Raw genomic sequence first — 55021 nt, 5'->3', positions numbered from 1 at the left:
TTCAGCGCCATCGTGCTGCTGGCCATCGGCCTGCTGGCCTGGCGCGCGCCGTTCGAAACGGCCTGCGTCATCGACGCGCTGGTCTTCTTGCTGCTGATGCTGCTCGTGGCGCTGTACCGCCGCACCCTGGCGGCCAGCCTGCCGCGCCAGTTGCTCAAGGCGGGCGCCTTGCAGGATGCGATTTTCAACAGCGCCAATTTCTCGTGCATCGCCACCGATGCGCAGGGCGTGATCCAGATTTTCAATGTGGGCGCAGAACGCATGCTCGGCTATGCGGCGAGCGACGTGGTCGACAAGCTGACGCCGGCCGGTATTTCTGATGCGCAGGAAATCGTTGCGCGCGCCGCCGCCCTCAGTGCCGAACTCGACACCGTCATCACGCCTGGCGTGGAAGCGCTCGTGTTCAAGGCCACGCGCGGCATCGAAGACATCTATGAACTGACCTACATCCGCAAGGATGGCAGCCGTTTCCCCGCCATCGTCTCCGTGACGGCCTTGCGCGATGCGCAAAGCAAGGTCATCGGTTACTTGCTGATCGGCACGGACAACACGGCTCGCAAGCAGGTCGAGGCGGAACAGGCCTTGCTGGACCAGCGCCTGCAGGAGCAGCAGGCGTACACACGCTCGCTGGTCGAGACCAACAATGCGGAGTTGAAGAAGGCGCGCCAGGTGGCGGAAAAGGCCAACCGCGCCAAGTCCGAATTCCTGTCGAGCATGAGCCATGAATTGCGCACGCCGCTGAATGCCGTGCTGGGCTTTGCACAGCTGATGGCGTCCGACGTGCCGCCGCCCACCGTGCCGCAGCAGCGCTCGATCGAACAAATCCTCAAGGGTGGCTGGTATCTGCTGCGCCTGATCAATGAAATCCTCGACCTGGCCATGATCGAATCGGGCAAGGTCACCTTGTCGCAGGAAGCGATGTCGCTGCTCGACGTGCTGCAGGATTGCCAGGCGATGATCGCGCCGCAGGCGGAAAAGCGCGGCATCCGCATGCATTTCCCCCGCTGCGGCCAGGCATTTTATGTGCATGCGGACCGCACGCGCGTGAAACAGGTGATGGTCAACCTGCTGTCGAACGCCATCAAGTACAACCAGGGCGGCGGCGCCGTCACCGTCGAATGCAGCCGGCATGGCGAGCGTGTGCGCGTGAGCGTGCGCGACAGCGGCGCCGGTCTCGATGCGGGCCAGGTGGCCCAGCTGTTCCAGCCCTTCAACCGCCTGGGCCAGGAAAACAGCACGGAAGAGGGCACGGGTATCGGCCTCGTCGTCACCAAGCAATTGGTCGAATTGATGGGCGGCACTATCGGCGTCGACAGCACGGTCGGCGTGGGCACCACGTTCTGGTTCGAGCTGGCCGCCAGCAGTGCGCCGGCCCTGGTGCTGGGCGATGGCGACGCGCTGCCGCAGGTGCAGGAGCCGCAGGAAAGCCAGCGCACCTTGCTGTACGTGGAAGACAATCCCGCCAACCTGGCGCTGGTGGAGCAATTGATCGCGCGCCGCAGCGATTTGAAACTGCTCACGGCCATCGATGCGCACCTGGGCATCGACCTGGCGCGCACGTATCAGCCGGACGTGATCCTGATGGACATCAACTTGCCCGGCATCAGCGGCTTTGGCGCCCTGCATATCCTGCATGACGACCCGCTCACGAGCCATATTCCCGTGATGGCCCTGTCGGCCAACGCCGTGCCGCGCGACATCGAGAAGGGCCTGGAAGCGGGCTTCTTCCGCTACCTGACCAAGCCGATCAAGGTCGTCGAATTCATGGATGCGCTCGACGTGGCCCTGCACCATGCGGCCGCGCACGGCCTGGCCGACGACATTCACGCAATACGCTAATTCAGCATTTATTTTTAGGAATACCGCCATGCTTCAAGCCACCGAGATCCTGAACGCCAGCATCCTCATCGTCGATGACCAGGAGGCGAACGTCATGCTGCTGGAACAGGTGCTGCGCAATGCCGGCTATACGCGCATCACGTCCACCATGGACCCGCAAGCCGTGCGCGCGCTGCACCAGCAGCACCGCTACGACCTGATCCTGCTCGACTTGCAGATGCCGGAAATGGATGGCTTCGAAGTCATGGAAGGCTTGCGCGACATCGAGGCGGGCAGCTATCTGCCCGTGCTGGTGATCACGGCCCAGCCCGGCCACAAACTGCGCGCGCTGCAGGCTGGCGCCAAGGACTTCGTCAGCAAACCGTTCGACCTGGTGGAAGTGAAAACGCGCATCCACAACATGCTGGAAGTGCGCCTGCTGTACCAGAAGCTGGCCGAATACAATAAGTCGCTCGAGCAGATGGTGGAAGAACGCACGGCGGAGCTGCGCGAAAGCGAAGCGCGCTTCCAGCGTTTCACGGAACTGTCATCCGACTGGTACTGGGAACAGGATGCGCAGGGCAACCTGACGCGCTTTTCCGGCCCCGTGGCTGAAATGCTGGGCATCGGCAGCGAGCAGGAGCCGCAGCGCTGGAATGCCACCGAGCGCGCCTTGCTCGACGCAAAAATTGCCGCGCGCGAACCGTTTCTCGATTTCATCTACAGCCGCGCCAATCTCGACGGCAGCACGCAGTACCTGCAAGTGAGCGGCGAACCGATGTTCGACAATGGCAGCCGCTTCATCGGCTACCGCGGCATCGGCCTCGATGTCACGGAGCGCCATCGCATTGCCTGATTTATACTGGGTGCTATCGATACTGACCAGGAAAAATCATGACTGACAAATCAAGGCCGCAATACTGGTTCCCCGCCAAGACCTATGGCTGGGGCTGGGGCTTGCCCATCACGTGGCAGGGTTGGCTGGTGTTCCTGGCCGCGCTGGCGCTGTTCGCCTGCGGCGCTTTTCTGTTCCCGCCGCAGACCATGCTGGTCGGCTACATCGTCTATGAAGTGGCCATCGTTGCCGTGCTCATTTTCATCTGCCAGCTGAAGGGCGAACCGACCAGCTGGCGCTGGGGCAAGAAGAAGTAGAGCGATGTACAAAGACGACACCTGCAAGAAATCATCTGGCCGCGCGGCGTGAACCGCGTATAATTGGCTCGCTGCCGCAAGGCGGCAAACGCTAGGGGTCCTGCCTTTCGCTGTGGAAACACAGTGCAAGCGCGGGTGAGAAATACCCTCCGAACCTGATCTGGATAATGCCAGCGAAGGGAAGCTTTAGGATGAACGCACCCCGCCTTTCCGCGTGCGTGATTCCGAACCTCCTTAGCTGGCTCCAGGCTTAAAAATAGTCTAGCCAAGGAGCCAAAATGAACGCCAACCCGAAATTCCTCTCCGCCACCGCCACGGTCGACGAAGCCGCCATCGCTCCGCTGCCCAATTCGCGCAAGATCTATGTTGAAGGCAGCCGCCCCGACATCCGCGTGCCCATGCGCGAGATCAGCCAGTCCGACACGGAAGCGTCGTTCGGCGGCGAAAAGAATCCGCCGATCTACGTCTACGACACTTCCGGCCCGTACACGGACCCGGACGTGCAGATCGACATCCGCTCGGGCCTCGATACGCCGCGCCTGCCGTGGATCGTCGAACGTGCCGATACGGAAGAATTGCCGGGCCCGACCTCCGACTACGGCATCGCCCGCCTGGCGGACCCGAAGCTGGCCGAACTGCGTTTCAACCTGCACCGCAAGCCGCGCCGCGCCATCGCCGGCAAGAACGTGACGCAAATGCATTACGCGCGCCAGGGCATCATCACGCCGGAAATGGAATTCGTGGCCATCCGCGAAAACATGCGCCGCCAGGAATATTTGCGTGAGCTGAAAGCGTCCGGTCCCATGGGCGAGCGCCTGGCCGACCTGATGGGCCGCCAGCATCCGGGCCAGTCGTTTGGCGCCAGCATCCCGGCCGAGATCACGCCGGAATTCGTGCGCGAGGAAATTGCCCGCGGCCGCGCCATCATCCCCGCCAACATCAACCATCCGGAAGTCGAGCCGATGATTATCGGCCGCAATTTCCTCGTGAAAATCAACGCGAATATCGGCAACTCGGCCGTCACCTCGTCGATCGGCGAGGAAGTGGAAAAGATGACCTGGGCCATCCGCTGGGGCGGCGATAACGTGATGGATCTGTCGACCGGCAAGCACATCCACGAGACGCGCGAATGGATCGTGCGCAACAGTCCCGTGCCGATCGGCACCGTGCCCATCTACCAGGCACTGGAAAAGGTCAATGGCAAGGCCGAAGATTTAACTTGGGAAATCTTCCGCGACACCCTGATCGAGCAGGCCGAGCAGGGCGTCGATTACTTCACCATCCACGCGGGCGTGCTGCTGCGCTACGTGCCGATGACGGCCAAGCGCTTGACGGGCATCGTGTCGCGCGGCGGCTCCATCATGGCGAAATGGTGTCTGGCACACCACCAGGAATCGTTCCTGTACACGCATTTCGAAGAGATTTGCGAAATCATGAAAGCGTACGACGTGTCGTTCTCGCTGGGCGACGGCTTGCGCCCGGGTTCCATCTACGACGCCAACGACGAGGCGCAGCTGGGCGAACTGAAAACCCTGGGTGAGCTGACGCAAGTCGCCTGGAAGCACGATGTGCAAGTGATGATCGAGGGGCCTGGCCACGTACCGATGCAGCTCATTAAAGAAAACATGGACTTGCAGCTGGAACAGTGCGGCGAAGCGCCGTTCTATACCTTGGGGCCATTGACGACCGATATCGCGCCCGGCTACGACCACATCACTTCGGGCATCGGCGCTGCCATGATCGGCTGGTATGGCACGGCCATGTTGTGCTACGTGACGCCGAAGGAACACCTGGGCCTGCCCAACAAGGCGGACGTCAAGGACGGCATCATTACCTACAAGATTGCGGCGCACGCGGCCGACCTGGCCAAGGGCCATCCGGGCGCGCAAATCCGCGACAACGCGCTGTCGAAAGCCCGCTTTGAATTCCGCTGGGATGACCAGTTCAACATCGGCCTGGACCCGGACAAGGCGCGTGAATTCCACGATGAAACCCTACCCAAGGATTCAGCCAAGGTGGCGCATTTCTGCTCCATGTGCGGCCCCCATTTCTGCTCGATGAAGATCACGCAGGAAGTGCGCGAATACGCGGCCGGCATGGGCATCGCGGAAGACAAGGCGCTCAAGCAGGGCATGGAAGTCAAGGCCATCGAATTCATCAAGAACGGCGCCGAGCTGTACCGCAAGGTCTGAGGGAGAGCGTGATGCCTGCATTCATCAACATCACGCTCAACGGCGCACCGTACCAGGTGCCGCCGGGGCAAACCCTGGACCAATTGATCGCCGCCCTGTCGCTGGAAAACCAGGCGCTGGCGCTGGCCGTCAACCGCAATGTCGTGCCGCGCAAGGCGTGGCAGGGGCAGGTTTTGCAAGTACAAGACCAGGTTGAAATAGTACGCGCCATCGGCGGCGGCTGAACTAAGGAAAAAGCAATGAACAGTAATAAAAACGACCTGCTGACCATTGCAGGAAAACAGTATCAATCGCGCTTGCTGGTCGGTAGCGGCAAGTACAAGGATTTACCGCAGACGCGCGAAGCGACGGATGCGGCCGAGGCGCAGATCATCACGGTGGCGATCCGGCGCGTGAATATCGGGCAAGACCCGAACGCGCCCAGCCTGCTCGACTTCGTGCCGCCCGACCAGTATACGATTTTGCCGAACACGGCTGGCTGCTACAACGCCAAGGACGCCGTCTACACCCTGCAACTGGCGCGCGAGCTTCTGGGCGGACGCAATCTGGTGAAACTGGAAGTGCTCGGTGATGAAAAGACCCTGTTCCCGCACATGCCGGAAACCTTGATCGCGGCCGAGGCGCTGGTCAAGGATGGCTTTGACGTGATGGTCTACTGCAGCGACGACCCGATCCAGGCGAAGATTCTGGAAGACATCGGCTGCGTGGCCGTCATGCCGCTCGCGTCCTTGATCGGCTCGGGCATGGGCATCTTGAATCCGTGGAACTTGTCGCTGATCATCGACCAGGCGAAAGTGCCCGTGCTCGTCGATGCTGGCGTGGGCACGGCGTCCGATGCGGCCATTGCCATGGAACTCGGCTGCGATGGCGTGCTGATGAATACGGCCATTGCTGGCGCGCGCGATCCCGTGCGCATGGCGCATGCGATGAAGCTGGCCGTGCGGGCCGGGCGCGAAGCATTTCTGGCGGGCCGCATGCCCCGTAAATTTGCCGCGTCGCCATCGTCGCCGATGGCGGGCCGCTTGGCGTGACGATGCCGATGCGCCACACTGTGCTCGTGTTTGCCGGCGCCGATCCGTCGGGTGGCGCCGGCATCGCCGCCGATATCGTGGCCATTGCGGCGCAGGGCGCGCATGCCTTGCCCGTCATCACGGCGCTGACGGTGCAGGACAACGACAGGGTCTTCGGCGTCGAGCCGGTGGCGCCGGAATTGCTGCGCCGGCAGGCGCAGGCGCTGATCGACAAGATCAGCATCGATGCCGTGAAGATCGGCATTCCCGGCAGCGCCGCGAATGCGGCCGTCATTGCGCAACTGATCGCGCAATTGCGGCTGATTCGCCCAAGCTTGCCTGTCGTGCTCGACCCCGTGCTGGCCAGCGGCCATGGCGACGTGCTGAGCCGGGACGATGCCGTGCTGGCGCTGGCGCCCTTGCTGCCGGTGACGACCGTCATCGTACCGAACGGGCCGGAAGCGCTGGCCCTCGGCGGCGCGGAATATCTGTTGGCGCAAGGCTGTGAGAACGTGCTGGTGACGGGCGGCCATGGCGAAGGCGAGATGATCGTCAACCGCTGGCTCGATGGCGCTGGCAGCGAGCGCGAGTGGCGCTGGCCGCGCTTGCCCGGCGAATTTCACGGCAGCGGCTGCACTTTGGCGTCCGCCATCGCGGCGCGCCTGGCGCAAGGCGTGCCGATGCAAGAGGCACTCGATGGCGCACAATGCTATTGCCATGCGGCCCTGGCTGGCGCGTATGCGATTGCGCCAGGCCAGCTGATGCCGCAACGATTCATTCAATAAGGGAAATATCATGCGTGGACTGTATCTGGTCACCCCGAACTGGGACGACACCGACCGCCTGCTCGACGTGAGCGAGCAAGCCTTGCAGGAAGGCGTGGCCTTCCTGCAATACCGCCACAAGAGCGCGGAAGCGGATCAGCGGCGCGAGCAGGCGGGCGCCTTGCTGGACCTGGCCCGCAAGTATGGCGTGCCTTTCATCATCAACGACTTCATCGAGCTGTGCGAAGAGCTCGACGCGGACGGCGTGCACGTGGGCGGCACGGATGCGTCCGTGGCACAGGTGCGCACGCGCCTGGGCAAGGACAAGATCGTCGGCGCTTCCTGCTATGGCGACATGGCATTGGCACGAACGGCGGAGGCGGGCGGCGCCAGCTATGTGGCCTTCGGCGGCTTTTATCCATCGCTGGTGAAAAAGTATCCGGTCACGACACCGCTCGACATCGTGCTGCAGGCGAAACGCGAGATCGCCTTGCCTTGCGTGGTGATCGGCGGCATGACGCCGGAGAACGCCGCGCCGCTGGCCGCGCGCGGTGCCGACATGGTGGCGGCCATCACTAGCGTCTATCAGGCGGAAGATGTGGATATTGCGGTGCAGCAATTCAATCAATTGTTTGCGGCATGAACAGTGGCGTGCAAGGCTGGTTTGGGCGAATAATCGGCATATAATAAGAACATCATTCATTACCGAGGTCCCCCACCCATGAGCCAGCCAGCCGCCGCGAAACGCCTTATCCTGATCGTTGACGATGACCAGCTCCTGTTGGAGTTCCTCGGCGAAGTCCTGCGCCATGCCGGCTACGAAACAGCCCTGGCCCATTCGGCCGAAGTGGCGCTGCAGCTGATCGCCCAGCGCGAGCCGGACCTGGCCTTGCTCGACATCCACATGCCGGGCATGTCCGGCCTGGAACTGGCCAAGCGCCTGCATGGCGAGACGGCCGTGCCGTTCATGTTCCTGTCCGGCAGCGGCGACAGCGAGTCGGGCAAGCAGGCGGCGGCCTACGGCGCCGTCGGCTATGTGGTGAAACCCGTCGACGAAGGCCGCTTGATGCCCGCGTTCGAAGCGGGCCTGGCCCGTGCGGACGAAATCCGCCAGCTGCGCCGCACCGAGCTGAACCTGAACGCGGCCCTGGCCGCCGGACGCGAAACGAGTTTGGCAGTCGGTTTGTTGATGGGCAAGTTTCAGACGGACCGCAACACGGCTTTCGAAGTGCTGCGCGACCATGCCCGTTCCAGCCGCCGCAAGATCAATGAAATCGCCAGCCAGCTGCTGCTGGCCGAGGAAACCCTGAACGGCTTGCACGGCGCCTTTTTGAACCGCGCGAAAACCAAGTAAGCGTTTTACTGGCGCCTGCTTTGCTATGATGTGGCGATACGGCGCCTTGGCGCGCCCGGTTCAACCATACACAGCACAGGACACACATGAAAACCAAAGCAGCGATTGCATGGAAGGCGGGCGCGCCTTTGACCATCGAGGAAGTCGACCTGGCCGGCCCGCGCGAGGGCGAGGTACTGGTCGAGATCAAGGCCACGGGCATTTGCCACACGGATTATTACACCCTGTCGGGCGCCGATCCGGAAGGCATCTTCCCGTCGATCCTGGGCCATGAAGGCGCCGGCATCGTCGTCGACATGGGGCCGGGCGTGAAAAGCCTGAAAAAGGATGACCACGTCATTCCCCTGTACACGCCGGAATGCCGCCAGTGCAAATTCTGCCTGTCGCAAAAAACCAATTTGTGCCAGTCGATCCGCTCGACCCAGGGCCGCGGCCTGATGCCGGACGCGACATCGCGCTTTTCCATCGACGGCAAGCCCATCTTCCACTACATGGGCACGTCCACGTTCTCGAATTACATCGTCGTGCCGGAAATCGCTCTGGCGAAGATCCGCGAAGACGCACCATTCGACAAGGTCTGCTACATCGGCTGCGGCGTCACCACCGGCGTGGGCGCCGTGCTGTTCACGGCCAAGGTCGAGGCGGGCGCCAACGTGGTCGTGTTCGGTCTGGGCGGCATTGGTTTGAACGTGATCCAGGCGGCCAAGATGGTCGGCGCCGACAAGATCATCGGCGTGGACATCAACCCGGCCCGCCAGGCCATCGCGCGCAAGTTCGGCATGACGCATTTCGTCAACGCCAATGAGGTGGAAAATGTGGTCGACACGATTGTGCAGCTGACGGACGGCGGCGCCGACTATTCGTTTGAATGCATCGGCAACACCACCACCATGCGCCAGTCGCTCGAGTGCTGCCACAAGGGCTGGGGCCAGTCCATCATCATCGGCGTGGCGGCAGCGGGCCAGGAAATTTCCACCCGTCCATTCCAGCTGGTGACGGGGCGCGTGTGGAAAGGTTCCGCCTTCGGCGGCGCACGGGGACGCACGGACGTGCCGAAGATCGTCGACTGGTATATGGAAGGCAAGCTCAACATCGACGACCTGATCACGCACCGCCTGAAGCTCGACGACATCAACCAGGGCTTCGACCTGATGAAGAGCGGCGAATCGATCCGCTCCGTCGTCTTGTACTAATGTAAATACGCCGTACCACGGTGTTTTGCGGGGGCTGCGGCCTCCGTTTTTTTTGCCCCGCGTTCCATCCATCGTCCGTGTTTGCCATCCAGGCAGGTCTTTTTGCAGCCTGTCGCACCGCGCTGGAGCCGTGCTCCATCCGCCGCTAAAGTCAATGCTCCACTACTTTTGCGACGAGGCAGCCATGTCCACTTCCTATCGTTTGATCCTCAGCCTGGCCGGTATCCTGCTTGGCGGCAGCGCGCTGGCCGTGCAGCCGCCGCAGCCGCCGACACCGCCTGCCCCGCCGGCCGCGCCCAGCGTGCAGGTCAGCCGTTCGATCGACAAGGGCGAAAGCTATGCGCTCGTCGACGGCGCCACGGATAGCGAGGGCGTCATCGTCGTCGACAGCGATATTCACTCGCAGCAGGTGGAAAAGCTCAAGCGCTCGATCAAAGGACCGTTCCTGTGGTTCCGCGACCAGGGGCAGGCCTATGTGCTGCAGGATGCGGCCTTGCTGGGCAAGGTGCGCACGGCATGGCAGCCTTCGAAACAGCTCGGCAAGGAGATGAGCGCGCTCGGCGATCAAATGGGCGCGCATGGCAAGGCCATGGGCGAAATGGGCCGCAAGATGGGCGCCCGCAGCCTGGAAAAAGGCAGCGCGCGCGAGTCGGAACAGCTGCGCGCGCTGGGCCGCCAGCAGCAGGAACTGGGCCGCAAGCTCGGTGACGCCTCGCGCCGCCAGGCGCTGGCGACGAGCGACACGGCGCGCCGCGCGGCCGAGCGCGACGTGGAGCGCCTGCAGCAGCAGATGGAAGATGCGCAGGAAGAGATGGAAGAGATCAACGACCGCATCGCCGACGTGCACGAGCGCGAGGCCGAGAAAGCGGAGCAGATGTCACGCCAGATGGAGCAGCGCAGCAAGCCGATGGAAGCGCTGGGCAAGCAAATGGGCGACCTGGGCCGCCAGCAGGAAAAAGTCGTCAAGATCGCCGACAAGACCACGCGCCAGGTAATCGCCCAGGCGCTCAGCGAAGGCAAGGCGAAGCTGGTGCGCTAAGCAAGATTCCAGGTGGCGGCCACGGCGCGGTATTGCGCCGGCAACTGCTCCCTGGCGTCGTCCTCGCTGGCATACACGTCATCCTGCACCGTTTCCCACTGCGCGTCGCAGCTGAAACGGTAGACGCGCGCTTCGTCTGCGTAGCGGCACACGGCCAGGCCGTGGATAGCGGTGAGGACGCCACCATGCTCATTGGTGACGTGGCCGAAGGGCTGGTCGGACCAGGCCCAGGCGAGTACGCGGGCGCCGTCGAGGTGGGTCGGTGGTGTCATGGTATACAGGCTGCGGTGTCGGGATGGCGATTGTAGCGCGCGTGGGTAAAATGCCGCGACCGCTGGACAAATGCACAGTATTTTTAGCCATGCCGGTATAATCATGGGATGCAAAATCTTCTTCACAACCTCAATCCCGAACAATTGGCTGCCGTCACCTTGCCGGCGCAGCATGCGCTGATCCTGGCAGGCGCCGGTTCAGGCAAGACCCGCGTGCTGACCACCCGCATCGCGTGGCTGATCCAGACCCAGCAGGTATCGCCGCCCGGCATCCTGGCCGTGACGTTTACCAATAAAGCCGCCAAGGAAATGCTCACGCGCCTGTCGGCCATGCTGCCGATCAATACGCGTGGCATGTGGATCGGTACCTTCCACGGCCTGTGCAACCGCTTGCTGCGCACGCACTACCGCGACGCGGCCTTGCCGCAAACGTTCCAGATCCTCGACTCGCAGGATCAATTGTCGGTGATCAAGCGCTTGTTGAAGGCAAACAACATCGATGATGAAAAATTCCCGCCGAAGACGGTGATGTATTTCATCAACAATGCCAAGGACCAGGGCTTGCGCGCCACGGATGTGGAAGCGTACGACGCGCACGAGCGCAAGATGGTCGAGCTGTACCAGTTGTACGACGACCAGTGCCAGCGCGAAGGCGTCGTCGATTTTGCGGAATTGCTGCTGCGCACGTACGAATTGCTGAGCCGCAATCAACCGCTGCGTGAACACTACCAGGCCCGTTTCCGCCATATTCTGGTGGACGAGTTTCAGGATACGAACAACTTGCAATACAACTGGCTCAAATTGCTGGCTGGCCACGGCAGCCGCGATGGCGGCGCCCTGTTTGCCGTCGGCGACGATGACCAGAGTATCTACGCGTTCCGCGGCGCCAACGTGGGCAATATGAGCGCCTTCGAGCATGAGTTCCAGGTCAAGAACTTGATCAAGCTCGAGCAGAACTACCGCTCGCATGGCCACATCCTCGACAGCGCCAACGTGCTGATCGCGAACAACAGCAAGCGCTTGGGCAAGAATCTGCGCACGGACGCGGGCCATGGCGAGCAGGTGCGCGTGTATGAAGCCAGTTCCGATCTGCAGGAAGCGCAGTGGATCATCGAAGAGGCGAAAAGCCTGATCGCCGATGGCGCTTCGCGCAGCGAAATCGCGATTTTATACCGCTCGAATGCGCAGTCGCGCGTGATCGAGCATGCGCTGTTTTCGGCCGCGATTCCGTATCACGTGTATGGCGGCCAGCGCTACTTCCAGCGCGCCGAGGTCAAGCACGCGATTGCCTATTTGCAGTTGATGGACAATCCGCACAACGATTCGGCCTTCTTGCGCGTGGTCAATTTCCCTACGCGCGGCATCGGCATGCGCTCGATCGAGCAATTGCAGGCCGCCTCGGAACAGTACGGCATTTCGCTGTACGCCTCCGTGCCGTATGTGGCGGGCAAGGCTGGCAGCGTGCTGGCCGGCTTCGTCAAGCTGATCGAAGGCGTGCGCTTTGAAACGCAGCAATTGTCTCTGCCGGAAATGGTCAGAGTGGTGCTCGAAGCGAGTACCTTGCTCCAGCATTACCAGAACGAAAAAGAAGGCGCCGACCGCATCGAGAACTTGGAACAGATGGTCAGCGCGGCCAGCCAGTTCATTTCCGAGGAAGGTTTCGGCCAGGGCGCACCGGCCCATCTGGGGCCTGCCGCCCAGGCGCAGTCGGGCGCGCCCGTGGTCAACCAGGATGGCATCGAAATCCTCGATGCGGACGCGCCGCTGCCGGCCGTGATGTCACCGCTGTCCGCTTTCCTGTCGCACGCGTCGCTGGAAGCGGGTGACAACCAGGCGCAGGCGGGCCAGGATGCGCTGCAGATGATGACGGTGCACTCGGCCAAGGGCCTGGAATTCGACAACGTGTTCATCACGGGCCTGGAAGAGGGCCTGTTCCCGCACGAAAGCAGTTCGAAGGAAGACAATGGCGTGGAAGAGGAACGCCGGCTGATGTACGTGGCCATCACACGCGCGCGCAAGCGGCTGTACATGAGCTTTTCGCAGACGCGCATGCTGCATGGCCAGACGCGCTACAACATGAAGTCGCGCTTCTTCGACGAATTGCCGGAAGAATCGCTGAAATGGCTGTCGCCGAAGGTCCAGGCCAACTGGTTCGGTAACCGCAAGTCGGCCTGGGACGAGGCACCGCGTGTGGTCAGCCTCGGTTCGGACAATGCGATTGCGCAAAAGATCGCGCAAAAAGCCACGGGCGGCGGCTGGCGCATCGGTGAATCCGTGGCGCACGCCAGGTTCGGCGAAGGCGTGATCGTCAATATCGAAGGTGGCGGCGGCAATGCGCGCGCGCAGATCAATTTCGGACAGCACGGCATGAAGGTGCTGGATTTGGGGATTGCGAAGCTGGAACGGCTGTGACGGTAATCTGGCGCCACCGCGGGGGCTAACAATGTTGTCGGATTACGCGTGGCCTTCGGCCCCGCTAATCCGACCTACGCTGTGGCATTGCATGGCATTCGACAAAAAAAGGGCAGCCTGCGCAGGCTGCCCTTTTTTGTGCAGAGCCGAAATCAGTTGTTCTGCTTGTCCAACGACACCGTCTTGCTCTCATCGACGGGCAGGCCGAAGATCTGGCGGTAGGCGGCGTAGAACGAGCAATGCATGATGATGGTCAAGATCATCGACAGCGGCATCATCAGTTGCATCATCAGCTGCGTGCGGCCAAAGATGACGGCCAGCAACTGGCTGGTGACGATGCTGATGGCGAACCAGGTGGCGGCGAAGACGATGAAGGCCGATAGCGAACGCCAGACGGCGAAAAAGCTGAAGAACAGCGCCTTGCCCAGGCTGATACGTTGCCAGTAGATCAGCGGTGCGGCAAAGCAGAAGGCCATGGCGGCAGGCACGTACATCGCGATGGCCAGCAGGATGCCGAGGCCCAGGCGCGATTCGGGGATGGCGGCGCGTGCCGCTTCTTCCGTCAGTTGCCCGGTGACCAGTTTCCACAGCAAACCGTCGTCCACGAGGGTCGAGGCGCCGATGGCGACGATGGCCATCAGGATGTACAGCACGCCCAGGCCGAACAGGGAAGGAAAAGCGGGCTTGCGGAAGCCCGAGATCAAGAGGCTGGGCAGGACGCGCTTGCCCTGGTCGATATTCAGGCAGCCTTGCACGAAGGCGACGGAAAACACGGGGACCAGGATGACGGGCAGCAATTGGCCGAGCACGGGCACGATGCTGACGGCCAGCATGCAGAACATATAGCCGAGAAACAACATCGACATGCCGCCAGGCTGCTTGCGAAACAGGGCAAAGCCTTGTTTCACCCATTGCCAACCTGTACTTGCAGGTAATTTTTCCATTTTTAAAACAGTTCCGGAGCAGGTGTGGCAATACGTTCGCGCAGAATGCGTTCGAAATGCGTGGGGTCGTGCGGGGTCAGCATTTCCGCTTCGCGCGGCTGGTAATAATCGTACAGGCGCGACAACCAGAAACGCAGTGCGGCGGCGCGCAGCATCGGTTGCCATGCCGTTTGTTCTTCGTGCGTAAACGGGCGCACGGCCTGGTAGGCGTCGAGCAGGGCACGCACTCTTTCGGTATCGAGCACCCCCGTGGCCAGGTCCACGCACCAGTCGTTGACGGTGACGGCCACGTCGAACAGCCACGTGTCGCAGCCGGCAAAGTAAAAGTCGAAAAAGCCTGTCAGTTGCTCGCCGTCAAACATGACGTTGTTGCGGAACAAGTCGGCATGCACGGGGCCGCGCGGGATGGCTTTATAGGTATCGCAGGCAGCAAAGGCGTCCTGGAAATGGATTTCCGCGCGCAGCAAGTGCGCTTTGGCGTCGTCGAGGTGGTGCAAGACCAAGGGCGTGGTGGCGTTCCACCAGTCCAGGCCCCGCAAATTCGGCTGCTGCAGGGGGAAATCCTGCGCCGCCAGATGCATCTTCGCCAGCATGGCGCCGACGGCCGCGCAATGCACGGCTTGCGGCGCCATCTGCGAGCTGCCGTCGAGTTTGCTGACGATGGCGGCCGGCTTGCCTTGCAGGGCCGTCACCAGTTCGCCATCGGCATTGGCGATCGGCGCCGGCACCAGTACGCCCCGGTCCGCCAAATGGCGCATCAGTTGCAGATAGAACGGCAATTGCTCGAAGCTGAGGTTTTCAAAGATCGTCAGCACGTACTCGCCGCGCTCCGTGCTCAGGAAAAAATTGCTGTTTTCGATGCCGGACGCGATGCCCTTGAGCGCCAGAGGTTTGCCGAGTGGAAACTGCGTGATCCACTGGCCGATATCGTCCAGGTGTAGCGCGGTAAAAACTGCCATGGGAAAGAGGGGAATGGTCTAAAAGGTCAAAAAAAGCCGGCTGCCCCGCAGATGGCCGGGGCAGGGCAGAAGAGAGTGGCTGCTTACTTCGCTGGTGCGGGTGGTGCTGGCGCGTCCGCTGCCTCTTCATCGCGTTGTTTCTGTTTCTTCTTGCCCAGGTCAAATTCCAGCACTTTCCATTGCGGGCCGCGCAAGGCGTTGCCGTTGGCCTGGTCGCCACCGGCGGCCGGCTTCATGTAATAGGTGCTGCCGCCGCTCGTGACTTTGACTTCGGACGTCACGCCCGCTTCGCGTTTTTCGGTGATTTGCTGCTTGGCCGCCGCTGGCGCCACGGTGATCGGTGCTTCGCCCATTTCCTCGATACGTTCGAGCTGGGGTGGCGCGTCGCTCGGTTTGGCCGGCGTCTGGGCGCTGGCAATGGCCGAACATGCCAGCAGGGGCAGGGCGAGGAATGTCCAGAGTGTCGATGTACGCATCATGATGGGTTCGCTTCCATGTGTGGGACTGCAGCGCGTGCAGTGTGTAATGCCGTCAATTTATCTATAAGGCATTGTAACAAACTGGTAGGCAATGCTGTTTAAATGTGCCGAAATGGCTGGCAACGGCAGCCCGCGCGCCCGCACGGGGCCGCCAGCTTGCTAAAAACGCCGGGAACGGCAAGAGTTGCGGCCGGTGGCGCGGCCCTAAACTCTGCGATAATTGTGCGATATTCCGCCCGTCCGCTGCTGTTTCTTCCCGGCTGGCGCGGCTCACCTTATTTTATTGGCATTATGCAAAACACCCTGCTGTTAGTCGACGGTTCCAGTTACCTTTATCGTGCCTTCCATGCGCTGCCCGACTTGCGCAGCCCGGATGGCTATCCCACGGGCGCCATGCACGGCATGGTCAACATGCTGCGCCGTTTGCGCGCCGACTATCCGGCCGCCTACATCGCCTGCGTGTTCGATGCCAAAGGGAAAACTTTCCGCGACGACATGTATCCCGAATACAAGGCGACGCGCGCCTCGATGCCGGACGACCTGCGCTTGCAGATCGAACCGATCCACGAAGCCGTGCGCGCCATGGGCTGGCCTATCCTGATGGTCGACGGCGTGGAAGCGGACGACGTGATCGGTACCCTGGCCGTGCAGGCGGCAGCCGCCGGCATGAACGTGGTGGTGTCGACTGGCGACAAGGACCTGGCGCAGCTGGTCAACAGCCAGGTGACCCTGATCAATACCATGAGCAATGAGAAGCTCGACGAAGCGGCCGTGCTGGTCAAATTCGGCGTGCCGCCGAACCGCATCATCGATTATCTGTCGCTGATCGGCGATACGGTCGACAACGTGCCGGGCGTCTCGAAGTGCGGCCCGAAGACAGCCGTCAAATGGCTGACCTTGTACGACAGCCTGGAAGGCGTGATGGAAAACGCGGCCAGTGTGGGTGGCGCCGTGGGAGAAAACCTGCGCACGGCCCTGCCATGGCTGCCGCAAGCGCGCGCCTTGATCACCGTCAAGACCGATTGCGATTTGTCCGGGCACATGACAACGATCGCCGATTCGCTGGTGGCGAAACACGAAGACAAGGAAGCGCTGCTGGCCTTCTTCAACCGCTATGGCTTCAAGGCCCTGCTGCGCGAACTGGGCGCGGCGCCGCCGCCGATGTCGCCGGTCGGTGCGCCTGTCGCCGCCGGTAGTGTTGCCAGCAATACGACGGGCGACATGTTCGCCGATGCCTCGCCGGCAGTCGAGGCCGTGTATGAAACCGTCTTGACGGACGAACAGCTCGATAAATGGATCGCCCTGATCGATGCGGCGCCCCTGACGGCTGTCGACACGGAAACTACGTCGCTGGAACCGATGACGGCGCAAATGGTCGGCATTTCCCTGTCCGTTGCCGAACACAGCGCCTGCTACATCCCGCTGGCCCACGATTACGCGGGCGCGCCGGAACAGTTGACGCGCGAACACGTGCTGGCGAAACTGCGCCCGTGGCTGGAAGATGCCAACAAGCCCAAGCTGGGCCAGAACCTGAAATACGACAGCCACATCTTCGCCAACCACGGCGTGACCCTGCGCGGCATCGCTCACGATACTTTGCTCGAATCGTATGTGTTCGAATCGCACAAGAAGCACGACATGGACAGCCTGGCCCTGCGCCACCTGAACTACACGACGATCCCGTTCGAGGACGTGTGCGGCAAGGGCGCCAAGCAGATCACCTTCAACCAGGTGGAAGTGGAGCAGGCGGCGAAATACGCGGCCGAAGATGCCGACGTCACCTTGCGTTTGCACAATGCCATGTGGGGCAATGTGGCGGGCGATGACAAGCTGACCTTCATCTATGAAAAGATCGAGATGCCGACGGCCGTGGTCTTGCAAAAGATCGAGCGCAACGGCGTGCTGATCGATGATGAACTGCTCAACATCCAGTCGGCCGAGCTGGCCGTGAAAATCCTCGAGCTGGAAAAGAAGGCGTATGAACTGGCCGAGCAGCCGTTCAACCTCGGTTCGCCCAAGCAGATCGGCGAGATTTTCTTTGAAAAGCTGAAACTGCCGGTGGTCAAGAAAACCCCGACGGGCGCGCCTTCGACGGATGAAGAAGTCTTGCAAAAGCTGGCCGAGGATTATCCATTGCCCAAAGTGCTGCTTGAATACCGCGGCATGGCCAAGCTGAAGTCGACCTACACGGACAAATTGCCGAAGATGATCAACGTCACGACGGGCAGGGTGCATACGAACTATGCGCAAGCCGTGGCCGTGACGGGGCGATTGGCATCGAACGACCCGAACTTGCAGAATATTCCCATCCGTAGCGCGGAAGGCCGCCGCATCCGGGAAGCCTTTATTGCGCCGCCCGGCAGCCACATCGTCTCGGCCGACTATTCGCAAATTGAATTGCGCATCATGGCGCATATCTCGGGCGACGAAGCCATGCTGCGCGCGTTTGCCGACGGCATCGACATTCACCGCGCCACGGCCGCCGAGATCTTTGGCGTGCCAGCTGCGGAAGTGCAGAGCGAACAGCGCCGCTACGCCAAGGTCATCAACTTCGGCCTGATCTACGGCATGAGCGCATTCGGCCTGGCCGGTAACCTGGGCGTGGACCGTACGGCCGCGCAAAGCTATATCGACCGTTACTTCGCCCGTTTTTCCGGCGTGAAACAGTACATGGAAGACACGCGCCAGCAAGCAAAGGCGCGCGGCTACGTGGAAACCGTGTTCGGCCGCCGTTTGTGGCTGCCGGAAATCAATTCGCCAAACGGCCCGCGCCGCCAGGGTGCGGAACGTGCGGCGATCAACGCGCCGATGCAGGGCACGGCCGCCGACCTGATCAAGCTGGCCATGATCGCCGTGCAAGGCTGGCTGGAAACGGACAATTTGCAGACGAAGATGATCATGCAGGTGCACGATGAACTGGTGCTGGAAGTGCCGGACGCCGAGCTCGAGCTGGTCAAGCGCAAGCTGCCGGAACTGATGGCCAGTGTGGCCGCGCTGAAGGTGCCGCTGACGGCGGAAGTGGGCGTCGGTAAAAATTGGGACGAAGCGCATTAACAATGTGACATAGCAGCAATGACCGTAGGTCGGCTTAGCGCGCAGCGCGTAAGCCGACATTTTTTGTCAACACATCTTTCAGGAGAAACGCATGAGCGACATGATCACCGATTGTGAAAGTTTGCTGGGCCAGAGCAGCTTGTCCGGGCCGGACGGCCGGCGTGGTTTCCTGAAGGTGGCGCTGGGCACGGGCTTTGCCGTGGCCGTGCTGCCCGTGGCGGCGCAAAACATCATCAAGACGGATTCCGCCGGGCTTGTCACGGGCAGCATGTCGGTGATGGTCGATGGCCAGGCCGTGCCCGTGTATGCGGCCCAGCCGGAGGGTAAGACGGGTTTGCCCGTGGTACTGGTCATTTCGGAAATTTTTGGCGTGCATGAACATATCGCCGACATGGCGCGCCGTTTCGCCAAGCAGGGCTACCTGGCGCTGGCGCCCGATCTGTTCGTGCGCCAGGGCGACCCGACCAAAGTGGGCAGCATCCCGGAGTTGATGAAAGGCATTATCGCCAAGACCCCGGACGCGCAAGTGATGACGGACCTCGATGCGGTGGTGGCGTGGGCGAAACAAAATGGCGGCGACACGAGTCGCCTGGGCATCACGGGTTTCTGCTGGGGCGGGCGCATCACGTGGCTGTATGCGGCGCACAATCCGGCCGTCAAGGCGGGCGTGGCCTGGTATGGCCGCCTCGTGGGCGAGCCCAATCCCTTGCAGCCGAGCAACCCCATCGATATCGCCGCCACCTTGAAGGTCCCCGTGCTGGGCTTGTATGGCGGCAAGGATACGGGTATCAGCCAGGAATCGATCGCGAAGATGAAGGAGGCGCTGGCCAAGGGCGGCAACAAATCGGAGTTTGTCGTGTACCCCGATGCGGGCCACGCCTTCAATGCCGATTACCGTCCCAGCTACGTGGCGGCCGATGCGAAAGACGGCTATGCGCTCTGCCTTGCCTGGTTCAAGCAGCACGGCGTGGCGTGATGCCGCAACAGAAAAACACCGCATTTCCCAGAAGTTGGCGCGAAAGGCGCACCGGGCTGTAAAATGCCCGCTGCGCGCCAATGCAGTACAATTGCATCTTCATCGCGCGACGCTGCCGCCAAACGCGCAAAAAATTAAACAATAGATAACAACGCATTCATCAGGCCAGACGCCAGCATCGCGGGCGCCAGTGACCCGGCGCCATTTTGAGGTAAGAAAATCATCGATCCCGTCCTTATATCCATTTTGCTCGCGACCACGATCGCGGGCGTGTTGAGCATTACCGCGGCGGCGATCTTTTCGTTTGCATTCCTGTCCAAAGTGGTCGAGCGTATGGTCAGCTTGTCCGTCGGCATCATGTTGTCGACATCCTTGCTGCACGCCTTGCCCGAAGCGTTCGAATCGCAGGCGGATCCACGCACCCTGTTCGCTACCCTGCTGGCGGGCTTGCTGGCCTTCTTCATGCTGGAAAAATTCGCCATCCTGCGCCATTCGCACCACCACGAAGGCGATGGACACCACCATGCGCACGGGCACGACAAGCACGAGGCGGGCAAGGCCGGCTGGATGATACTCGTTGGCGACGGCATGCACAATTTTACGGACGGCATCCTGATCGCGGCCGCCTTCCTGGCCGACCCGAAGCTGGGCCTGGTGACGGGCCTGGCCATCATCGCGCATGAAATCCCGCAGGAAATCGGCGATTTCATCGTGCTGCTCAACGCCGGCTTCTCGCGCCTGCGCGCCTATATCTTCAACCTGCTGTGCAGCCTGATGGCGGTGGCGGGCGGCCTGCTCGGCTATTTCACCCTGGACCGCGCCAGCAATCTGATTCCTTACGTGCTCGTGTTCGCCTCGTCCGGCTTCATCTATATCGCCTTGTCCGACCTGATGCCGCAGATGCAGCGCCGCGCCACCTTGCGCGAAACCATTCCGCAAGTGCTCCTGATCGCGCTGGGCGTGTGCATCGTGCTGTTCCTGACGCACAAGCGCCACGGCGGTTGATGTACTGACTGTGTGGGTGTAGTATTGCCTTTCTGACTAACTTGCACAGAAAGGAGGAAAATATGGAAATTTTTATGCTCGCCCTATGGGATGCGCGTTCTTTAAGCACATTTGCCAGCTCTTGCCCACGTTCTATCGCGCTGCGATAACCTGGCCAGAGCAAAGTTACCCTCCTCCACGAGTCCTTTCCTGGTACTCCGTTGTCGTTAGCGCTCCTGTTAACGCGGATGCTTGCATCCCGAACAAAGACAAGAGCCATGACTACCCTTATCTCGACACAAGCTTTACAGCTGGATACCCACGACGGTTTCCTGTTCAACGAACTCGCCTTTACCTTGCGCCAGGGCGACCGTATCGGCCTGATCGGCCACAATGGCTGCGGCAAATCCACCTTGCTGGGCTTGCTCAGCGGCACGCGGGAAGCGACGTCCGGCACCATCCATGTCGCCCGTGCCTGCCGCTTGCAGCACGTGGAGCAGCATTTGCCAGCCGAACTTGCCAGCCTGAGCCTGTACGACGCCTTGCTGGCGCCCGTGCTGGACCAGCCGGAACTGCATTGGCGGGTCGACAGCCTGCTGGCCGAGCTGGGTTTCGACCAGGAAACCGCGCAAGTGCCCGTGCATTCTTTATCCGGCGGCCAGCACACGCGATTGCTGCTGGGGCGCGCCCTGCTGCAGGAACCGAACGTGCTGCTGCTCGACGAACCGAGCAATCACCTGGACTTGCCGTCCTTGCTGTGGCTCGAGCAATTCCTGCTGGCCTGGCGCGGCGCCTTCATTCTCGTCTCGCACGACCAGCGCCTGCTCGACAACGTGGCCACGCGCAGCTGGATCTTGCGCGATAGCCGCCTGTACGATTTCGACTTGCCGTGCGGCCCCGCGCTGGCGGCGCTGGCCGAAGCGGACATGGCCGCTGCCGCCCGGCATGCGGCCGAACAGAAGGAAATCGACCGCCTGGCCGTCAGCAGCACCCGCCTGGCCCTGTGGGGCAAGGTCTACGATAACGTCGGCATGGCGCGCAAGGCCAAAAACATGCAGCGGCGCATCGACAAACTGCAGGATGAACAGTCGTTCGTCAGCGAGGGCGCGCCCTGGCGTTTGAGTCTGCGCGGCAAGGCGCTGGCGGCCGACCAGCTGCTGGCGCTCGATGGCCTGGACGTGCGCGCCGTGCCCGCCTCGCCGCTGTTGTTCCACGTCGGCCAGCTGTGGCTGAAACCGGGCGACCGCATCGCCTTGCTGGGCGCCAACGGCAGCGGCAAGTCGTCCTTGCTACGCCTGTGCTGGCAAGCGATACAGGCGCAGGAGGAACGCAGTGACCTGCGCTACCACCACGCCGCCAACATCGGTTACTACGACCAGTCGCTCAAGCAACTGGCGGACGATGCGGATTTGTCCGACGCCCTGTACCCGTTTGCCGTGCAAAACGAGGCTGCGCGCAGCCAGGTGGCGCGCAAGCAGGCCTTGATTTCGGCCGGCTTTCCCTATGCGCGTCATGGCCAGACGGTGGCCACCCTGAGCGGCGGCGAACGGGCGCGGCTGCTGTTCCTGGGCCTGTCCCTGGCCAGCTACCATTTGCTGCTGCTGGACGAGCCCAGCAACCACCTGGACATGCAGGGCAAGGCGGAACTGGGGCAAGCGCTGCGCGGCTTTGCGGGCGGCTGTTTATTGGTATCGCACGACCGCGACCTGATCGAGACGGCGTGCAACCGTTTTTGGGTGGTGGCCGATGGCCAGCTGGCAGAGTGGCCGGACGCGGCCAGCGCGTATGCACGGCTCAGTGTAGAAGATGGGCAGGCGTTGACGCCCGTGCCGCGCGTGGAGCATGCATCTGCCGTACTGGCGGATGTCGACGTGCAGCTGGAACGCTTGTGCGAACTGGAGCAATTGCTGGCGGAGGACCTGGCCCGCAAGCCGCGTCACCAGAAGCCGGCCAGCCAGCAGGCGTGGCTGGCGGAGCTGGAACGGCTGAATCAGGCGCTGGGGATAACGTCGTAGTTATCCACTGATAAAAGGTGGCGGACCAGTTGGTCCGCCATTTTTTTATTCAGTGCCCGTCGCCACAGGCCGCGCCGGATCGGCGCACCATTCGCTCCACGAGCCCGGATACAGGGCCGCACCCGGCAAGCCGGCCACTTCCATGGCCAGCAGGTTGTGGCAAGCCGTCACGCCGGAGCCGCATTGCAGGACGGCCGCTTGCGGTGAGTCTATCAATGCGCTGAAGTCGCGTTGCAGTTCGTCCGCGCTCTTGAAACGGCCGTCGGCTTGCAAGTTATCTTTGAAGAAACGGTTTTTCGCGCCGGGGATGTGGCCGCCCACGGGGTCGATGGTTTCGTTTTCGCCGCGATAGCGGTCGGGCGCGCGCGCGTCGATGACGGTCAGTGCCTGTGTTTCCAGGTTGGCGATGACGTCCTGCACGCTGACCGTGCGCGTCAGGCTGGTTTTTTCCGTGATGTTGCCCACAGGGCGGGGCGCTACCGGCGTGACCAGGGGCAAGCCTTGCGCCTGCCAGGCGGCCAGGCCGCCGTCGAGCACGGCGACGGCCGGATGGCCGAGCCAGCGCAGCAGCCACCATAAACGGGCGGCGAACATGCCGCCCTGGCCGTCATAGGCGACCACTTGCGTGTCGTCATTGATGCCCCAGCCGCGCAAGGTGGCCAGCAGGACGTTGCGGTCGGGCAAAGGATGCCGTCCCGTAAAGTCCGCGCCGCGCGCCGTCTTGGGGCCGGACAGGGCCGTATCGATATCGGCGAACTGCGCGTTCTGGATGTGGCCGGCGGCAAACGCGTCGCTGCCAGCATTGGGGTTAAGCAAGTCGTGGCGGCAATCGAGGATCACCCAGTTGCTGTCGTTCAGGTGGCTGGCCAGTTCGCTGGCCTGGATCAAGGTGGTGTACATCGGAAACGCTCCTTTACACTTCGCTGGCAATCGGATCCGTGCGCGCGATCGCCGCGCCACGGGCCGTGTTGCGGGTATTGTAATAGGTTGCCGCGATGCCGGAAGCGAGAATGATGCCGATGCCGGTCCAGCCGTGCCAGTCGAACAGGTCGCCGAAGATCACCACGCCCCAGAAGCTGGAAAAGACGATGCCCGTGTATTGCAGATTGGCCACCACGAGGGTCTTGCCCAGGCGATAGGCGCGCGTCATGGCCATCTGCGCCATGGTGGCGCACAGGCCGATGGCGGCCAGCAAGCCGATGCCGTAGGCGCTCGTGTGCGCATGCCAGACGACGGGGCCGCCGCCGGCAGTGGCCACGTGGCCGATCACGCCGGCGAGGAAATTGACGACCGAGAAATAAAATACGACCCGGTATTCGGGTTCGCCCAGCAAGCCCAGCTTGCGCACCTGCAAATAGGCCAGGGCAGACAGCATGCCGGAAATCAAGGCCGTAATGGCGCCGGCCAGCTGGTCCGTTTCGAACACAGGCTGCAGCAGCAGGGTCACGCCGACAAAGCTCATGGCGATGGCCGCCACGAGCGGCCACTCGACCTGTTTCATGCCTTTCCAGAAGCCGCCAGCCAGCAGGATCACGGCGATCCAGATGGGCGCCATGTAATTCAAGGTCATGGCCGTGGCCAGCGGCAGGATGGCGATCGCGTAAAACCACAGCCACAGGGCGATCACGCCCACCACACCGCGCCACAGATGCTGGCCCGGCATCGTGGTTTTAAAACTGCCGCCCTGGTACAAAATCGTGCAGCTCATGACGATCATGCCGATGATGCCGCGGTACATGACGATTTCGGACGTCGAATACATATCCGACGCCAGCTTGACGCACACGCCCATGATGGCGAACATGAAACTGGCAAATAGCATCCAAAGCGATTGCATGAGAAATCCTGACGATGAAAAAGAAAAGGCCGCGCAATGCGGCCCTGGAGGGAATTATAGTTCGATATTATTGCGGTACCACTCGTGGAAATGCTGCATGCCATCTTCCATGGGCGACTGGTAAGGGCCCACTTCGCTGACACCGCGCGCCATCAGGGCCTTGCGGCCCGCATCCATGCGCTGGGCGATTTCATCGTCCTCGACGCAGGTTTCCATGTAGGCAGCCCGTTCCGCTTCGACGAAGTCGCGCTCGAAGAGCACGATTTCTTCCGGATAATAGAACTCCACCACGTTGCGCGTCTTTTGCGGACCATCGGGCCACAGGGTCGAGACGACCAGCACGTGCGGATACCATTCGACCATGATGTTCGGATACAGGGTCAGCCAGATGGCGCCATACGGCGGCGCTTCACCGCCACGGAATTGCAACACCTGCTCCTGCCATTTCTTGTAGGCGGGCGAACCGGCCTGCTGCAAGCCGCGGTGCACGCCCACCGTTTGCACGCTGTAATCCTTGCCGAATTCCCAGCGCAGGTCGTCGCAGCTGACGAAGCTGCCCAGGCCCGGGTGGAACGGTTCGACGTGATAATCCTCGAGGTAGACTTCGATGAACGTCTTCCAGTTGTAGTCGCACTCGTGGATTTCCACGTGGTCGAACATGTAGCCGGAAAAATCGAGATCTTTCGAGACGGACAAATCTTTCAATTTTTCCATCACGTTGTAGCCATTCTGTTCGAACAGCAAGCCATTCCAGCTTTGCAGCGGCGTTTTCGACAGGTTCAGGCACGGCGTCTCGGGGAAATGCGGCGCGCCGATCAGTTCACCCTTGAGGTCGTAGGTCCAGCGGTGCAGCGGGCAGACGATATGGTTCGCGTTGCCGCGGCCGTTGAACATCAGCGCCTGCCGGTGGCGGCATACGTTGGACAGCACTTCGATGCCGTTGGCGTTGCGCACGAGCATGCGCCCTTCGTTCTCAGACGCCAGGGTCGCAAAATCGCCGGTTTCCGGCACCATCAGCTCGTGCCCGACATAGCGCGGGCCGGCTTGGAACAATTGCTGCATTTCACGCTGCAACAGCGTTTCGTCAAAATAGACGTGGACCGGAAGTTGCGCGTTTGAGCGCGCCAGCTTGGCGTGAGTAGCCAGATCGGACATCCCAACCCCCCATAAATGTACAACGGTCAGCAGTGCCCCAGGCCATTCCCTGGGCAACCGCTACAGAGAGAAAGAATCCGCAAAGACCTGAATTCAAATTTGTTGAAACGGTATTTCGGACAGAACCGGCGATTATAGCGCGTATCGGCCTCGGCATTGCCAAAACCCCCCGGTAAATAGTCTATTAATGAGAAACATTGTCATTTGGCGCGCAATTTCCGGTAGATGGGGACGATTGCGCTAAAATCCACTGACAAGCTGGCAACGCTATTGACTTTGAGCGCGCCGATTGCGCTTTAGTTTTCACTTAATAGTGTGGTTTGTTCTAAAATAACGCTTCTATGCTGGCCGGGAATCCCCGGCGTCTCCCTACAAGCCCCTCGTGCCACGAAGAGATCTGAGTTTATGTCGAAGAAATTAACTGCCGCTGCCGCAGCGCCGGCCTCGTTTGAAGAGGCGATGGCGGAACTGGCGCAGCTGGTAACGCAAATGGAAGCGGGCCAGTTGCCGCTGGAAGCATCGGTCGCGGCGTATCAGCGCGGCTCGGAACTGGTCAAGTATTGCGCTACCCAGCTCGACAGCGTTGAAGCGCAGGTGAAAGTATTGGAAGGCGACATGTTGAAACCGTTCGTGGATGCCGGCGAGGCCGCCCAATGATGGCCAGCGTGCAACAAGACGGCGTGACCTTCGGCGACTGGATGCAATCGACCCAGTCCGGCGTGGAAGGCCGGCTCGACCAGTTCCTGCCGGCGGCAGACGTCGTGCCGCACAAGCTGCACGCGGCCATGCGCTATGCGCTGTTGGGCGGCGGCAAACGCGTGCGCCCGCTGCTGGTGATGGCGGCGGGTGAATTGTTTGATGCCGATCAAGATACCCTCGCGCGCGCAGCTTGCGCGCTGGAAATGATTCACGTGTATTCGCTCGTGCATGACGACATGCCGTGCATGGATGACGATGCCTTGCGCCGTGGAAAGCCCACCGTGCACATCGCCTACGATGAAGCGACAGCCCTGCTGGTCGGCGACGCGCTGCAATCGCAGGCCTTCATGCTGCTGGCCGACGGCGCGGCCATTCCTCCGGCGCGGCAGATGGCCATGCTCAAGCTGCTGGCGCACGCCTCGGGTTCGGCAGGCATGTGCGGCGGCCAGGCGATCGACCTCGACAGCGTCGGCCTGGCCTTGACCTTGCCGCAGCTGGAACAGATGCATCAGTTGAAAACAGGCGCCTTGCTGCGCGCGGCCGTGATCCTCGGCGCGCTGGCCGGCAAGGATTTGACGCCAGACGAGATGACGGCGCTGAACGCGTATGCGCGCGCCGTCGGGCTGGCGTTCCAGGTGGTCGACGATGTGCTCGACGCCACGGCCGACTCGGCCACCCTGGGCAAGACGGCAGGCAAGGATGCGGCTGCCAACAAGCCGACTTACGTATCGATACTGGGGCTGGAACCATCGAGAGCCCTGGCAGAACAATTGCGGTGCGACGCCCATGCGGCGCTGGCGCCATTCGGGGACAAGGCACGCCGTCTGCGCGAGCTGGCGGACCTGGTCGTGCAGCGGAAGGCATAAATGAAACTGTTAGAAACCATCAATGAACCAGCGCAAGTGCGCAAGCTGGCCCGCTCGCAACTGGTGCCGCTGGCCCAGGAACTGCGCAGCTTCCTGCTCGACTCCGTCTCCAAGACGGGCGGCCACCTGTCGTCCAACCTGGGTACGGTCGAGCTGACCGTCGCGCTGCATTACGTGTTCAACACGCCGCACGACCGCATCGTCTGGGACGTGGGCCACCAGACTTATTCGCACAAGATACTGACGGGCCGCCGCGAGCGCATGCATACCTTGCGCCAGAAAGACGGTATTTCCGGCTTCCCGAAGCGCGACGAAAGCGAATACGATACCTTCGGCACGGCGCACTCGTCGACGTCGATCTCGGCCGCGCTGGGCATGGCGCAGGCTGCCAAGATCAAGGGCGACCCGCTGCACGCGATCGCCGTGATCGGCGACGGTTCGATGACGGCCGGCATGGCCTTCGAGGCGATGAACAATGCGGGCGTGCAGGAAGACGTCAACCTGCTGGTGATTTTGAACGACAACGATATGTCGATCTCGCCGCCCGTGGGCGCGCTGAACCGTCACCTGGCGCGCTTGATGTCGGGCCAGTTCTATGCGGCGGCGAAAAATGTCGGCAAGTCGGTGTTGCCCGGCCCCGTGCTGGAACTGGCGAAGCGCTTTGAGGAGCACGCCAAGGGCATGGTCGTGCCTGCCACCATGTTCGAGGAATTCGGTTTCAATTACATCGGCCCCATCGATGGCCACGACCTCGATTCGCTGATCCCGACCTTGCAAAACATCAAGCAATTGAAGGGCCCGCAATTCCTGCACGTGGTCACCAAGAAGGGCCAGGGCTACAAGCTGGCCGAGGCGGAACCGATTTTGTACCACGGCACGCCGAAGTTCAATCCGGCGGAAGGCATCAAGCCGGCCACGGCGCCGGGCAAGATGACGTACACGGAAGTGTTCGGCAACTGGCTGTGCGACATGGCCGCGCACGACAAGCGCCTGGTGGGCATCACGCCGGCCATGCGCGAAGGCTCGGGCATGGTGAAATTTGAACAGCAATTCCCGAACCGCTATTTCGACGTCGGCATCGCCGAACAGCATTCCGTGACCTTCGGCGCCGGCCTGGCCTGCGAAGGCTTGAAACCCGTCGTGGCCATCTATTCGACTTTCCTGCAGCGCGCCTACGATCAATTGATCCATGACGTGGCCCTGCAAAACCTGGACGTGACGTTCGCGCTGGACCGCGCCGGCCTCGTGGGCGCCGATGGCGCCACGCACGCGGGCAACTACGACATGGCGTTCCTGCGCTGCATCCCGAACATGGTCGTCATGGCCGCGTCCGACGAAAACGAATGCCGCCAAATGCTGACGACGGGCTACCACTATCCGGGCCCGGCCGCCATCCGCTATCCGCGCGGCGCCGGTGCCGGCGTGGCCATCGTGCCGGAACTGACCAGCATTGAAATCGGCAAGGGCGAGCTCAAGCGCCACGGCAAGCGCATCGCCATCCTGGCCTTCGGTTCCATGGTGGCGCCGAGTGTCGCGGCAGGCGACAAGCTCGACGCGACGGTGGCCAACATGCGCTTCGTCAAGCCGCTCGACGTGGCGCTGGTGAAACAGCTGGCCGCGGAACACGATTACCTGGTGACGGTGGAAGAGGGCTGCATCATGGGCGGCGCCGGTTCTGCCGTGGCCGAAGCGCTGGCGGCAGAGGGGATCGTCAAGCCGATCCTGATGCTGGGCTTGCCCGACACCTTCATCGACCATGGCGACCCCGTGCAACTGCTGAAAAGCGTGGGCCTGGACGCCACCGGCATTGCCGCGTCGATCGAGCAGCGTTTTGGCGGCACGCAGCCGCGCCTGGCTGTCGTCAGCTAAATTTATCTGTCGACAGGAAAAGCGGCACTGCGGTGCCGCTTTTTTTGGCTATGTCACCGTCAGATGTGGGAAGGCGCCCAGCGTTGCTCTCAATAACGTTTCCGGTGAACGGATGCGCCCGGCGTCGAGTATCCAGCGCCACCCCAGATAATTTGGCAGGTAGCGCGTCGCCACGCCGTGAAAGGGACCCAGCCATTGCCGCAAACGGCTGTGATAAGCATTGACGTTCTGCACGTGGGCGGCGCCCTGTACGCGGATGCCTGCGCGCAAGTTGACGGCCTGGTGGCTGATGCCCGCTTCCCGAGCAAAAGCCCGGTAGGCGGCATGGACATCGGTGACCAGCAAGACATCCTTGTCGATCATGGGTAGCAAACAATGGTGTAACTGCGCCTTGGTCAGCGCCCCTTTGCCCGTGACGAAATCGAGGGTCTGGCCCGTGCGGTCTCGCGCCACCAGGATGCACACCTGTTCATTGGATATGCCGCGTTTGTGAGCATGGCCGCCACGGCGGCGTGGCGGACGCGTCATGTTTCTGGATCCCTTTTCCGATTCCAGCAGATATAACTCGTCGGCTTCGGCGATGCCATGCAGGCCATGCGGCCGATCCGTCTTTGCCAGCGATAAAAACCGGTGACGCCAGCGAAACGTGGTGTTGCGGTGCACACCCAATTGGCTGGCAGCCTGGCGCACCGAAGATGAGTCGAGCAGGCAATCGGCATACTCGAGCCACAGCGCCTTGTGGCGCAAGCGGGCCAGCGGCGTGCCCGTCAAGGCATTGAAGGTACGCCCGCAGGGAACGCAGCGGTAGCGCTGCAAGCCGTGCGCATGGCCGTGCCGGTGCAGGTGTGCCGAGTGACAGGCGGGACAGGCCAATCGCGGCTGGGCCACACTTTCCAGCAGCGCGACGGTCGCGTCGTGTGGCGCGTTGCCACGCAGCAGGGCCATTCCTGCCTGGCGCTGGCGTCGGTTCAACTGCGCAAACTGCGCGATAAAGCTGATCCATTCGGCTGCCTGCATGATCTGCTCCCTGCGTGGTGAGTATGCAGAGTCAGACAGCACAAGCAAGGGAAGATTCCGGCATTTCCCCTGCTTGCCGATGACAGAGCCCTTTTTTTCGTCCGCAGGGATTTTACGCTGCACTGCAACATTTTTCGCCGGGGAATGCTACGATGACGCTTTGATACCCTTTCAAAGTCCAACTTGCATTTCAGGAAACTTCACCGCCGTTCGCGCGCACTGGCCGGCCGCTGGCTGACGGGCATGCATGCCTATACCGACAAGCTGGCGCAGCGCCGTCCCCTGTGGATGGTCAGCCTGGCCATCGACGAAACGAATCTGTCCGAGGGCCTGCGGGCCGCCTGCGCCTCGAGCGCCATGCTGCTGCTGGGCCTGCTGTTCGACCACCCCGATTTTTCCTGGGCCGCCATCGGCGCCTTCTGGACCTGCCTGGCGGACGCGGCCGGCACGCGGCGCATGCGCTTCGTCTCGATGGTGGGCTTCGGCTTGCTGTCGACGGTCGCTGGCGGCTTGACGGCGCTGGCGGCCGGCCATGGCGTGGTGGCGGCGGCCATCGCCGTGCTGCTGTTTTCCTGGGCCGGCGCGCTGGCGCGCATCTGGGGTGCGGCCACGGCGCAAGTGGCCATCCTGGCGGCCACGGCCTGCGTGGTGATGGTCACGCATCCGTTGGAATCGATGACGCAGACAGCGCCTTTCCTGGGCTTGTACATGTTCGGCTGCCTGTTTGCCACCGTGCTCAGTTTTACCGTCTGGCGCATCCACCCGTTCAGCCCGGCCAGGCGCGCCATCCGTGCCGCGTACTCGCGCCTGGCCGGCATCGCGCGCGACAATGCGCGCTTCCTGGAACAGGGCCCGGCGCTGCCGGACGCCACCGCGCATGGCGCCAGCTACCGCTCGCAGGCGCGTGCAGCGCTGGAAGCGGCGCGCGTGGCGCTGGCCGCCGTGCCGCCCGCGCGCGCGGGACGCAGCGCCCTGTACGACAACCTGCTGCTGGCGCTCAGCGACGCCGAGCGCATCTTCGCCTATCTGATCGCCGTCACGCATACGTGCGAGCGCGAGCAGCAGCGCCTGCGCCAGGATCCGCGCGCGCGGCGCAGCCTGGAAGTGATGGCCGTGCTGCTGCGCCGCCTGGGACAGGCCGTACAGCGCCAGCCGGAAACGCCGCCCCTGGCATTGCAGCGCCGCCTGGCGGGCTGCGGACGGCGCCTGGAAGCGGCGCTGGGCGCCTTGCTGCCGCTGCGACTGAACGTGGACTTCATGGAACTGGGCTTGCCGCGCGCGACGCAGCTGCCGTGGCGCGAGGCGGCTTTCCTGGCGCTGGGGCAGGCATGGCAAACGGCGAAGGTCAACGCCACGCCGCAATCGTTGAGCTGGCGCCATGCGGCGCGCGTGTCGCTGGCGACGACGGCCGGCTTCCTCTTGGTCGAAGCCTTGCAGATTCCGTTCGGCTACTGGGCCACGATGGCGACCTTATTGATCTTGCAGCCATCCGTATCGACGACCTGGCCGCGCGGCATCGAGCGGGTCGCTGGCAGCGTGCTGGGCGCCGTGCTGGCCGTGCTGATCGGCCTGGTCATTTACACGCCGCTGGGCATCTCGCTGGTGGTGTTTCCCCTGATTGTCGCCACCATGGCCTTGCGCCGTGTCAGCTACAGCCTGCACGTGCTGTTCATGACGCCCGCCTTCGTGCTGGTGGCCGACTATGCGGCGCCGGCCAGCGAGATGGTGTATGCGATGAGCCGCCTGGGCAACAACGTGCTCGGTTGCGTGCTGGCTCTGCTGGCCACGTTTTTCCTGTGGCCGGACCGCGAGGCGGACGACCTCGACCAGCGCCTGGCGAAAGCCGTGTCGGCCAACCTGAAATACCTGCTGGCCGTGCTGGCGGCGGGCGGACGCTGGGATAGCGCGATTGCGCGCCTGCGCCGCGAGGCGGGGCTGGCCAGCAATAACGCGGAGCAAGTGCTGCAGCGCCTGCGCATCGAGCGCCGCCTGGACCGCAGCAGCGGCGTGGGCCTGGCGGCGCTGCGCACCTTGCCGCTGCTGCGCCGCGTGGCGGGCAGCACGGCGCGCATCAGTTTGAGTCCCCAGGCCGAGCCGGCGCCGCCCGAATTGCAACGGTGGATTGCCGCCGTCAGCGGGGAAATCGATGCGCTGCTGCGTGGTGCAGCCGATGCCAGTGCGCCGGGTCCGTGCGCGGCCGAAGGTTTGACAGTCCTGCAAGCCGATGCGGTGGCGCAGGTGCAGTTGTTGCGCGGCTTGCTGCGCGAGCATGTGCAGGCCGTCGATAGCGCGGTGGCATCCTCGCGTTGAAGCGTAGCCGCTCGGCCGGTTGCGCCCGCAACCGGCCTTTTCCTGCTTGCGGCGCCAATATTGTATAGACGTTTGGCGCTTGCTAATCTCTCCAAATTCCACATTTCATGGGCTTTCCCGATATATTTTTCAAACTGGAAATTTATCGAAAGGAAACGTTGACTCTAAAATAAGTGCGGTCTATATTCGATTTCGTAGCAAGCAAAAATGAAATTCATATGGATTTTTTTACGACTGGTCTGACGCGATTGCCAGGTTTGCCTGGCGCAATCGCTAACATGGAGAGTAGTAAATGAAAAAGATTGCAGCATTTATTTTTACCCTGGGACTGAGCGCTTCCTACGCCATCGCTTCCGATATCGGCTGCTCCAGCTGCGAGGAGGAGCTGCGGGAATGCACGATGATGAATGGTGACAGATCCCCATTTTGCATCGGCAGTTACAAAGCCTGCCTGAAAGTCTGCCAAATCGGCGCTTGATATCCGTTTTTGCATTGCGAGGCGGCCGGTCATCGCCTGCTGCGCTGGCCGCCCATCGATCCTCTACGCCTCTAAGAAACTTATGATGCAAAAGAAAATTAAAACCATCGCCATGTATGGCTTGATCCTGGCCGCCGGCCTGGGCAGCGGTTATGGCCTGTCCTTGTTGCCTGGCTTGCTCAAGTCGAATTACACCGAGGGCAATTACGCCGCGTATTTCCCGAATGCCCAGACGAAAGTGGTGCTGTACGGCACGGATTGGTGCGGCTATTGCGCCAAGACGCGCGCCTACTTCAAGGAAAACAAGATCGAATTCGTCGATCTCGATATCGAGAAATCCCCGGAAGCAAGAAAAGCCCATGAAGCACTCGGTGGCGGCGGTGTACCGGTGGTGTTGATCGGCAACCGCAAGATCCAGGGTTTCAATGCAGGCGCGCTGGAAGCGGCGCTGAAGAAAATCTGACGCTTCAACTTGTTAACTTGAAAGGCTGACCATGTTCAAAAAGATTGCCGCTTTCCTGTTTGCCGCCGGCACGGCCCTGTCCTTCAGTGTGCACGCGGGCAGCCCCGATTGCACCTTTGTCTGCGAACGCAACATGCTCGATTGCGTGGAGTTCGACCAGCCAGCTTGCATACAGCAGTACAAGGAATGCCTGAACCAGTGCCTGCGCTAGGAACGCGCTGACGCAGTGTGGATGGCGCGTAAGAGACGGCGCGCCATGGATGTCAGTGATCGTCTGTCAATTCAACAGGAGTGCTTATGTTCAAAAAACTGGGTTTCTTTTTGTTTGCCATGGGCGTCAGCGCCTCGTATGCGATTGCCGGCGGCGGCGAGCCGGAATGCTATTCGCAATGCGATGACAGGCTGGACCAGTGCATGACGGACCATCCGACCGCGCCTGGTGCCTGCACCAAGATTCATCAGATGTGCTACGACCGCTGCGATCCATACCTGCCGTAAATGTGCCGTCCATGATGGTTGCCGGCCTGCCCGTATCGTGGCCGGGCCGGCCGAATCACCTCATCCGTCCTGCAGTGCCTCATTTCCACCAAGGAGTACGTATGTTCAAAAAGCTCGGTTTCTTTTTGTTTGCCATGGGCGTCAGCGCCTCGTATGCGATGGCCAGTAGTACCGCCGACATTTCCGAATGCCAGTCCGAGTGTTATATGGCGCTCGATGCCTGTGTCATGGAGTTCAGTGTTCCTTCATGCGTCCGCGCCAATAAAGTGTGTCTTCAGGCCTGCGGCTAGGAAAATCCAATAACTATTCTGGCCGGTGCTGAAGAAAGGCGCTAGCCGATTCTATCCCTTGTCTTTGGGCGCAACATGAAACTGTGACATGTTGCGTGTTTACTTCACGTCGCTCACTAAGGAACAGCATGTTTAAAAAAATCGCTTTTTTTCTTTTTGTTGCAGGTGCCAGCCTGTCGTTCAACAAGGCGGCAAACAGCACTCCAAGCTGTGGTTTCCAGTGCGCCCAATTAAGGGGAATTTGTCTCGACGAAGGCCGGGGTGACGCTTCCTGCCGCGACAACTACAATTTCTGCGTTGAAAACTGCCGTAATGGCATCTATCCCGAGATGCCGGAATAAGCAACACGTGCATGGCCGCGTCATCTGGCGCGGTCATGCCGCCACAGCACGTCGCTGCCGCCGGCAAAGCGGTTGAGCACGCGCGACAGCACGAACAGCAGGTCGGACAGGCGGTTCACGTACTGGCGCGGATGCTCGTGGATGGTTTCCGCATTGGCCAGCGCGACGATGCTGCGTTCGGCGCGGCGGCACACGGTGCGGCACACATGCGCGAGCGAGGCGGCGCGCGAGCCGGCCGGCAGGATGAATTCGGAAAGGGCCGGCAAGTCCGCATTGTATTTCGCCAGCAGGTCATCGAGGCGCAGCACGTGTTCTTCCTTGATCAGCTGGTAGCCGGGGATGCAGATTTCTCCGCCCAGGTCGAACAGGTCGTGCTGGATGGCCACCAGCTCGTCGCGCAAGGCGTCGGGCATGGCTTCGCACAGCAGCAAGCCGATATTGGAATTGAGTTCGTCCACGTCGCCCATGGCGTGGATACGGGCGCTGTCTTTGCTGGTACGGCTGCCGTCGCCCAGGCCGGTGCTGCCATTGTCGCCCGTGCGCGTGGCGATTTTCGAAAGTCGGTTGCCCATGATGCGGATCCTGTAAAGAAGAATGGGGGCAGCATACGACACTGCGCGCCGCCCGGCGCCGGATTTGCGGGCAAATCGGACAAAAAATGCGGTGCGCGCCACTTTTGTGCTTACAATCGTTGCACGCCCATGCCCATTTGTCTCCCATCTTATGCTCAATGCTGCCCCTGAATCCGGATTGACCGCCGCGCGCCAGCAAGCCGTCGTCGCGGCCCTGCTGGCCGTGCTGCCGGCCCGCTGCGTGCTGTCCGACGCCGAAGATACGCGCCCTTACGAATGCGACGGTCTGGCCGCCTACCGCCAGTTGCCGATGGTGGTGACCTTGCCGGACACGGAAGAGCAGGTCATCGCCATCCTCGGCGTCTGCCGCGAACTTGGCGTGCCGATCGTGCCGCGCGGCGCCGGCACGGGCTTGTCGGGCGGCGCCTTGCCGATCGCCGATGGCGTGGTGCTGTCGACGGCGCGTCTGAACCGCATCGTGCGCGTCGATGCGTACGCGCGCACGGCCGTGGTGCAGCCGGGCGTGCGCAACCTGGCCATCTCCGAAGCGGCCGCACAATATGCCTTGTATTACGCGCCCGATCCCTCGTCGCAGATCGCCTGCAGCATCGGCGGCAACGTGGCGGAAAACTCGGGCGGCGTGCATTGCCTCAAATACGGCTTGACCGTGCATAACGTGCTGCGCGTGCGCGTCGTCACCATCGATGGCGATGTGCTGGAGCTGGGTGGCGAATGCCTGGACTCTCCCGGTCTCGACCTGCTGGCCGTCTTCATCGGCTCCGAAGGTATGCTGGGCATCGTCACGGAAGTGACCGTGAAACTGATACCGAAGCCGGCCACGGCGCGTGTCATCATGGCGTCGTTCGGCGACGTCGTCACGGGCGGCAATGCCGTGGCCAACGTGATCGCCGCCGGCATCATTCCGGCCGGGCTGGAAATGATGGACCAGACGTCGTCGCGCATGGTCGAGCCGTTCGTCAAGGCCGGCTACGACATCGACGCGGCCGCCATTTTGCTGTGCGAAGCGGATGGCACGCACGAGGAAGTGGAAGAGGAAATCGCGCGCATGACGGCCGTGCTGGAAGGGGCGGGCGCCAGTGCGATTGCCGTTTCGCAGTCGGAAGCGGAGCGCATGAAATTCTGGTCCGGCCGCAAGAACGCCTTTCCCGCCGCCGGTCGCATCTCGCCCGATTACTATTGCATGGACGGCACCATCCCGCGCAAAAAACTGGCGGAAGTGCTGACGGGTATCGCCGCCATGGAAACGACGCATGGCTTGCGCTGCGCGAACGTGTTCCACGCGGGCGACGGCAATCTGCACCCATTGATCCTGTTCGACGCCAACATGCCCGGCGAATTCGAGCGCGCCGAAGCGTTTGGCGCCGATATCCTGGCCCTGTGCGTGGCCGTCGGCGGCACCATCACGGGCGAACATGGCGTGGGCATGGAAAAGATCAATTCCATGTGCGTGCAGTTTACGCGCGCCGAACTCGATGCCTTCTTTGCCGTCAAGCGTGCCTTCGATCCCCACACCTTGCTGAACCCGGACAAGGCGATTCCCACCTTGAACCGCTGCGCCGAATTCGGCAAGATGCATGTGACGGCGGGACGTCTGCCGTTTGCCAACCTGCCTCGTTTTTAATTTTCCGGAGACCCCTTTGCAAGCGATAGCGGAACAATTCAGGCAGCAGATACTGGCGGCCAGCGCGGCGGGCAAGCCCTTGCGCCTGCGCGGCGGCGGCACGAAGGACTGGTATGGTCAGCAGCTGACAGGCGAGGTGCTCGACACGCGCGCATATGCGGGCATCATCGACTATGAACCGACGGAGCTGGTGATCACGGCCCGCTGCGGCACGCCGCTGGCCGAGATCGAGGCGGCGCTGGCCGCGCGCAACCAGATGCTGGCGTTCGAACCACCGCACTTCGGCCCCGGCGCCACGGTGGGCGGCGTCGTCGCCAGTGCCTTGTCCGGCCCGCGCCGGGCCAGCGCGGGCGCCTTGCGCGATTTCGTGCTGGGCGCCGTGCTGATGGATGGCCATGGCGAACGCCTGGCCTTCGGCGGACAAGTCATGAAGAACGTGGCCGGCTACGATGTCTCGCGCCTGCTGGCGGGGTCCTTGGGCACCTTGGGCCTGATCCTGGAAGTGTCGCTGAAGGTGCTGCCCTTGCCGCTGCGCGAAGCGACGTTACGCGTGGCGTGCGCGGAAATCGCCGCCTTGCGCATGCTTAATGAGTGGGCGGGCAAGCCGCTGCCGATATCGGCCAGCTGCTGGCACGATGGCGTGTTGACGGTGCGCCTGTCCGGCGCCGAGGCGGCTGTCTCGGCGGCGCTGCAATCCTTGGGTGGCGAAGTGCTGGCATACGATGACGCGGCCGCCTTCTGGCTGTCCGTGCGCGAGCAAACGCATGCATTCTTTGCGGGCGCGGGCAGCCTGTGGCGCTTGTCGCTGCCGCCGCACGCCAGCGCGATGATCCTGAAAGGGCGCCAGCTGATCGAGTGGGGTGGCGCGCAGCGCTGGCTCAAGCTCGATGGCGACGCCGATGCGGCCGGCAGCGTGCAGATTCGCCAGGCCGTGGCGGCCGCTGGCGGCCACGCCACCCTGTTCCGTGGCGGCGACAAGGCCGTGGGCGTGTTTCACCCGCTGGCGCCGGCCGTGGCCACCATCCACCAGCGTCTGCGGCAGGCTTTCGACCCGGCCGGCATCTTCAACCCGTACAGAATGGATTGAGCGCGCATGCAAACCAATCTCGCCGATTTCATCAAGAATACGCCGGCAGGCGACGAAGCCGAAGCCATCTTGCGCGCCTGCGTGCATTGCGGCTTTTGCACGGCCACCTGTCCCACCTACCAGTTGCTGGGCGACGAACTCGATGGCCCGCGCGGACGCATCTATTTGATCAAGCAAGTGCTCGAAGGCGCGCCCGTCACGGCCAAGACGCAGACGCACCTGGACCGCTGCCTGACCTGCCGTAACTGCGAGTCGACCTGTCCCTCGGGCGTGCAGTACGGGCGCCTGGTCGACATCGGCCGCAACGTCGTCGAACAGCGCGTGCAGCGTCCCTTGCGCGAACGCGCGCTGCGCTTCGCCCTGAAGGAAGCATTGCCGCGCCGCTGGCTGTTTACGCCCATGTACAAGGCGGGGCAGGCGTTGCGGCCGCTGCTGTCGAAAAGCTTGCAGGACAAATTGCGCCCGGGCGCCGCCGCCGGTGCATGGCCCACGCGCCAGCACGCGCGCAGCATGCTGCTGCTCGACGGCTGCGTGCAGCCGGCCATGTCGCCGAACATTAACGCGGCCACGGCGCGCGTGCTCGATGCCTTGGGCGTGCAATTGATCGTCGCGCCGAAGGCCGGCTGCTGCGGCGCACTGCGCCATCACCTGAATGACCAGGACGCGGCGCTGGACGAAATGCGCCGCAATATCGACGCCTGGTGGCCTTACGTAGACAGCGTGGACAGCGCGGAAGCCATCGTCATGACGGCGTCCGGCTGCGGTGCCACGGTGAAGGAATACGGCCATTTGCTGGCGCATGATGCGCAGTATGCGGAGAAGGCGCGGCGCATCGCGGCACTGACGCGCGATCTGTCCGAGATCATGCCGGCGTTTGAAGCGGAACTGGCGGCGCTGCTGAAAGGGCGCATCGGAAAACGGGTGGCGTATCACCCGCCGTGTACCCTGCAGCACGGCCAGCAGGTGCGCGGCAAGGTGGAGCAGGTCTTGCGCGCCGTCGGCGTCGACGTGCGCCTGTGCGCGGACAGCCATTTGTGCTGCGGTTCGGCGGGCACGTATTCGATCCTGCAGCCGGAATTGTCGCAGCAACTGCGCGACAACAAGGTGGCGAACCTGGAAGCGTGCGAGCCGGAGATGATCGTGTCGGCCAATATCGGCTGCCTGAGCCACCTGCAGTCGGGTACGGAGACGCCCGTGCGGCACTGGATCGAGCTGATCGACTCGGCCTTGGCGCCTACATAGGCACTTCGCTGTACTGCGCGATGCGCCATTGCGGCGCCGGCACGAAGTTGGCGGCCCACTCCAGCACGGCGTCGGCCGGCATGGGGCGGGCGATGCCGTAGCCTTGCGCCAGGTCGCAGCCCAGCTGGATCAAACGCGCGCCATGTTCGACGCTTTCCACGCCTTCGGCGATCACCGTCAGGCTGAAGGAGCGGGCCAGGCCGATGACGGCGCGCACCAGGTGCAGGTCGTCGCGGTCGTTGAGCATATTGCGCACGAAGCTCTGGTCGATCTTGACGATATTCGCCGGCAGGCGTTTCAGGTATGACATCGACGAGTAGCCGGTGCCGAAATCGTCGAGCGCGAACGTGATGCCCAGCGCCTGGCAGGCGCGGATGATGCGGCGCACGTCTTCGATGTCGTGCAGGGCCGACGATTCGAGGATTTCCAGTTCCAGCATGCTGGCGCGCACGCCGGGAAATTCGCCGAGGATGGTTTCCAGGCGCGAGACGAAATCCGGTTGCTGGAAGTGGCGCGCCGCGATATTCACGCTGACCACCCAGTGCTTGCCACTGGCCACCCAGCGCTGCATTTGCCACAGGGCCTGGCGCAGCACCCATTCGCCGATATCGATGATCAAATCCGTCTGTTCCACCAGCGGCAGGAATTGCGCGGGCGCCAGCACGCCGCGGCGCGGATGCTGCCAGCGCAGCAGCGCTTCCATGCCCACCACGGTGCCGGCGCGCATGTTCACCTTGGGCTGGTAGTACAGCCGCAGTTCGCCATTGATCAGGGCATGGCGCACTTCCGTGCGCTGGTTGTGGTGGGTGCGCACTTCTTCATCGAGATTGGTGTCGAAGAAGTGGTACTGGTTGCGCCCCGTCAGCTTGGCCTGGTAGACGGCGTGGTCGGCGTGGCGCAGCAGGCTTTCCGTATTCAAGTCCTTGCCCGCGTAGACGGCGATGCCGGCGCTGGCCGTCATGTGCAGCGCCTGCTGGTCGCACTGATAGGGGCGGCACAGTTCCGCCATCAGCTGCGTGACGTTCTGTTCGATGCTGGCGATGCTGGCCTGGCCGCACAGCAGCAAGACGAATTCATCGCCGCCCAGGCGCGCCGCGTAGTGGACCTGGCCCGTAAAGCCGTGCAGGCGGCCGGCCACCTGCTTGAGGATTTCATCGCCGGCCTCGGCGCCGTAGCGGTCGTTGATGGCCTGGAAGTGGTCGAGGTCGAACAGGCAGACGGCCAGCAGACGCTGGCGTTCGCGCGCGAGGAACAGTTCCTGTTCGAAGCGGGCGGCCAGCGCGGCACGGTTGGGCAAACCCGTCAGCACATCATTGTAGTTTTGCCAGGACAGCTTTTGCAGCGCCTGCTGCATGTGCACGGTTTCGTTCAATTGCTCGCCCAGCTGGCGCTGGCTGGTCTTCAGCGTGGTCAGCAGTGCTTCGATATCGCCGGCCATGCCGTTGAACGACTGCGACACGGCTTGCGCTTCGGGCGTGGCGCCGGCCACCAGGCGCACGGCGAAGTTGCCGTCGCGGAAGCGGTCGGTCGCTTGCACAAAGCGCGCCAGCAGCTTGCGGTGCGTGGCCAGGATCAAGCCCAGCAGCACGAAGACGAGCACGATATTGATGCTGCTGAGGACGGCCTGCTCGCGCACCCTGAGCCACACCTGCGCCAGGGGCAGGCCGGGCGTGTAGTGCAGGTCGAGGATGCCGTCGCCGCCGTCCGGCAGCGCCACCGTCAGGCGGCTGCGGATGGCCGTGATGCCGGCCAGGCGCGCGAACCACGCCGGCACCGTGGCCAGCGTGCCGGCCAACTTGCTGTCGGCCAGCACCTCGACATGTCCGCCAGCCGTGTCCCAGCGCGCGGAAACGAGGCTGCGGTTCAGCGGCAGGGCGCTGCGCAGCACCTGGCGCACGCTGTCGTGCATCGCGTGACTGTCCGCGTGCACGGCCAGCGGCAGCACGCTATTGGCGAGGAACAGGTCGAGTTGCCGCGCATCGCTCTGGTAGCGCGCATTGGCCAGCGCCGTTTCCGTGCCGAGCAGGGCGTGATAGCGAACGGCGGAAACGGCGAGTATCAGGAAGAAAATAGGAAGAAAGAGGCGGGAATAAATTCCCATCCGCATCCATGAAGATAATATTTTCCCAAAGACTGGCATCGTTTTTTGATCGATATCTGCGAATAATTATGCAAACATTATCACCGAAATTTGCTATTGGAAACACAATATTGATATCAAGCATGAAATAAGTGCGGATTGATTGATTTCGGCAATTATTGTTTTTAATCAAACCGTCAAATTGCTATTCCTGTAGCAATTGCCGAATGTCGGTCGCCAGGCTGGCCGGTTTGCTGGCCGTCGCGTAACGGCGAAATACGCTGCCATCCTTGCGCACCAAAAACTTGGTGAAATTCCATTTGATCGACTGCGTGCCCAATATGCCGGGCGCCGCCTGTTTTAATTGCGCAAATACGGGGTGCGTATGCGGGCCATTCACGTCGACCTTGGCAAACAGGGGAAAGGTGACGCCGAAGTTTTTCTCGCAAAAGGCGCCGATTTCCGCATTCGATCCTGGTTCCTGCTGGCGGAATTGATTGCAGGGAAAACCCAGCACGACCAGCCCCTGCGCGTGGAATTCGCGGTACAGCGCTTCGAGTCCCTGGTATTGCGGTGTGAAACCGCAGGCGCTGGCCGTGTTGACGATCAGCAGTACCTTGCCTTTGTATTGCGCCAGGTCGACCGGCGTGCCGTCCAGTGCCTCGGCCTGGAAATCGTGGATGCTGGTCATGTCAGAGGAGTCCCAGTTTGGTGGCGCCCGTTTGCGGGGCGGGTTCCGGCGTCGTTGCGCCCTTGAGTTTGATTGTCAGGCGCAGGTCGTTGACGGAGTCCGCATTGCGTAGCGCGTCTTCATAGCTGATGGCGCCCGCTTCGTGCAGGTCGAACAGGGCCTGGTCGAACGTCTGCATGCCGTGTTCGCGCGATTTTTTCATCAGTTCCTTGATCTCGTGCACCTGGCCCTTGAAGATCAGGTCGCTCATCAGCGGCGAATTGAGCAGGATTTCCAGCGCCGCCTTGCGTCCGCCGCCTTCCTTGTTGGGAATCAATCGCTGCGAAATCATGCCCTTCAAATTCAGCGACAGATCCATCAGCAACTGCTGGCGCCGCTCTTCGGGGAAGAAATTGATGATGCGGTCCAGCGCCTGGTTGGCATTGTTCGCATGCAGGGTGGCCAGGCACAGATGGCCCGTCTCGGCAAACGCGATGGCGTGGTCCATCGTATCACGGTCGCGGATCTCGCCGATCTGGATCACGTCGGGCGCCTGGCGCAGGGTGTTTTTCAGGGCCGTGGCCCAGTCGTCCGTATCGACGCCCACTTCGCGCTGGGTGACGATGCAGTTGCCGTGCGGATGGATGAATTCCACGGGGTCTTCGATGGTGATGATGTGGCCATGGCTGTGCGCGTTGCGGTGGCCCACCATGGCGGCCAGGGTGGTCGACTTGCCGCAGCCTGTGGCGCCCACCATGATGACGAGGCCCCGCTTGCTCATGACGATGTCTTGCAGGATGGCCGGTAAGCCGAGCCCATCGAGCGTGGGGATGGCGGTATTAATCAAGCGCAAGACCATGCCTGCCTGGCCCATCTGCACGAAGGCGGACACGCGGAAACGCCCGAGGCCGTCCGGGCTGATGGCGAAATTGGCTTCGCGGCTGGACGCGAACTCGGCCGCCTGGCGTTCGTTCATGACGGCGCGCACGTAGCCGGCCGCCTGCTGCGCGTCGAGCGCGCCGCCCGCCAGCGGCGTCAGTTTGCCGTCGAGCTTGATGGCGGGAGGAAAGCCGGCCGTGATGAACAGGTCCGAGCCGCCCCGTGCGTGCATCTGCGCCAGCAGCGCGTGCATGGCGCCATAGTGTTCGTGCGTCGTCTGCATGGCTTATCCGGGGAAGTTTTCAGGGGCCTTGGCGGCCGAGCGGGCCGTCTCGGCCGAGATCGTGCCGCGCCGTACCAGGTCGGACAGGCACTGGTCCAGCGTCTGCATGCCCACGTTGCTGCCTGTCTGGATGGCCGAATACATTTGCGCCACTTTTGCTTCGCGGATCAGGTTGCGCACGGCCGGCGTGGCCAGCATGATTTCATGCGCGGCCACGCGGCCCGCGCCATCCCTGGTTTTCAGCAGGTTCTGCGAAATGACGGCTTGCAAGGATTCGGACAGCATGGCGCGCACCATTTCCTTTTCCTCGGCGGGGAAGACGTCGATGATGCGGTCGATCGATTTCGCCGCTGACGAGGTGTGCAGGGTGCCGAACACGAGGTGCCCCGTCTCGGCCGCCGTCAGCGCCAGGCGGATGGTTTCCAGGTCGCGCAATTCGCCCACCAAAATCACGTCCGGGTCTTCGCGCAGGGCCGAGCGCAGCGCATTGCTGAACGAATGCGTGTGCGAACCGACTTCGCGCTGGTTGATCAGGCATTTCTTCGGTTCATGCACGAATTCGATCGGGTCTTCGATGGTCAATATATGGTGGTTCAGGCGCTCGTTGACGTGGTTCACCATCGCCGCCAGGGTGGTCGACTTGCCGGAGCCGGTCGGTCCCGTCACCAGCACGAGGCCCCGTGGGCGCATGGCCAGCTCGCCGAAGATGCGCGGCGCGTTCAGGTCTTCCAGGGTCAGCACCTTTGACGGAATCGTGCGCAGCACGGCCGAGGCGCCCCTTTCCTGGTTGTAGGCGTTGACGCGGAAGCGGGCCAGGCCGGGAATCTCGAACGAGAAATCGCATTCCAGCGCTTCTTCATACGCCTTGCGCTGGCTGTCGTTCATGATGTCGTAGATCATGCTGTGCACTTCCTTGTGCTCGAGCGGGGGCACGTTCAGGCGGCGCACGTCGCCGTTGACCCGTATCATCGGCGGCAGGCCGGAAGACAGGTGCAGGTCGGAAGCCTTGTTGCTGACGGAGAAAGCGAGTAGTTCGGAGATGTCCATTTATAATCCCTGTGCCTGCATTGATGGGCTGGCGCACTGTGCCGCCGCCCCTATACACTAGAAAATGATTATGTCCACAATCGAACAGAACTTGCAAGCCGTGCGCGAGAGTATTGCGCAGGCCGCCGCTGACGCGCAGCGCGCCCCTGGCGACGTGACCCTGCTGGCCGTCTCGAAAACCTTCGGCGCGGACGCCGTGCTGGACGCCATGCGCGCGGGCCAGGCGGCGTTCGGCGAAAACTATCTGCAGGAAGCGCTCGACAAGATTGCCTTTGTGAAGGCGGCCGCGCCGCAGCACGCGCCCGCATGGCATTTCATCGGTCCCATCCAGAGCAACAAGACGCGCCCCATCGCCGAGCACTTCGACTGGGTGCATACGGTGGAACGGGAAAAGATCGCCGCGCGCCTGTCCGAGCAGCGCCCGGCCGGCTTGCCGGACTTGAATATCTGCCTGCAAGTCAATATCAGCGGCGAGGCCAGCAAGAGCGGCGTGACGCCGGCCGAACTGCCGGCGCTGGCGCATGCCGTGGCGCAATTGCCCCGTTTGCGTTTGCGCGGCCTGATGGCCATCCCCGAGCCCGAAACGGAGCTCACGCTTCAGCGCGCTGCCTTTGCGCAACTGCGCGCGCTGTACGAACAATTGAAGGCCGAAGGGCTGGCGCTCGACACCTTGTCGATGGGCATGTCGGCCGACTTGCGCGCCGCCGTGCTTGAGGGCGCCACCATCGTGCGCGTGGGCAGTGCCATCTTTGGTTCCCGCAACTATTCCTGATGAAGAGAGAACAAGCATGACGACAGAATTGAATATCGCCTTTGTAGGCGGCGGCAACATGGCCGCGGCCCTGATCGCCGGCCTGGCGGGTAAATTGACCCTGGGCGGCAACATCCACGTGATCGACCCGCATGCGCCGGCGCTGGAAAAACTGCAGGCGCAATTCGGCGTCACGACGGCCACTGCCGCTGGTGACGCGTTGCGCGGCGTGGATGTGATCGTGCTGGCCGTGAAACCGCAAAGCATGCGCGAGGTGGCGGCGCAATTGCTGCCCTTCCTCGACGGGGAGCGTGCGCCATTGATCCTGTCGATCGCGGCCGGCATCCGCGCGCAAGACCTGTCGCGCTGGCTCGGCGATTACCGGGCCATCGTGCGTTGCATGCCGAACACGCCTGCCCTGATCGGCATGGGCATCACGGGCATGGTGGCCAGCAGCGGCGTCAGCGAAGAACAGAAAAAGACGGCGGACGCCATCCTGCGCGCCGTCGGCCAGACGGTCTGGCTCGATGATGAAGCGAAGATCGACCCCGTGACGGCCGTGTCCGGCAGTGGTCCCGCCTATGTGTTTTACTTTATCGAAGCGATGCAGCAGGCGGCGGCCGAACTGGGCTTGACGCCCGAGCAGGGCACGCAACTGGCGATTGCCACGTTTACGGGGGCGGCGCAGCTGGCGGCGAACTCCAGCGACCCCGTGTCCTTGCTGCGCGAGAGGGTCACGTCGAAAGGCGGCACGACCTACGCGGCCCTCACCAGCATGGAAGAGAGCGGCGTGAAGGCGGCCATCGTCAAGGGCATCAAGGCGGCGGCGCAGCGCGGACGCGAGATGGGGGACGAGCTGGGCAAATAAACGCTACATCACCTTGACGGCGCGGCCGATATACAGGATCGGCCCAGTCGGCCTGCCTGTCGGCGAGCCCGTTTGCGGCTCCAGCGTGATTTCAAACAATTGATCGGGCTGCAGCGGCGGCAGCTTATCCAGTGTCAACTTGAGGCTTTGCCCCGGCTTGACGAGGCCCAGCGAGACGGGCGCGCCCCAGTCCTTGCCCTTCGTCCAGAATTGCAGGGCTTTTTGCTGCGGCACGGCAGTCGGGCCCAGCGGGATCAGGCTCAGGTCGCGGTTCTTGCCGCCGCGTCCGCCCGCCTGCACGATCCAGCCCGGCGATTTATCCTGCGGCGCCACCAGCACCACCAGATAGCCGGGTCCGCTGGGCGCTTGCAATTGCGTAGTGACCAGCACGGCCAGCGCGGCCGTAGCCGCCAGGCCGCCACCGGCCAGCACTCGCCAGAAGGCCAGGCTGTTCCACCACGCTTGCCAGCCGCCCGCTTGCCGCACGGCTTTCGGCGTGAACAGGCTGGCGCTGATGCGCGGCCACAGCTGTGCTGAAGGTACTTCGGGCGGCGCCAGCGTGGTCAAGGGCAGCAGACGCTGTTCCCAGGCATCGACGGCGTCGCGCAGGGCTGGTTCGCGCGGCAAACGCTGTTCCACTGCCGCCCGTTCGGCCAGCGCCAATGTTCCCAGCACGTATTCGCTGGCCAGCCTGTGCAATTCCTCGTCGCTGTTGATCATTGCATGCACTCCCGCAAGGCGGCCAGGCCCCGCTTGACCCAGGCCTTGACGGTCCCCAGCGGCGCTTGCAGGCGCTGCGCGATTTCGCTATGGGAACAGCCATCGACGTAGGCGTACAGGATGCTATTGCGTTTGGGCTCGTCCAGGTGCCCGAGGCAATCGTGCAGCTTGCCCAGGTCCGCCTGGTCGGCATAGGCCTCGCCCGTATCATGGCTTTGGCGTTCGTGCAGCAGGGTTTCCACGGTATCCTCGTCGGCTGACAGTTCATGGGCGCGGGCACGCGCCACGTCCAGCGCCTGGTGCCGCACCACCACATAGATCCAGCCCTTGCCGCTGCCGCGCGTGGCGTCGAAACTGCCTGCGCGGCGCCAGATATTCAGGAAGGCGTCGTGCAGCACGTCTTCGGCCAAGGCCCGCTGGCGCACGATGCGCAGAGCCACGCCCAGCAGGTAGCGGCTTTCTTGCTGGTACAGGCCGTGCAATGCCTGCTGCTCGCCCCTGGCGCAGGCGCGCAGGGCGGCATCGTAATCGTAAGGGGCGGCGTGGGCTGGCAAGGTTGGGGCAATCGTCAAGGTTTAACGGTTAGCAAGTTTTCAAGGCCGAGTATAGGCCAGAAACCAGCTTGCCAACCGTCAACGCCAGGTATTTATACGGCTTTCCAGAAGATATAATCGGCCTGGTAGGGCACCCATTGCTTGGCGCCGATCGACTCCATGCCGCAAGGGCTGCTTGGCGCCACGCCGCCGCTGGTGGCCACGCGCTGGATGTAGCTGACGCCCTGCATGGCGCCGCTGCCCGTGGCCGGGTTGGCTTTCACCAGTTGATACGGGATGTTGCCGGCGCCGGCCGGCGCCACGGCCACTTGCGTCGCCGTCACTTTCGAGCCATCGAGGTTGGCCCAGGTGGCAGGAGGACCGACATACGTGCCGACCTGCATGCCACCGCGGTCGTTCAGAGCCGCGTCCGGGCCCACGAAGACCCATTCATGGCCCGTCATGTCTTTCTTGGCCTTGCATTCGTAGGCGATCTTGCCCACGCCCACCGTCTGCATGGCAACCTGGTGGCCATCGGGCACTTTCACGGCGTTCGGCAATTGTTCCTGCGAATAGCGCGCGCTCATGGGGGCGCAGGCGGCCATCAGCAGGGCGGCGCACAGCACCGTGAGGGAAGGGGCGGTATGGCGTGGGGCGATGGTGGCAAGCATGGCAAACTCCTGGTAGTTGGCTCAACCGGCTGGTTGATACCATTACTACGCAGGGGTTTGCTATTTGGATGCAGCCAGGAAAAAAATAATTTATTCCGGCGTTTCTTTCTTGCTGAAACGCTGCACCAGCGCCAGCACGACGGGCATGGCGGTGGTCGCGTGCTTGAGCAGCGCGCCGCTGGCCCGCAGCAGCGGCAGGAAACGGCGCGGTCGCACGAGCAGCAGGCCCAGCACGGCGCCGCCTATCATCAGGGGAATTTTGAAGCGCGTGGCCAGGGTGTGGCGCAGATTGCCGCTCGTCAATGGTTCCAGCAATTGCCGCGTCTGCACGCCCAGAGCCAGGCGCTGCAGCGCACATTCGGCCAGCAGCGCATCGCGCCGCTGCGCCAGGCTGGCGGCCGTGTGGACATGCGACAGCTTGGTGGGATGCGTGGTCATGGCCGCTCCGATCCCCGGCGGGCCAGCAGTTGCAGCTCGTCCAGGTCTTTGTTCAGTTCGGAAAGTGTGAAGGACAGCAGTTTCGGCTTGCTGCGGAAACTGGCGCGCACGCCCAGCAGGGTGGTGATGGCGGCAACGATGAAGACGGCGGCCGTGATGGCGATGGCGGCGATGCGATGCGTGTCCCAAAATAATACGATGACGAGGAACACGATCAATACCAGGCCGACGAACAGGCACAGCAGTGCCAGCATGGCCAGGGCCAGATAGGACAGGAAGCGCAGCGACTCTTCTTCCATTTCCACTGCCGCCAGGGCCAGACGGGTCTGGACGATGGCGGCGAGGGTCGCTGCGACTTGGGCGACATGGTGCATGATAGCCATATGCTGCCTTTCGCGTCAGGAGACGGCTTATGCCGTCGGTGCTGCGTCGATACTAACTAGCGGCGTGACGAGGAAAGCAGCAGGCCGAACAGCACGCCCACGACGGCGCCCGCGCCCACGGCTTTCCACGGATTGTCCTGCACGTACTCGTCAGTGGCCTTGGCCGCCTTCTTGGTCCGTTCGAGCAAGTCTTCTTCCAGCTTGATCAAGTCTTTCTTGGCCGTTTCCAGGGTGGCGATGAACTTGTCCTTGACGGCTTTGACATTCTCGCCCGTCTGATCCTTTGCGCCGTCGAGCCAGCCTTCCGCTTCATTGATGACGGTTTTCAGGTCGCCGACCAGTTTGTCGCGGGCCTTGTCGGCGTCGGCGAGGATGCTGTCGCTGCTGGATTTTCCGGTATGTATCGAGCTCATGTATTACCTCATGGAAGTGAAACTGCACAGTGAAATACCAGTGTAGGCAGCTGCGGCCAGGCTTGTCTTGCGCCGCCTCAAGGGCTACCGCGGCGCAAGGGGTATTGCTTAACGGAAAGCAAAGTCCAGTACCACGCCCGCAAACACCGCTGCTCCTAGCCAGTTATTATGCCGGAATGCCGCAAAACACGGCATACGCTCGCGTGCGCGGATCAGGGTGTAGTGGTAAACGGCGCAGCCGGCCGCAACTACCAGGCCCCCGACGAACCAATAACGCAAGCCCAGGTACCAGCCGCAGCCCAGCCACAGCAGCAGGAAAACGGCATAGCAAAACATGACGATGGCCACGTCGTAGCGGCCGAAGGTGATGGCCGACGTCTTGATGCCGATTTTTAAATCGTCGTCGCGGTCGACCATCGCGTATTCCGTATCGTAGGCCACGGCCCAGAAAACATTACCGAGCAGCAGCAGCCAGGCGACGACGGGCACGGAATCCGTGATGGCGGCAAAGCCCATGGGAATGCCGAAACCGAAGGCGATACCGAGATACGCTTGCGGAATGGCAAAGAAGCGCTTGAAGTAGGGATAGGTGCCGGCGATGATGACGGCGGCCACGGACAGTTGCTTGGTCAGCGCATTCAAGGGCAGGATCAGGCAAAAGGCCAGCACGGTCAGCACGCCGGCCACGGCCAGCGCTTCCTTGCCGCTGATGCGTCCGCTGGTGATGGGGCGCTCCGCCGTGCGCTTGACGAATTTGTCGATATCCTGGTCGGCGTAGTCGTTGATGGCGCAGCCTGCCGAACGCATCAGGAAAGTGCCGAGAGTAAAGATGAGCAGCAGCCGCCAGTCCGGCACGCCCTGCTGCGCCAGCCACAGCGCGCACAGGGTAGGCCACAGCAGCAATACGGTACCGATAGGCTTGTCCAGCCGTATCAGGCGGAAATACAGCGCCAGCTTGTTCATGGAAGACTCGATCTTGTTGAAGAGAAAGGTCGATTATCGCAAATAGTATGTAAATGTACTATTCGTCGTCTTCGCACAAGGGGGTAATGCCAGGCAAGTTGCAGCTGGCGATGGCCGCGCACAGGGCGTCGATGGCGGCCTTGCGCGTAAAACTCTTACGCCACAGCATCACCACCCGGCGCGATGGCACGGGTTCCGCGAACGGCCGGTATTCGAGCATGCCGTCGGTGGCGTGCATATTGGTGACGGAGGCGCGCGGCAAGACCGTCAGGCCGATGCCGCTGGCCACCATGTGGCGGATGGTTTCCAGTGAAGAACCTTCAAACGTGCGTTGCATGCCGTTGCCAGGCGAGGAAAAACGCGCCATTTCGGGGCACACTTCCAGCACCTGGTCGCGGAAGCAGTGGCCATTGCCCAGCAGTAGCATGGTTTCCGATTTCAAATCCTGCGCGGCGATTTTGTCACGCGCCGTCCACGGATGCTGGCGCGGCATGGCGACGACGAAGGGCTCGTCATACAGTTCCTGCATCGCCATGCCGTGGTCGGGCAGGGGCAGGGCCATGATGGCCACGTCCAGTTCGCCCTGGCGCAGCAATTCGAGCAAGCGAACCGTGAAGTTTTCCTGCAAGATCAAAGGCATCTGCGGTACCTGGTCTATCATGGCCTTGACCAGGGGCGGCAGCAGGTAGGGGCCGATCGTGTAGATCACGCCCAGGCGCAGGGGGCCGGCCAGTGGATCCTTGTTTTGCTTGGCGAGTTCCTTGATGGCAGCCGTCTGTTCCAGCACGCGTTCGGCTTGCGCGATGATCTGCGCGCCCAGCGGCGTGACGGAGATTTCCGCACCGCCCCGTTCGAACAGGACCACGCCCAATTCGTCTTCGAGTTTTTTGATGGCCACTGACAGGGTGGGCTGGGCAACGAAGCAAGCTTCGGCGGCATGGCCGAAGTGCTTCGCTCGCGCGACTGCAACGATATATTTCAGTTCAGTCAGTGTCATAGGTTGATTGAAACACAGGAAGTACTTACTTGCAATGAATGAAAGGTGGCGCAAACGTGAAACTGTGGCGCCGATGGCGTATTGTAGCGGATCGCCCCCTATAATGCGGGACCGGGCGGCGGAGGGAGAGGGCGATGGAACTGCGGATGCAGGCGCTGGAAGCGGCGATCAATTACTGGCGCGCCAGGCAACCGGCGCGCGGCAATGAATATGCGCTGTCGCCGCCCGTCAGCCGTCTGGCCGGCGTGTATGCGCTGATGATTTACCACCGGCAAGATCGCATTGCCGAAGAGGACCTGGACCCGGCGATTCTGGCCTTGATCGATGCCTGGCGCCGCGATGCCGGCGGCATCCAAAGCGATAGCCACGCCTGAGCGTGACCATAATTAACCCAACAAGAGATATATCCATGCCTGACTTTGAAAACAAACTGTGCGGCCGTGACGAACTGCGCGCCCGCGCCGCGGCCCTGCCGAAACCGGTGGTGGTGACGAACGGCGTGTTCGACATTTTGCACCGCGGCCACGTGACGTATCTGGCGCAGGCGCGCGCGCTGGGCGCTTCGCTGATCGTTGCCGTGAATACTGATGCTTCAGTGAAACGTCTAGGCAAGGGCGACGACCGTCCCCTGAACAACTGCGAAGACCGCATGGCCGTGCTGGCCGCGCTGGAATCGGTCAGCCTGGTCGTGCCATTCTCGGAAGATAGCGCGCTGGAAGTGGTGCAGGACATTCAACCGGAAATCTATGCCAAGGGTGGCGACTACGACATGACGGCCATTCCGGAAGGCAAAGCCGTGCTCGCGTATGGTGGCCAGGCCGTGGCCATCGATTTCGAGCATGACCGCTCGACCACCAAGCTGTTGACGAAAGTGCGGGCGCAGCAGGGCTGAGGAAGCTCGTCAATGTTTCCATACAGATAAAAAGACGTTACTATGAGAACTGCCAGGGCTGCGACTTCGTTTTGACAGCCCCAGCACGTTACACCGTCTGAATGCATTGCTTGTCATAGAAAATAAATGGATCATAAAACTTCTGGGGATTGGCCACTGCCCTCCGGCGCCTGGTACGTCGATGACGAGGGCGCGTGGAGCATGCAGCGCAGCGCGGACGGCCAGAACGTCTCGCCCTTGGTGAGCCATGCCGATATCGGCAAGCTGATGCTGGCGCGGCGCCTGCCCGCGGCCGCCGACGCGCCCGTGCGCCAGTTTCCACCCGAATTCTCGTTCGACCCCGTTTCTGGCGCGGCCTTGCAAGTGCCGCCCGACACCTCAATTACCCCGCCGTGGGTGCCGCCCTATGGCGCACACCCCGTCAGCGACGTGCCGCCGGCTGGCCCGGCCGGCTTGCGCCAGGCCAGCGTGCCCCTGAAACTGGCCGACCAGCGCGTCCGCGAAGAGCATGCGCAAGCCGATGCCTCGCTGCCCATGCCGCCGCCCGGCGAATACGAATTCTTTTCCGCCCAGTTCGGCACCAGCGCGCCCGCGCTGCTGGCGCTCGACCCGCGCAAGGCCGTCCTGCACGCGTGGCTGCCCGCCTCGAAACGCTGGCTGGCGCTGGACCCCGACTATGGCAGCCTGCTGGCCGAATCGGACCTGGCCCACGGCGCTTGGCGCGCCGAGCTGGTGCCGGAATTCAATAGCGTGCTGGTCTTGCCGACCAGTCATGGCCTCGCCTGCATCCGCCCCGACGTGCCATCGCTGACCTACGTGGTCGAGCACGTGGGCGGCGCACCGTGCATCGCCAGCCCCGTCTGGTTCCAGAACCGGCTGTGGGCACCGCTGCGCGACGACGATGGCCGCATCCGCTTCGTCAACCTTGACGCCGCGCAAAAGCCTGGCAGCGACGTGCTGCTCGACGGCATGCTCGACCTGGGTAGCGTCAGCGCGCCCGTCGCCTACAACCGCATGGCCGTGTGGCCGTGCGCCAACGGCCAGCTGCGCTTGCAGCTGCAGCCGGACGGCAACGTGGCCGCCTCGTTCACCCCGTGGCCCGAAGGGCTGGTGCCGCACTTCGAATTCGGCAGCCCCTACGTGTCGCGCGACGGCGGCCTGTGGCAGCTGTGCTTCGAGCGCAGCCGCGGCACCTATGTCTACGTGAAACTGGGCGCGCAGGCCGAACGGGCCGACGCGCTGGCGCCGCGCCTGTGCTCGGGCAGCTTCAATTACCGCTTCGCCACCAAGCTGAAAACGGCGCCGTGGGAAGAGCCGGAACACGGCGACGATGGCGGCAAGAACCAGGCCGTCATGCCGCTGCTGGAGTCGAGCGTTGGCAACAGCGTCTTTGGCGTCAAGTTTGCCACCAGTGCCGGCCTGTCGAGCGTGCTGCGCTCGAACGAGCGCCTGGCGGCCCAGCTGGTGCAGGACGACGAGTTGCGCGAAACCGTGTTTCACACGTTCGCCGTCAGCGAGCCGTGGCGCTTGCGCCTGTTTGTCCATGAAGGCATGCTGTGGGCGTATCACCCCTTGCTGTCGCGCATCGATGGCTGGGCCTTGCAGGCATGAAAGCGCGCGTCCTGATTGCAGCCTGCGCCGCCTTTTTCGTCACCGCCAGCGTGCAGGCGGCCGGCATCCAGCAAGCGTTTCTTGTACAAAACTCGGGCTGGATGGAGCCGTTCTACACGGATGAACAGTCGCAGCTGAAAGCCCTCGTGGGCGCCGTGGCGCAGGCCGCCACGAACCCGTCCGATAAAGTTTATACGCTGGCCTTCAGCCAGAGCAGCGGCAGCAATGTGTCGCCCGCACTGATCGGGCAAGGGCAGGGCGGCGCCGGCGTGGCTGGCCAGCTGGCCAATCTCGGTCTGGCGCGCAAGAGCGCCGGTGGCGCGCTGGCCGACACGGATTTCCAGGAAGCCGTCACCAAGACCATCACGGGCCCGTTCCAGTCCGCCTCCGGCATCGTGTGGATTTTTACGAACAACAAGAATAGCCCGAACAACGACAGCCAGACGGCCGAGCGCAACCGCGACTTTTACCGTCTGCTGCACTTGGAACCGTCGATCACCAAGACGGTGGTGTTTCCGCTGCGCATGCCCGTGCAGGGCAAGCTGTACAGCGCCAAAGGCTTGATGGTGTATGCGCTCGCGTATGGCCAGCCCGCGTCCGAGGCGTTGACCCGCATCCTGGCCGAAGGGCGGCTGTCGCAAGTGCTGACGCGCCCGCCCGCGCGCCTGAAACCGGTGGACCAGGATGCCGTGCGCATCGTGCCCCAGTCCGTCAAGAACAGCGCCAATGTGCACGCCAGCCTGGGCCGCGACGGGCGCACCATCGTGCTCGACGTCGATGCGGCGAACCTGGTGCCGCAAGTGGTGCTGCAGGCGTCGCTGCAAAACATGTTTTTCCCGTACGTGATCGATAGCGCCAAGGTGCACGCGAGCCTGGCGGGACAGAACGCGCCGCTGCACGTTGCGCCGGATCAAATCCGCCAGCTGCAGCCGGGTGCCAGCCAGTCCGTGCAAGTGCAGTTTGCGCTGCCGATGGCGCAGATCCCGTCGCCGTGGTCGGCGCAGGCGATCGCCGCCATGGGCAAGCAGGTGATGCTGCCCATGCAGGCGCAAGTGGGCCTGTCGGAACAGCGGCTGGCACTGGCGTCCAGCTTTGGCAAGGATTTACAGGAACTGTTCCCCGGCGACCCGATCTCGGATATGTTTACGCCGCCCGACAGCGTGCGCGCCTCGCAGGCAACGATACCGCTGCTGGTGCGCATACAGTATCCGCTGCTGCCCGTGCTGGTGATACTGGGCGGCGTGCTCGCGCTTGTGCTGGGCTTGCTGGCGCTGGGCCTGGTCGGCACGCGCGCCACGCGCTACAAGGTGATGGCCGATGGCGTGCAGCGCCAAGTGCTGTTGAAACCGTTCAAGAGCGTGCAGATCCGCGATGATGACGGCCGCGACATTGGCGAACTCAAGCGGGGCCTGGGCAAGCCGGCCGTCGTGCGCGTGGCCGAAGGCCATACCCTGAGCCTGGCCTGAACACAGATTCCTTTTTAAACTAGTCAAATCCACCAGAGGCATACCATGGCGCAAGACACTCCCAAAGACAACGCAGGTTTTACTTTGCCAGTTCCGGCGTCCGCGCCGCCTGCCGCCGACGCACCGGCTGCCGGCGCAGCCGCCACCACGGCCACCACCGAGCCGGCGCCCGCGCTCGATCCCGCCAGCACGACCGATACCTCGTCGCGCGATACCCTGATCGGCGGCGTCGTGCTGTTGCTGCTGTTCATCGCCTTTTTCTTTGCCAAGAATGCCTATGCGAATGGCCTGGTCGCCAAGCGCGTGCCGCCGAACAAGGCCAATGCCTCGGGCTGGTGGCTGTTCATCTTCCTGGCCAGCCTGGCGACCGGCG

At 62.6% G+C, this 55021-nt stretch carries 58 protein-coding genes and 1 riboswitch (2 of these 59 running past the window's edge); of the genes, 36 read left to right on the top strand and 22 right to left on the bottom strand.

Going from position 1 to position 55021, the window contains the following annotated elements; all coding sequences use genetic code 11:
• From SKZ59_RS26320 to SKZ59_RS26270, 11 genes are all read left to right on the top strand, one after another.
• Positions 1-1839: the 3' portion of an ATP-binding protein gene (locus tag SKZ59_RS26320; protein ID WP_254798660.1), read on the top strand. Its footprint begins 66 nt before the window's first position; only the last 1839 of its 1905 coding nucleotides appear in the window; the start codon falls outside the window, past its left edge; the stop codon is at positions 1837-1839.
• 28 nt (positions 1840-1867) lie between these two features.
• Complete coding sequence (locus SKZ59_RS26315) at positions 1868-2674, top strand: response regulator (protein ID WP_034749183.1); 807 nt, start codon at positions 1868-1870, stop codon at positions 2672-2674.
• 38 nt (positions 2675-2712) lie between these two features.
• On the top strand, positions 2713-2970 hold the full coding sequence (locus SKZ59_RS26310) for a hypothetical protein (protein WP_319993412.1): 258 nt from the start codon (positions 2713-2715) through the stop codon (positions 2968-2970).
• An 83-nt stretch (positions 2971-3053) separates the two neighbouring features.
• Positions 3054-3169: riboswitch (TPP riboswitch) on the top strand.
• Positions 3170-3248: 79 nt separating this feature from the next.
• On the top strand, positions 3249-5162 hold the full coding sequence (thiC, locus tag SKZ59_RS26305; RefSeq protein WP_319993411.1) for a phosphomethylpyrimidine synthase ThiC: 1914 nt from the start codon (positions 3249-3251) through the stop codon (positions 5160-5162).
• Positions 5163-5173: 11 nt separating this feature from the next.
• Positions 5174-5386, top strand: coding sequence for a sulfur carrier protein ThiS (gene thiS, locus SKZ59_RS26300; RefSeq protein WP_319993410.1), 213 nt, complete (start codon positions 5174-5176; stop codon positions 5384-5386).
• A 15-nt stretch (positions 5387-5401) separates the two neighbouring features.
• A complete protein-coding gene (locus tag SKZ59_RS26295; RefSeq protein WP_319993409.1) occupies positions 5402-6193 on the top strand; it encodes a thiazole synthase in 792 nt (263 codons plus the stop codon).
• A gap of 8 nt (positions 6194-6201) precedes the next feature.
• On the top strand, positions 6202-6957 hold the full coding sequence (gene thiD / locus SKZ59_RS26290; RefSeq protein ID WP_219330001.1) for a bifunctional hydroxymethylpyrimidine kinase/phosphomethylpyrimidine kinase: 756 nt from the start codon (positions 6202-6204) through the stop codon (positions 6955-6957).
• Between the two features lie 10 nt (positions 6958-6967).
• Entirely contained in the window at positions 6968-7579 is a 612-nt protein-coding gene (thiE, locus tag SKZ59_RS26285; protein WP_319993408.1) for a thiamine phosphate synthase, read from the top strand.
• A 78-nt stretch (positions 7580-7657) separates the two neighbouring features.
• Entirely contained in the window at positions 7658-8290 is a 633-nt protein-coding gene (locus tag SKZ59_RS26280) for an ANTAR domain-containing response regulator (protein ID WP_034749164.1), read from the top strand.
• An 86-nt stretch (positions 8291-8376) separates the two neighbouring features.
• Complete coding sequence (locus SKZ59_RS26275; RefSeq protein ID WP_319993407.1) at positions 8377-9483, top strand: S-(hydroxymethyl)glutathione dehydrogenase/class III alcohol dehydrogenase; 1107 nt, start codon at positions 8377-8379, stop codon at positions 9481-9483.
• Positions 9484-9667: 184 nt separating this feature from the next.
• Positions 9668-10522 carry a hypothetical protein gene (locus SKZ59_RS26270; protein WP_319993406.1) on the top strand — a complete coding sequence of 285 codons (855 nt, stop codon included), beginning with the start codon at positions 9668-9670 and terminating at the stop codon, positions 10520-10522.
• Here SKZ59_RS26270 and SKZ59_RS26265 read toward each other — a convergent pair.
• Positions 10519-10794 carry a hypothetical protein gene (locus tag SKZ59_RS26265; RefSeq protein WP_319993405.1) on the bottom strand — a complete coding sequence of 92 codons (276 nt, stop codon included), beginning with the start codon at positions 10792-10794 and terminating at the stop codon, positions 10519-10521. The two genes, SKZ59_RS26270 and SKZ59_RS26265, sit on opposite strands and share 4 nt — an antisense overlap.
• A 108-nt stretch (positions 10795-10902) precedes the next feature.
• On the opposite strand from SKZ59_RS26265, the gene SKZ59_RS26260 reads away from it, so the two are divergent.
• Entirely contained in the window at positions 10903-13206 is a 2304-nt protein-coding gene (locus SKZ59_RS26260; RefSeq protein WP_319993404.1) for a UvrD-helicase domain-containing protein, read from the top strand.
• Positions 13207-13358: 152 nt separating this feature from the next.
• On the opposite strand, the gene SKZ59_RS26255 is transcribed toward SKZ59_RS26260, so the two are convergent.
• The 3 genes from SKZ59_RS26255 to SKZ59_RS26245 all read right to left on the bottom strand — a co-directional run bounded on the left by SKZ59_RS26255 (position 13359) and on the right by SKZ59_RS26245 (position 15588).
• Positions 13359-14150, bottom strand: coding sequence for a BPSS1780 family membrane protein (locus tag SKZ59_RS26255; protein ID WP_319993403.1), 792 nt, complete (start codon positions 14148-14150; stop codon positions 13359-13361).
• 2 nt (positions 14151-14152) lie between these two features.
• Entirely contained in the window at positions 14153-15109 is a 957-nt protein-coding gene (locus tag SKZ59_RS26250; RefSeq protein WP_070305787.1) for a homoserine kinase, read from the bottom strand.
• Between the two features lie 83 nt (positions 15110-15192).
• A complete protein-coding gene (locus tag SKZ59_RS26245) occupies positions 15193-15588 on the bottom strand; it encodes a hypothetical protein (protein WP_034749142.1) in 396 nt (131 codons plus the stop codon).
• A 291-nt stretch (positions 15589-15879) separates the two neighbouring features.
• On the opposite strand from SKZ59_RS26245, the gene polA reads away from it, so the two are divergent.
• Together polA and SKZ59_RS26235 are read left to right on the top strand one after the other, a co-directional pair.
• Positions 15880-18642, top strand: a complete 2763-nt coding sequence (polA, locus tag SKZ59_RS26240) for a DNA polymerase I (protein WP_319993402.1) — start codon at positions 15880-15882, stop codon at positions 18640-18642.
• A gap of 91 nt (positions 18643-18733) precedes the next feature.
• A complete protein-coding gene (locus SKZ59_RS26235; protein WP_319993401.1) occupies positions 18734-19618 on the top strand; it encodes a dienelactone hydrolase family protein in 885 nt (294 codons plus the stop codon).
• A 134-nt stretch (positions 19619-19752) separates the two neighbouring features.
• On the opposite strand, the gene SKZ59_RS26230 is transcribed toward SKZ59_RS26235, so the two are convergent.
• On the bottom strand, positions 19753-19977 hold the full coding sequence (locus SKZ59_RS26230; RefSeq protein WP_319993461.1) for a hypothetical protein: 225 nt from the start codon (positions 19975-19977) through the stop codon (positions 19753-19755).
• Here SKZ59_RS26230 and SKZ59_RS26225 point away from each other — a divergent pair.
• Together SKZ59_RS26225 and SKZ59_RS26220 are read left to right on the top strand one after the other, a co-directional pair.
• On the top strand, positions 19889-20623 hold the full coding sequence (locus SKZ59_RS26225; protein ID WP_034749510.1) for a ZIP family metal transporter: 735 nt from the start codon (positions 19889-19891) through the stop codon (positions 20621-20623). The two genes, SKZ59_RS26230 and SKZ59_RS26225, sit on opposite strands and share 89 nt — an antisense overlap.
• A gap of 257 nt (positions 20624-20880) precedes the next feature.
• On the top strand, positions 20881-22617 hold the full coding sequence (locus SKZ59_RS26220) for an ABC-F family ATP-binding cassette domain-containing protein (protein ID WP_319993400.1): 1737 nt from the start codon (positions 20881-20883) through the stop codon (positions 22615-22617).
• A gap of 45 nt (positions 22618-22662) precedes the next feature.
• Here the strand turns inward: SKZ59_RS26220 and SKZ59_RS26215 are convergent, their stop codons facing one another.
• The 3 genes from SKZ59_RS26215 to SKZ59_RS26205 are packed head-to-tail and all read right to left on the bottom strand — an operon-like array spanning position 22663 to position 25609.
• A complete protein-coding gene (locus tag SKZ59_RS26215) occupies positions 22663-23517 on the bottom strand; it encodes a sulfurtransferase (RefSeq protein ID WP_319993399.1) in 855 nt (284 codons plus the stop codon).
• Positions 23518-23530: 13 nt separating this feature from the next.
• The gene (locus SKZ59_RS26210; RefSeq protein ID WP_219329992.1) at positions 23531-24454 is read right to left on the bottom strand and encodes a DMT family transporter; all 924 of its coding nucleotides are present in this window, start codon (positions 24452-24454) and stop codon (positions 23531-23533) included.
• Between the two features lie 54 nt (positions 24455-24508).
• Positions 24509-25609: an aromatic ring-hydroxylating oxygenase subunit alpha gene (locus SKZ59_RS26205; RefSeq protein WP_092612841.1), complete on the bottom strand. Its 1101-nt coding sequence runs from the start codon at positions 25607-25609 to the stop codon at positions 24509-24511.
• Between the two features lie 405 nt (positions 25610-26014).
• Here SKZ59_RS26205 and SKZ59_RS26200 point away from each other — a divergent pair, with 405 nt between their 5' ends.
• Genes SKZ59_RS26200 through dxs form a run of 3 tightly spaced genes read left to right on the top strand, consistent with a single transcriptional unit; the run spans position 26015 to position 29043 of the window.
• Positions 26015-26266, top strand: a complete 252-nt coding sequence (locus SKZ59_RS26200) for an exodeoxyribonuclease VII small subunit (protein ID WP_046683420.1) — start codon at positions 26015-26017, stop codon at positions 26264-26266.
• Between the two features lie 41 nt (positions 26267-26307).
• A complete protein-coding gene (locus SKZ59_RS26195; RefSeq protein ID WP_257620575.1) occupies positions 26308-27174 on the top strand; it encodes a polyprenyl synthetase family protein in 867 nt (288 codons plus the stop codon).
• Complete coding sequence (gene dxs / locus SKZ59_RS26190) at positions 27175-29043, top strand: 1-deoxy-D-xylulose-5-phosphate synthase (protein ID WP_219329991.1); 1869 nt, start codon at positions 27175-27177, stop codon at positions 29041-29043. It begins immediately after the preceding gene.
• 48 nt (positions 29044-29091) lie between these two features.
• Here the strand turns inward: dxs and SKZ59_RS26185 are convergent, their stop codons facing one another.
• Positions 29092-30060 (bottom strand): IS1595-like element ISJli1 family transposase, encoded by a 969-nt coding sequence (locus tag SKZ59_RS26185; protein WP_319993398.1) that lies wholly within the window; start codon positions 30058-30060, stop codon positions 29092-29094.
• A gap of 243 nt (positions 30061-30303) precedes the next feature.
• On the opposite strand from SKZ59_RS26185, the gene SKZ59_RS26180 reads away from it, so the two are divergent.
• The 7 genes from SKZ59_RS26180 (at position 30304) to SKZ59_RS26150 (ending at position 34440) form a co-directional block, all read left to right on the top strand.
• Positions 30304-32370 (top strand): FUSC family protein, encoded by a 2067-nt coding sequence (locus SKZ59_RS26180; protein WP_319993397.1) that lies wholly within the window; start codon positions 30304-30306, stop codon positions 32368-32370.
• Positions 32371-32662: 292 nt separating this feature from the next.
• The gene (locus tag SKZ59_RS26175) at positions 32663-32848 is read left to right on the top strand and encodes a hypothetical protein (protein ID WP_034749106.1); all 186 of its coding nucleotides are present in this window, start codon (positions 32663-32665) and stop codon (positions 32846-32848) included.
• A gap of 85 nt (positions 32849-32933) precedes the next feature.
• A complete protein-coding gene (locus SKZ59_RS26170; RefSeq protein WP_319993396.1) occupies positions 32934-33311 on the top strand; it encodes a glutaredoxin family protein in 378 nt (125 codons plus the stop codon).
• Between the two features lie 31 nt (positions 33312-33342).
• Complete coding sequence (locus SKZ59_RS26165) at positions 33343-33522, top strand: hypothetical protein (protein ID WP_319993395.1); 180 nt, start codon at positions 33343-33345, stop codon at positions 33520-33522.
• An 86-nt stretch (positions 33523-33608) separates the two neighbouring features.
• Positions 33609-33809 carry a hypothetical protein gene (locus tag SKZ59_RS26160; RefSeq protein ID WP_034749098.1) on the top strand — a complete coding sequence of 67 codons (201 nt, stop codon included), beginning with the start codon at positions 33609-33611 and terminating at the stop codon, positions 33807-33809.
• 101 nt (positions 33810-33910) lie between these two features.
• Entirely contained in the window at positions 33911-34099 is a 189-nt protein-coding gene (locus tag SKZ59_RS26155; protein WP_034749095.1) for a hypothetical protein, read from the top strand.
• A gap of 128 nt (positions 34100-34227) precedes the next feature.
• Positions 34228-34440: a hypothetical protein gene (locus SKZ59_RS26150; RefSeq protein ID WP_139143510.1), complete on the top strand. Its 213-nt coding sequence runs from the start codon at positions 34228-34230 to the stop codon at positions 34438-34440.
• Between the two features lie 20 nt (positions 34441-34460).
• Here the strand turns inward: SKZ59_RS26150 and SKZ59_RS26145 are convergent, their stop codons facing one another.
• Positions 34461-35012, bottom strand: coding sequence for a cob(I)yrinic acid a,c-diamide adenosyltransferase (locus tag SKZ59_RS26145; protein ID WP_034749092.1), 552 nt, complete (start codon positions 35010-35012; stop codon positions 34461-34463).
• 151 nt (positions 35013-35163) lie between these two features.
• Between SKZ59_RS26145 and SKZ59_RS26140 the strand changes: the two genes are divergently transcribed.
• The 3 genes from SKZ59_RS26140 to glcF are packed head-to-tail and all read left to right on the top strand — an operon-like array spanning position 35164 to position 38983.
• Positions 35164-36654 carry an FAD-linked oxidase C-terminal domain-containing protein gene (locus tag SKZ59_RS26140; protein ID WP_128141300.1) on the top strand — a complete coding sequence of 497 codons (1491 nt, stop codon included), beginning with the start codon at positions 35164-35166 and terminating at the stop codon, positions 36652-36654.
• 16 nt (positions 36655-36670) lie between these two features.
• A complete protein-coding gene (glcE, locus tag SKZ59_RS26135; protein ID WP_319993394.1) occupies positions 36671-37741 on the top strand; it encodes a glycolate oxidase subunit GlcE in 1071 nt (356 codons plus the stop codon).
• Between the two features lie 6 nt (positions 37742-37747).
• Positions 37748-38983, top strand: a complete 1236-nt coding sequence (gene glcF / locus SKZ59_RS26130; RefSeq protein WP_319993393.1) for a glycolate oxidase subunit GlcF — start codon at positions 37748-37750, stop codon at positions 38981-38983.
• Here glcF and SKZ59_RS26125 read toward each other — a convergent pair.
• From SKZ59_RS26125 to SKZ59_RS26110, 4 genes are all read right to left on the bottom strand, one after another.
• Complete coding sequence (locus SKZ59_RS26125) at positions 38976-41084, bottom strand: putative bifunctional diguanylate cyclase/phosphodiesterase (RefSeq protein ID WP_070305758.1); 2109 nt, start codon at positions 41082-41084, stop codon at positions 38976-38978. The two genes, glcF and SKZ59_RS26125, sit on opposite strands and share 8 nt — an antisense overlap.
• 184 nt (positions 41085-41268) lie before the next feature.
• Positions 41269-41754 carry a glutathione peroxidase gene (locus SKZ59_RS26120; RefSeq protein ID WP_319993392.1) on the bottom strand — a complete coding sequence of 162 codons (486 nt, stop codon included), beginning with the start codon at positions 41752-41754 and terminating at the stop codon, positions 41269-41271.
• A gap of 1 nt (position 41755) precedes the next feature.
• Positions 41756-42895 (bottom strand): PilT/PilU family type 4a pilus ATPase, encoded by a 1140-nt coding sequence (locus SKZ59_RS26115; RefSeq protein WP_413774604.1) that lies wholly within the window; start codon positions 42893-42895, stop codon positions 41756-41758.
• 3 nt (positions 42896-42898) lie between these two features.
• Complete coding sequence (locus tag SKZ59_RS26110) at positions 42899-43942, bottom strand: type IV pilus twitching motility protein PilT (RefSeq protein ID WP_034749074.1); 1044 nt, start codon at positions 43940-43942, stop codon at positions 42899-42901.
• A gap of 70 nt (positions 43943-44012) precedes the next feature.
• Between SKZ59_RS26110 and SKZ59_RS26105 the strand changes: the two genes are divergently transcribed.
• Together SKZ59_RS26105 and proC are read left to right on the top strand one after the other, a co-directional pair.
• Positions 44013-44714, top strand: a complete 702-nt coding sequence (locus SKZ59_RS26105) for a YggS family pyridoxal phosphate-dependent enzyme (protein WP_046683520.1) — start codon at positions 44013-44015, stop codon at positions 44712-44714.
• A 16-nt stretch (positions 44715-44730) separates the two neighbouring features.
• Complete coding sequence (gene proC, locus SKZ59_RS26100) at positions 44731-45561, top strand: pyrroline-5-carboxylate reductase (protein ID WP_319993391.1); 831 nt, start codon at positions 44731-44733, stop codon at positions 45559-45561.
• A 3-nt stretch (positions 45562-45564) separates the two neighbouring features.
• Here the strand turns inward: proC and SKZ59_RS26095 are convergent, their stop codons facing one another.
• The 8 genes from SKZ59_RS26095 to SKZ59_RS26060 all read right to left on the bottom strand — a co-directional run bounded on the left by SKZ59_RS26095 (position 45565) and on the right by SKZ59_RS26060 (position 50679).
• The gene (locus SKZ59_RS26095) at positions 45565-46281 is read right to left on the bottom strand and encodes an anti-sigma factor domain-containing protein (protein ID WP_319993390.1); all 717 of its coding nucleotides are present in this window, start codon (positions 46279-46281) and stop codon (positions 45565-45567) included.
• Positions 46278-46847 (bottom strand): sigma-70 family RNA polymerase sigma factor, encoded by a 570-nt coding sequence (locus tag SKZ59_RS26090; RefSeq protein ID WP_374106884.1) that lies wholly within the window; start codon positions 46845-46847, stop codon positions 46278-46280. The genes SKZ59_RS26095 and SKZ59_RS26090 overlap by 4 nt, the downstream gene beginning before the upstream one ends.
• An 80-nt stretch (positions 46848-46927) precedes the next feature.
• Positions 46928-47485 carry a DUF3455 domain-containing protein gene (locus SKZ59_RS26085; protein WP_070305748.1) on the bottom strand — a complete coding sequence of 186 codons (558 nt, stop codon included), beginning with the start codon at positions 47483-47485 and terminating at the stop codon, positions 46928-46930.
• 90 nt (positions 47486-47575) lie between these two features.
• Positions 47576-47923 (bottom strand): hypothetical protein, encoded by a 348-nt coding sequence (locus tag SKZ59_RS26080; protein ID WP_319993389.1) that lies wholly within the window; start codon positions 47921-47923, stop codon positions 47576-47578.
• Positions 47920-48306 (bottom strand): phage holin family protein, encoded by a 387-nt coding sequence (locus SKZ59_RS26075; protein WP_319993388.1) that lies wholly within the window; start codon positions 48304-48306, stop codon positions 47920-47922. Before SKZ59_RS26075 ends, SKZ59_RS26080 begins: the two co-directional genes overlap by 4 nt.
• Positions 48307-48362: 56 nt before the next feature.
• A complete protein-coding gene (locus SKZ59_RS26070) occupies positions 48363-48719 on the bottom strand; it encodes a glycine zipper domain-containing protein (RefSeq protein ID WP_046683402.1) in 357 nt (118 codons plus the stop codon).
• Positions 48720-48827: 108 nt separating this feature from the next.
• Positions 48828-49682: a 4-hydroxybenzoate octaprenyltransferase gene (gene ubiA / locus SKZ59_RS26065; protein ID WP_319993387.1), complete on the bottom strand. Its 855-nt coding sequence runs from the start codon at positions 49680-49682 to the stop codon at positions 48828-48830.
• A 58-nt stretch (positions 49683-49740) separates the two neighbouring features.
• Positions 49741-50679, bottom strand: a complete 939-nt coding sequence (locus tag SKZ59_RS26060) for a hydrogen peroxide-inducible genes activator (protein WP_034749044.1) — start codon at positions 50677-50679, stop codon at positions 49741-49743.
• Between the two features lie 134 nt (positions 50680-50813).
• On the opposite strand from SKZ59_RS26060, the gene SKZ59_RS26055 reads away from it, so the two are divergent.
• From SKZ59_RS26055 to SKZ59_RS26035, 5 genes are all read left to right on the top strand, one after another.
• Complete coding sequence (locus SKZ59_RS26055; protein ID WP_072456842.1) at positions 50814-51053, top strand: DUF3717 domain-containing protein; 240 nt, start codon at positions 50814-50816, stop codon at positions 51051-51053.
• Between the two features lie 35 nt (positions 51054-51088).
• Positions 51089-51571, top strand: a complete 483-nt coding sequence (gene rfaE2 / locus SKZ59_RS26050) for a D-glycero-beta-D-manno-heptose 1-phosphate adenylyltransferase (protein WP_034749037.1) — start codon at positions 51089-51091, stop codon at positions 51569-51571.
• 126 nt (positions 51572-51697) lie between these two features.
• Entirely contained in the window at positions 51698-53182 is a 1485-nt protein-coding gene (locus SKZ59_RS26045) for a hypothetical protein (protein WP_319993386.1), read from the top strand.
• Positions 53179-54648: a hypothetical protein gene (locus tag SKZ59_RS26040; RefSeq protein WP_319993385.1), complete on the top strand. Its 1470-nt coding sequence runs from the start codon at positions 53179-53181 to the stop codon at positions 54646-54648. Before SKZ59_RS26045 ends, SKZ59_RS26040 begins: the two co-directional genes overlap by 4 nt.
• A 45-nt stretch (positions 54649-54693) precedes the next feature.
• Positions 54694-55021 carry the 5' portion of a hypothetical protein gene (locus tag SKZ59_RS26035; RefSeq protein WP_319993384.1) on the top strand. It continues 113 nt past the right edge of the window, so only the first 328 of its 441 coding nucleotides appear in the window; its start codon is at positions 54694-54696; the stop codon falls past the right edge of the window.

The sequence above is a fragment of the Janthinobacterium sp. GMG2 genome (assembly GCF_033949445.1).
Taxonomy (GTDB): domain Bacteria; phylum Pseudomonadota; class Gammaproteobacteria; order Burkholderiales; family Burkholderiaceae_D; genus Janthinobacterium; species Janthinobacterium aestuarii.
The sequence above is the reverse complement of the archived record's forward strand: the minus strand, read 5'-3'. Positions and strand labels throughout refer to the sequence as shown.

Coding starts and splice junctions, on each gene's coding strand:
- SKZ59_RS26270 (WP_319993406.1), top strand. CDS start 9,668: ATGTCCACTTCCTATCGTTTGATCCTCAGCCTGGCCGGTATCCTGCTT.
- SKZ59_RS26260 (WP_319993404.1), top strand. CDS start 10,903: ATGCAAAATCTTCTTCACAACCTCAATCCCGAACAATTGGCTGCCGTC.
- thiC (WP_319993411.1), top strand. CDS start 3,249: ATGAACGCCAACCCGAAATTCCTCTCCGCCACCGCCACGGTCGACGAA.
- SKZ59_RS26275 (WP_319993407.1), top strand. CDS start 8,377: ATGAAAACCAAAGCAGCGATTGCATGGAAGGCGGGCGCGCCTTTGACC.
- SKZ59_RS26125 (WP_070305758.1), bottom strand. CDS start 41,084: ATGGGAATTTATTCCCGCCTCTTTCTTCCTATTTTCTTCCTGATACTC.
- SKZ59_RS26140 (WP_128141300.1), top strand. CDS start 35,164: ATGCTCAATGCTGCCCCTGAATCCGGATTGACCGCCGCGCGCCAGCAA.
- SKZ59_RS26255 (WP_319993403.1), bottom strand. CDS start 14,150: ATGGAAAAATTACCTGCAAGTACAGGTTGGCAATGGGTGAAACAAGGC.
- thiS (WP_319993410.1), top strand. CDS start 5,174: ATGCCTGCATTCATCAACATCACGCTCAACGGCGCACCGTACCAGGTG.
- SKZ59_RS26160 (WP_034749098.1), top strand. CDS start 33,609: ATGTTCAAAAAACTGGGTTTCTTTTTGTTTGCCATGGGCGTCAGCGCC.
- SKZ59_RS26170 (WP_319993396.1), top strand. CDS start 32,934: ATGCAAAAGAAAATTAAAACCATCGCCATGTATGGCTTGATCCTGGCC.
- SKZ59_RS26105 (WP_046683520.1), top strand. CDS start 44,013: ATGTCCACAATCGAACAGAACTTGCAAGCCGTGCGCGAGAGTATTGCG.
- SKZ59_RS26280 (WP_034749164.1), top strand. CDS start 7,658: ATGAGCCAGCCAGCCGCCGCGAAACGCCTTATCCTGATCGTTGACGAT.
- SKZ59_RS26095 (WP_319993390.1), bottom strand. CDS start 46,281: ATGATCAACAGCGACGAGGAATTGCACAGGCTGGCCAGCGAATACGTG.
- SKZ59_RS26070 (WP_046683402.1), bottom strand. CDS start 48,719: ATGAGCTCGATACATACCGGAAAATCCAGCAGCGACAGCATCCTCGCC.
- SKZ59_RS26220 (WP_319993400.1), top strand. CDS start 20,881: ATGACTACCCTTATCTCGACACAAGCTTTACAGCTGGATACCCACGAC.
- SKZ59_RS26120 (WP_319993392.1), bottom strand. CDS start 41,754: ATGACCAGCATCCACGATTTCCAGGCCGAGGCACTGGACGGCACGCCG.
- SKZ59_RS26055 (WP_072456842.1), top strand. CDS start 50,814: ATGGAACTGCGGATGCAGGCGCTGGAAGCGGCGATCAATTACTGGCGC.
- SKZ59_RS26180 (WP_319993397.1), top strand. CDS start 30,304: ATGCATGCCTATACCGACAAGCTGGCGCAGCGCCGTCCCCTGTGGATG.
- SKZ59_RS26080 (WP_319993389.1), bottom strand. CDS start 47,923: ATGACCACGCATCCCACCAAGCTGTCGCATGTCCACACGGCCGCCAGC.
- thiE (WP_319993408.1), top strand. CDS start 6,968: ATGCGTGGACTGTATCTGGTCACCCCGAACTGGGACGACACCGACCGC.
- SKZ59_RS26215 (WP_319993399.1), bottom strand. CDS start 23,517: ATGTACACCACCTTGATCCAGGCCAGCGAACTGGCCAGCCACCTGAAC.
- proC (WP_319993391.1), top strand. CDS start 44,731: ATGACGACAGAATTGAATATCGCCTTTGTAGGCGGCGGCAACATGGCC.
- SKZ59_RS26265 (WP_319993405.1), bottom strand. CDS start 10,794: ATGACACCACCGACCCACCTCGACGGCGCCCGCGTACTCGCCTGGGCC.
- SKZ59_RS26165 (WP_319993395.1), top strand. CDS start 33,343: ATGTTCAAAAAGATTGCCGCTTTCCTGTTTGCCGCCGGCACGGCCCTG.
- SKZ59_RS26210 (WP_219329992.1), bottom strand. CDS start 24,454: ATGCAATCGCTTTGGATGCTATTTGCCAGTTTCATGTTCGCCATCATG.
- SKZ59_RS26315 (WP_034749183.1), top strand. CDS start 1,868: ATGCTTCAAGCCACCGAGATCCTGAACGCCAGCATCCTCATCGTCGAT.
- SKZ59_RS26145 (WP_034749092.1), bottom strand. CDS start 35,012: ATGGGCAACCGACTTTCGAAAATCGCCACGCGCACGGGCGACAATGGC.
- SKZ59_RS26185 (WP_319993398.1), bottom strand. CDS start 30,060: ATGCAGGCAGCCGAATGGATCAGCTTTATCGCGCAGTTTGCGCAGTTG.
- ubiA (WP_319993387.1), bottom strand. CDS start 49,682: ATGAACAAGCTGGCGCTGTATTTCCGCCTGATACGGCTGGACAAGCCT.
- SKZ59_RS26040 (WP_319993385.1), top strand. CDS start 53,179: ATGAAAGCGCGCGTCCTGATTGCAGCCTGCGCCGCCTTTTTCGTCACC.
- SKZ59_RS26195 (WP_257620575.1), top strand. CDS start 26,308: ATGCAATCGACCCAGTCCGGCGTGGAAGGCCGGCTCGACCAGTTCCTG.
- SKZ59_RS26085 (WP_070305748.1), bottom strand. CDS start 47,485: ATGCTTGCCACCATCGCCCCACGCCATACCGCCCCTTCCCTCACGGTG.
- rfaE2 (WP_034749037.1), top strand. CDS start 51,089: ATGCCTGACTTTGAAAACAAACTGTGCGGCCGTGACGAACTGCGCGCC.
- SKZ59_RS26110 (WP_034749074.1), bottom strand. CDS start 43,942: ATGGACATCTCCGAACTACTCGCTTTCTCCGTCAGCAACAAGGCTTCC.
- dxs (WP_219329991.1), top strand. CDS start 27,175: ATGAAACTGTTAGAAACCATCAATGAACCAGCGCAAGTGCGCAAGCTG.
- SKZ59_RS26115 (WP_413774604.1), bottom strand. CDS start 42,895: ATGCAGACGACGCACGAACACTATGGCGCCATGCACGCGCTGCTGGCG.
- SKZ59_RS26075 (WP_319993388.1), bottom strand. CDS start 48,306: ATGGCTATCATGCACCATGTCGCCCAAGTCGCAGCGACCCTCGCCGCC.
- SKZ59_RS26045 (WP_319993386.1), top strand. CDS start 51,698: ATGGATCATAAAACTTCTGGGGATTGGCCACTGCCCTCCGGCGCCTGG.
- SKZ59_RS26235 (WP_319993401.1), top strand. CDS start 18,734: ATGAGCGACATGATCACCGATTGTGAAAGTTTGCTGGGCCAGAGCAGC.
- glcF (WP_319993393.1), top strand. CDS start 37,748: ATGCAAACCAATCTCGCCGATTTCATCAAGAATACGCCGGCAGGCGAC.
- SKZ59_RS26060 (WP_034749044.1), bottom strand. CDS start 50,679: ATGACACTGACTGAACTGAAATATATCGTTGCAGTCGCGCGAGCGAAG.
- polA (WP_319993402.1), top strand. CDS start 15,880: ATGCAAAACACCCTGCTGTTAGTCGACGGTTCCAGTTACCTTTATCGT.
- SKZ59_RS26175 (WP_034749106.1), top strand. CDS start 32,663: ATGAAAAAGATTGCAGCATTTATTTTTACCCTGGGACTGAGCGCTTCC.
- SKZ59_RS26295 (WP_319993409.1), top strand. CDS start 5,402: ATGAACAGTAATAAAAACGACCTGCTGACCATTGCAGGAAAACAGTAT.
- SKZ59_RS26250 (WP_070305787.1), bottom strand. CDS start 15,109: ATGGCAGTTTTTACCGCGCTACACCTGGACGATATCGGCCAGTGGATC.
- SKZ59_RS26205 (WP_092612841.1), bottom strand. CDS start 25,609: ATGTCCGATCTGGCTACTCACGCCAAGCTGGCGCGCTCAAACGCGCAA.
- SKZ59_RS26155 (WP_034749095.1), top strand. CDS start 33,911: ATGTTCAAAAAGCTCGGTTTCTTTTTGTTTGCCATGGGCGTCAGCGCC.
- SKZ59_RS26150 (WP_139143510.1), top strand. CDS start 34,228: ATGTTTAAAAAAATCGCTTTTTTTCTTTTTGTTGCAGGTGCCAGCCTG.
- thiD (WP_219330001.1), top strand. CDS start 6,202: ATGCGCCACACTGTGCTCGTGTTTGCCGGCGCCGATCCGTCGGGTGGC.
- SKZ59_RS26200 (WP_046683420.1), top strand. CDS start 26,015: ATGTCGAAGAAATTAACTGCCGCTGCCGCAGCGCCGGCCTCGTTTGAA.
- SKZ59_RS26245 (WP_034749142.1), bottom strand. CDS start 15,588: ATGATGCGTACATCGACACTCTGGACATTCCTCGCCCTGCCCCTGCTG.
- SKZ59_RS26310 (WP_319993412.1), top strand. CDS start 2,713: ATGACTGACAAATCAAGGCCGCAATACTGGTTCCCCGCCAAGACCTAT.
- SKZ59_RS26230 (WP_319993461.1), bottom strand. CDS start 19,977: ATGATGCCGACGGACAAGCTGACCATACGCTCGACCACTTTGGACAGG.